62 protein-coding genes and 1 tRNA gene (2 of these 63 only partly in view) are annotated in these 54,793 nt (G+C 63.1%); 43 read left to right on the top strand and 20 right to left on the bottom strand.

Features of this window, described 5'->3' with window-relative positions:
* The 4 genes from J0I99_RS16065 to J0I99_RS16080 all read left to right on the top strand — a co-directional run.
* Positions 1-129, top strand: partial view of a cytochrome c gene (locus J0I99_RS16065; RefSeq protein WP_291390323.1) — the 3' end only. The gene continues 465 nt to the left of window position 1, outside the view; 129 of the gene's 594 nt are visible here — the last part of the coding sequence; its start codon lies beyond the left edge, outside the window; its stop codon occupies positions 127-129.
* Positions 130-131: 2 nt separating this feature from the next.
* A complete protein-coding gene (locus tag J0I99_RS16070) occupies positions 132-1,013 on the top strand; it encodes a cytochrome c (protein ID WP_291390325.1) in 882 nt (293 codons plus the stop codon).
* Positions 1,014-1,427: 414 nt separating this feature from the next.
* Entirely contained in the window at positions 1,428-1,892 is a 465-nt protein-coding gene (locus J0I99_RS16075) for a DUF305 domain-containing protein (protein ID WP_291390327.1), read from the top strand.
* A gap of 48 nt (positions 1,893-1,940) precedes the next feature.
* Positions 1,941-2,480: a cytochrome b/b6 domain-containing protein gene (locus J0I99_RS16080; RefSeq protein ID WP_291390328.1), complete on the top strand. Its 540-nt coding sequence runs from the start codon at positions 1,941-1,943 to the stop codon at positions 2,478-2,480.
* 65 nt (positions 2,481-2,545) lie between these two features.
* Here J0I99_RS16080 and J0I99_RS16085 read toward each other — a convergent pair whose 3' ends face one another.
* The 5 genes from J0I99_RS16085 to J0I99_RS16105 form a co-directional block, all read right to left on the bottom strand.
* The gene (locus J0I99_RS16085; protein ID WP_291390329.1) at positions 2,546-3,214 is read right to left on the bottom strand and encodes a class I SAM-dependent methyltransferase; all 669 of its coding nucleotides are present in this window, start codon (positions 3,212-3,214) and stop codon (positions 2,546-2,548) included.
* Between the two features lie 8 nt (positions 3,215-3,222).
* Complete coding sequence (locus J0I99_RS16090) at positions 3,223-3,663, bottom strand: hypothetical protein (protein ID WP_291390331.1); 441 nt, start codon at positions 3,661-3,663, stop codon at positions 3,223-3,225.
* A 19-nt stretch (positions 3,664-3,682) separates the two neighbouring features.
* Positions 3,683-4,393 carry a L,D-transpeptidase gene (locus tag J0I99_RS16095; RefSeq protein ID WP_291398600.1) on the bottom strand — a complete coding sequence of 237 codons (711 nt, stop codon included), beginning with the start codon at positions 4,391-4,393 and terminating at the stop codon, positions 3,683-3,685.
* 397 nt (positions 4,394-4,790) lie between these two features.
* Positions 4,791-6,797, bottom strand: coding sequence for a M23 family metallopeptidase (locus J0I99_RS16100; protein ID WP_291398601.1), 2,007 nt, complete (start codon positions 6,795-6,797; stop codon positions 4,791-4,793).
* Positions 6,798-6,943: 146 nt separating this feature from the next.
* Positions 6,944-7,270, bottom strand: a complete 327-nt coding sequence (locus tag J0I99_RS16105; RefSeq protein ID WP_291390242.1) for a hypothetical protein — start codon at positions 7,268-7,270, stop codon at positions 6,944-6,946.
* Positions 7,271-7,401: 131 nt separating this feature from the next.
* Here J0I99_RS16105 and J0I99_RS16110 point away from each other — a divergent pair, with 131 nt between their 5' ends.
* The gene (locus J0I99_RS16110) at positions 7,402-7,725 is read left to right on the top strand and encodes a hypothetical protein (protein ID WP_291390241.1); all 324 of its coding nucleotides are present in this window, start codon (positions 7,402-7,404) and stop codon (positions 7,723-7,725) included.
* 75 nt (positions 7,726-7,800) lie between these two features.
* The gene (locus tag J0I99_RS16115) at positions 7,801-9,522 is read left to right on the top strand and encodes a penicillin-binding protein 2 (protein ID WP_291398602.1); all 1,722 of its coding nucleotides are present in this window, start codon (positions 7,801-7,803) and stop codon (positions 9,520-9,522) included.
* Here J0I99_RS16115 and J0I99_RS16120 read toward each other — a convergent pair.
* From J0I99_RS16120 to J0I99_RS16135, 4 genes are all read right to left on the bottom strand, one after another.
* Positions 9,497-10,099 carry a transglutaminase-like cysteine peptidase gene (locus J0I99_RS16120; RefSeq protein WP_291390239.1) on the bottom strand — a complete coding sequence of 201 codons (603 nt, stop codon included), beginning with the start codon at positions 10,097-10,099 and terminating at the stop codon, positions 9,497-9,499. The genes J0I99_RS16115 and J0I99_RS16120 overlap by 26 nt on opposite strands.
* Positions 10,100-10,213: 114 nt before the next feature.
* The gene (locus tag J0I99_RS16125) at positions 10,214-10,960 is read right to left on the bottom strand and encodes a thioredoxin domain-containing protein (RefSeq protein WP_291398603.1); all 747 of its coding nucleotides are present in this window, start codon (positions 10,958-10,960) and stop codon (positions 10,214-10,216) included.
* Between the two features lie 455 nt (positions 10,961-11,415).
* On the bottom strand, positions 11,416-11,805 hold the full coding sequence (locus J0I99_RS16130; RefSeq protein WP_291398604.1) for a hypothetical protein: 390 nt from the start codon (positions 11,803-11,805) through the stop codon (positions 11,416-11,418).
* Positions 11,806-11,942: 137 nt separating this feature from the next.
* Positions 11,943-13,367: a multicopper oxidase family protein gene (locus J0I99_RS16135; RefSeq protein ID WP_291398605.1), complete on the bottom strand. Its 1,425-nt coding sequence runs from the start codon at positions 13,365-13,367 to the stop codon at positions 11,943-11,945.
* A gap of 196 nt (positions 13,368-13,563) precedes the next feature.
* Here J0I99_RS16135 and J0I99_RS16140 point away from each other — a divergent pair, with 196 nt between their 5' ends.
* Positions 13,564-14,217 carry a hypothetical protein gene (locus tag J0I99_RS16140; protein ID WP_291398606.1) on the top strand — a complete coding sequence of 218 codons (654 nt, stop codon included), beginning with the start codon at positions 13,564-13,566 and terminating at the stop codon, positions 14,215-14,217.
* A 135-nt stretch (positions 14,218-14,352) separates the two neighbouring features.
* Here the strand turns inward: J0I99_RS16140 and J0I99_RS16145 are convergent, their stop codons facing one another.
* Both J0I99_RS16145 and J0I99_RS16150 read right to left on the bottom strand, forming a co-directional pair.
* Positions 14,353-14,610 carry a cytochrome c gene (locus J0I99_RS16145; RefSeq protein ID WP_367115446.1) on the bottom strand — a complete coding sequence of 86 codons (258 nt, stop codon included), beginning with the start codon at positions 14,608-14,610 and terminating at the stop codon, positions 14,353-14,355.
* A gap of 431 nt (positions 14,611-15,041) precedes the next feature.
* Positions 15,042-16,304 carry a L,D-transpeptidase family protein gene (locus J0I99_RS16150; protein WP_291398607.1) on the bottom strand — a complete coding sequence of 421 codons (1,263 nt, stop codon included), beginning with the start codon at positions 16,302-16,304 and terminating at the stop codon, positions 15,042-15,044.
* A gap of 1,067 nt (positions 16,305-17,371) precedes the next feature.
* On the opposite strand from J0I99_RS16150, the gene J0I99_RS16155 reads away from it, so the two are divergent.
* From J0I99_RS16155 to J0I99_RS16165, 3 genes are all read left to right on the top strand, one after another.
* Entirely contained in the window at positions 17,372-18,154 is a 783-nt protein-coding gene (locus tag J0I99_RS16155; RefSeq protein WP_291398608.1) for a murein L,D-transpeptidase family protein, read from the top strand.
* A 55-nt stretch (positions 18,155-18,209) separates the two neighbouring features.
* On the top strand, positions 18,210-19,073 hold the full coding sequence (gene motA / locus J0I99_RS16160; RefSeq protein WP_291398609.1) for a flagellar motor stator protein MotA: 864 nt from the start codon (positions 18,210-18,212) through the stop codon (positions 19,071-19,073).
* Between the two features lie 109 nt (positions 19,074-19,182).
* Positions 19,183-20,460 carry a type II restriction endonuclease gene (locus tag J0I99_RS16165; RefSeq protein WP_291390813.1) on the top strand — a complete coding sequence of 426 codons (1,278 nt, stop codon included), beginning with the start codon at positions 19,183-19,185 and terminating at the stop codon, positions 20,458-20,460.
* 42 nt (positions 20,461-20,502) lie between these two features.
* Here the strand turns inward: J0I99_RS16165 and J0I99_RS16170 are convergent, their stop codons facing one another.
* From J0I99_RS16170 to J0I99_RS16180, 3 genes are read right to left on the bottom strand one after another with little or no spacing between them, the layout of a single operon-like run.
* Positions 20,503-21,174, bottom strand: a complete 672-nt coding sequence (locus J0I99_RS16170; protein WP_291390812.1) for an isoprenylcysteine carboxylmethyltransferase family protein — start codon at positions 21,172-21,174, stop codon at positions 20,503-20,505.
* 27 nt (positions 21,175-21,201) lie between these two features.
* Positions 21,202-21,510 (bottom strand): DUF2933 domain-containing protein, encoded by a 309-nt coding sequence (locus J0I99_RS16175; RefSeq protein WP_291390811.1) that lies wholly within the window; start codon positions 21,508-21,510, stop codon positions 21,202-21,204.
* Complete coding sequence (locus J0I99_RS16180; protein ID WP_291390810.1) at positions 21,507-21,716, bottom strand: DUF2934 domain-containing protein; 210 nt, start codon at positions 21,714-21,716, stop codon at positions 21,507-21,509. The genes J0I99_RS16175 and J0I99_RS16180 overlap by 4 nt, the downstream gene beginning before the upstream one ends.
* 202 nt (positions 21,717-21,918) lie before the next feature.
* Between J0I99_RS16180 and J0I99_RS16185 the strand changes: the two genes are divergently transcribed.
* Positions 21,919-22,356, top strand: coding sequence for a CBS domain-containing protein (locus J0I99_RS16185; protein WP_291390809.1), 438 nt, complete (start codon positions 21,919-21,921; stop codon positions 22,354-22,356).
* A gap of 12 nt (positions 22,357-22,368) precedes the next feature.
* Here the strand turns inward: J0I99_RS16185 and J0I99_RS16190 are convergent, their stop codons facing one another.
* The 3 genes from J0I99_RS16190 to J0I99_RS16200 form a co-directional block, all read right to left on the bottom strand.
* Entirely contained in the window at positions 22,369-22,914 is a 546-nt protein-coding gene (locus J0I99_RS16190; protein ID WP_291390807.1) for a cytochrome c, read from the bottom strand.
* A 21-nt stretch (positions 22,915-22,935) separates the two neighbouring features.
* The gene (locus tag J0I99_RS16195) at positions 22,936-25,947 is read right to left on the bottom strand and encodes a heavy metal-binding domain-containing protein (RefSeq protein WP_291390806.1); all 3,012 of its coding nucleotides are present in this window, start codon (positions 25,945-25,947) and stop codon (positions 22,936-22,938) included.
* 237 nt (positions 25,948-26,184) lie between these two features.
* Positions 26,185-26,346, bottom strand: a complete 162-nt coding sequence (locus tag J0I99_RS16200; RefSeq protein WP_291390805.1) for a hypothetical protein — start codon at positions 26,344-26,346, stop codon at positions 26,185-26,187.
* A gap of 409 nt (positions 26,347-26,755) precedes the next feature.
* On the opposite strand from J0I99_RS16200, the gene J0I99_RS16205 reads away from it, so the two are divergent.
* The 4 genes from J0I99_RS16205 (at position 26,756) to J0I99_RS16215 (ending at position 29,652) form a co-directional block, all read left to right on the top strand.
* Positions 26,756-26,863, top strand: a complete 108-nt coding sequence (locus tag J0I99_RS16205) for a hypothetical protein (RefSeq protein ID WP_363278211.1) — start codon at positions 26,756-26,758, stop codon at positions 26,861-26,863.
* A gap of 263 nt (positions 26,864-27,126) precedes the next feature.
* On the top strand, positions 27,127-27,309 hold the full coding sequence (locus J0I99_RS20320) for a response regulator (RefSeq protein ID WP_367115447.1): 183 nt from the start codon (positions 27,127-27,129) through the stop codon (positions 27,307-27,309).
* A gap of 296 nt (positions 27,310-27,605) precedes the next feature.
* Positions 27,606-29,432 (top strand): ATP-dependent zinc metalloprotease FtsH, encoded by a 1,827-nt coding sequence (gene ftsH, locus J0I99_RS16210; RefSeq protein ID WP_291398610.1) that lies wholly within the window; start codon positions 27,606-27,608, stop codon positions 29,430-29,432.
* A 49-nt stretch (positions 29,433-29,481) separates the two neighbouring features.
* A complete protein-coding gene (locus J0I99_RS16215; protein WP_291391195.1) occupies positions 29,482-29,652 on the top strand; it encodes a ChaB family protein in 171 nt (56 codons plus the stop codon).
* Between the two features lie 377 nt (positions 29,653-30,029).
* Here the strand turns inward: J0I99_RS16215 and J0I99_RS16220 are convergent, their stop codons facing one another.
* On the bottom strand, positions 30,030-30,398 hold the full coding sequence (locus tag J0I99_RS16220; protein ID WP_291391192.1) for a hypothetical protein: 369 nt from the start codon (positions 30,396-30,398) through the stop codon (positions 30,030-30,032).
* A 150-nt stretch (positions 30,399-30,548) separates the two neighbouring features.
* Between J0I99_RS16220 and J0I99_RS16225 the strand changes: the two genes are divergently transcribed.
* The 3 genes from J0I99_RS16225 to J0I99_RS16235 are packed head-to-tail and all read left to right on the top strand — an operon-like array spanning position 30,549 to position 33,435.
* On the top strand, positions 30,549-31,175 hold the full coding sequence (locus J0I99_RS16225) for a DUF3489 domain-containing protein (RefSeq protein ID WP_291391193.1): 627 nt from the start codon (positions 30,549-30,551) through the stop codon (positions 31,173-31,175).
* Complete coding sequence (locus tag J0I99_RS16230) at positions 31,172-31,723, top strand: DUF2924 domain-containing protein (RefSeq protein ID WP_291398611.1); 552 nt, start codon at positions 31,172-31,174, stop codon at positions 31,721-31,723. The genes J0I99_RS16225 and J0I99_RS16230 overlap by 4 nt, the downstream gene beginning before the upstream one ends.
* Positions 31,723-33,435, top strand: a complete 1,713-nt coding sequence (locus tag J0I99_RS16235; protein WP_291398612.1) for a recombinase family protein — start codon at positions 31,723-31,725, stop codon at positions 33,433-33,435. Before J0I99_RS16230 ends, J0I99_RS16235 begins: the two co-directional genes overlap by 1 nt.
* Positions 33,436-33,460: 25 nt before the next feature.
* Here J0I99_RS16235 and J0I99_RS16240 read toward each other — a convergent pair whose 3' ends face one another.
* Positions 33,461-33,667, bottom strand: coding sequence for a hypothetical protein (locus tag J0I99_RS16240; RefSeq protein ID WP_291398613.1), 207 nt, complete (start codon positions 33,665-33,667; stop codon positions 33,461-33,463).
* A gap of 402 nt (positions 33,668-34,069) precedes the next feature.
* On the opposite strand from J0I99_RS16240, the gene J0I99_RS16245 reads away from it, so the two are divergent.
* The 11 genes from J0I99_RS16245 (at position 34,070) to J0I99_RS20325 (ending at position 43,178) form a co-directional block, all read left to right on the top strand.
* The gene (locus tag J0I99_RS16245; protein WP_291398614.1) at positions 34,070-34,330 is read left to right on the top strand and encodes a hypothetical protein; all 261 of its coding nucleotides are present in this window, start codon (positions 34,070-34,072) and stop codon (positions 34,328-34,330) included.
* Positions 34,331-34,373: 43 nt separating this feature from the next.
* The gene (locus J0I99_RS16250; RefSeq protein WP_291398615.1) at positions 34,374-34,727 is read left to right on the top strand and encodes a recombinase family protein; all 354 of its coding nucleotides are present in this window, start codon (positions 34,374-34,376) and stop codon (positions 34,725-34,727) included.
* Positions 34,724-35,905, top strand: a complete 1,182-nt coding sequence (locus J0I99_RS16255; RefSeq protein ID WP_291398616.1) for an abortive infection family protein — start codon at positions 34,724-34,726, stop codon at positions 35,903-35,905. Before J0I99_RS16250 ends, J0I99_RS16255 begins: the two co-directional genes overlap by 4 nt.
* Positions 35,902-36,405 carry a hypothetical protein gene (locus J0I99_RS16260; RefSeq protein ID WP_291398617.1) on the top strand — a complete coding sequence of 168 codons (504 nt, stop codon included), beginning with the start codon at positions 35,902-35,904 and terminating at the stop codon, positions 36,403-36,405. Before J0I99_RS16255 ends, J0I99_RS16260 begins: the two co-directional genes overlap by 4 nt.
* A complete protein-coding gene (locus tag J0I99_RS16265; RefSeq protein ID WP_291398618.1) occupies positions 36,402-37,400 on the top strand; it encodes a hypothetical protein in 999 nt (332 codons plus the stop codon). Before J0I99_RS16260 ends, J0I99_RS16265 begins: the two co-directional genes overlap by 4 nt.
* A gap of 289 nt (positions 37,401-37,689) precedes the next feature.
* Positions 37,690-37,980, top strand: a complete 291-nt coding sequence (locus J0I99_RS16270) for a hypothetical protein (RefSeq protein WP_291398619.1) — start codon at positions 37,690-37,692, stop codon at positions 37,978-37,980.
* Positions 37,946-38,755, top strand: a complete 810-nt coding sequence (locus tag J0I99_RS16275; protein ID WP_291398620.1) for a nucleoid-associated protein — start codon at positions 37,946-37,948, stop codon at positions 38,753-38,755. Before J0I99_RS16270 ends, J0I99_RS16275 begins: the two co-directional genes overlap by 35 nt.
* Positions 38,752-39,732 (top strand): RelA/SpoT family protein, encoded by a 981-nt coding sequence (locus J0I99_RS16280; protein WP_291398621.1) that lies wholly within the window; start codon positions 38,752-38,754, stop codon positions 39,730-39,732. The genes J0I99_RS16275 and J0I99_RS16280 overlap by 4 nt, the downstream gene beginning before the upstream one ends.
* 93 nt (positions 39,733-39,825) lie before the next feature.
* On the top strand, positions 39,826-40,080 hold the full coding sequence (locus J0I99_RS16285) for a hypothetical protein (protein WP_291398622.1): 255 nt from the start codon (positions 39,826-39,828) through the stop codon (positions 40,078-40,080).
* An 864-nt stretch (positions 40,081-40,944) separates the two neighbouring features.
* Complete coding sequence (locus tag J0I99_RS16290; RefSeq protein WP_291398623.1) at positions 40,945-42,657, top strand: ThiF family adenylyltransferase; 1,713 nt, start codon at positions 40,945-40,947, stop codon at positions 42,655-42,657.
* A gap of 32 nt (positions 42,658-42,689) precedes the next feature.
* Positions 42,690-43,178, top strand: a complete 489-nt coding sequence (locus J0I99_RS20325; RefSeq protein ID WP_363278155.1) for a Mov34/MPN/PAD-1 family protein — start codon at positions 42,690-42,692, stop codon at positions 43,176-43,178.
* Between the two features lie 378 nt (positions 43,179-43,556).
* Here the strand turns inward: J0I99_RS20325 and J0I99_RS16295 are convergent.
* Positions 43,557-43,646 (bottom strand) — tRNA-Ser (locus tag J0I99_RS16295).
* 95 nt (positions 43,647-43,741) lie between these two features.
* Between J0I99_RS16295 and J0I99_RS16300 the strand changes: the two genes are divergently transcribed.
* From J0I99_RS16300 to J0I99_RS16365, 14 genes are all read left to right on the top strand, one after another.
* Entirely contained in the window at positions 43,742-44,197 is a 456-nt protein-coding gene (locus J0I99_RS16300) for a gamma-glutamylcyclotransferase family protein (RefSeq protein WP_291398624.1), read from the top strand.
* 217 nt (positions 44,198-44,414) lie between these two features.
* On the top strand, positions 44,415-45,035 hold the full coding sequence (gene rplU / locus J0I99_RS16305; protein WP_291398625.1) for a 50S ribosomal protein L21: 621 nt from the start codon (positions 44,415-44,417) through the stop codon (positions 45,033-45,035).
* Between the two features lie 12 nt (positions 45,036-45,047).
* A complete protein-coding gene (gene rpmA / locus J0I99_RS16310) occupies positions 45,048-45,317 on the top strand; it encodes a 50S ribosomal protein L27 (RefSeq protein WP_291390282.1) in 270 nt (89 codons plus the stop codon).
* Positions 45,318-45,455: 138 nt separating this feature from the next.
* Positions 45,456-46,124, top strand: coding sequence for a Type 1 glutamine amidotransferase-like domain-containing protein (locus J0I99_RS16315; RefSeq protein WP_291398626.1), 669 nt, complete (start codon positions 45,456-45,458; stop codon positions 46,122-46,124).
* A complete protein-coding gene (locus tag J0I99_RS16320) occupies positions 46,124-46,768 on the top strand; it encodes a GNAT family N-acetyltransferase (protein ID WP_291398627.1) in 645 nt (214 codons plus the stop codon). The genes J0I99_RS16315 and J0I99_RS16320 overlap by 1 nt, the downstream gene beginning before the upstream one ends.
* A gap of 196 nt (positions 46,769-46,964) precedes the next feature.
* Positions 46,965-47,522, top strand: coding sequence for a GNAT family N-acetyltransferase (locus J0I99_RS16325; protein WP_291390288.1), 558 nt, complete (start codon positions 46,965-46,967; stop codon positions 47,520-47,522).
* Positions 47,519-48,562, top strand: coding sequence for a GTPase ObgE (gene obgE / locus J0I99_RS16330; RefSeq protein ID WP_291390290.1), 1,044 nt, complete (start codon positions 47,519-47,521; stop codon positions 48,560-48,562). The genes J0I99_RS16325 and obgE overlap by 4 nt, the downstream gene beginning before the upstream one ends.
* A gap of 154 nt (positions 48,563-48,716) precedes the next feature.
* Positions 48,717-49,853 (top strand): glutamate 5-kinase, encoded by a 1,137-nt coding sequence (gene proB, locus J0I99_RS16335; protein WP_291398628.1) that lies wholly within the window; start codon positions 48,717-48,719, stop codon positions 49,851-49,853.
* Complete coding sequence (locus J0I99_RS16340; RefSeq protein ID WP_291398629.1) at positions 49,853-51,148, top strand: glutamate-5-semialdehyde dehydrogenase; 1,296 nt, start codon at positions 49,853-49,855, stop codon at positions 51,146-51,148. Before proB ends, J0I99_RS16340 begins: the two co-directional genes overlap by 1 nt.
* A 157-nt stretch (positions 51,149-51,305) precedes the next feature.
* Positions 51,306-51,929, top strand: coding sequence for a nicotinate-nucleotide adenylyltransferase (locus J0I99_RS16345; protein WP_291398630.1), 624 nt, complete (start codon positions 51,306-51,308; stop codon positions 51,927-51,929).
* Positions 51,930-52,184: 255 nt separating this feature from the next.
* Entirely contained in the window at positions 52,185-52,511 is a 327-nt protein-coding gene (rsfS, locus tag J0I99_RS16350) for a ribosome silencing factor (RefSeq protein ID WP_291392772.1), read from the top strand.
* Between the two features lie 20 nt (positions 52,512-52,531).
* A complete protein-coding gene (gene rlmH, locus J0I99_RS16355; protein WP_291392768.1) occupies positions 52,532-53,011 on the top strand; it encodes a 23S rRNA (pseudouridine(1915)-N(3))-methyltransferase RlmH in 480 nt (159 codons plus the stop codon).
* A gap of 406 nt (positions 53,012-53,417) precedes the next feature.
* Positions 53,418-54,680 carry a peptidoglycan DD-metalloendopeptidase family protein gene (locus J0I99_RS16360; RefSeq protein ID WP_291398631.1) on the top strand — a complete coding sequence of 421 codons (1,263 nt, stop codon included), beginning with the start codon at positions 53,418-53,420 and terminating at the stop codon, positions 54,678-54,680.
* A gap of 4 nt (positions 54,681-54,684) precedes the next feature.
* Positions 54,685-54,793, top strand: partial view of a S41 family peptidase gene (locus tag J0I99_RS16365; protein WP_291392764.1) — the start only. Its footprint extends 1,235 nt past the window's final position; the window shows 109 of its 1,344 coding nt (coding positions 1-109); the start codon lies at positions 54,685-54,687; its stop codon lies off the right edge, out of view.

Raw genomic sequence — 54,793 nt, forward strand, 5'->3', positions numbered from 1 at the left:
TCTCGAACGGCGTCAACGGTAGATGAGGTCATCACCGGTTCCATACAACTCAGACCTCGCGATCCCGCAACAATCTTCGCGGACATCACGGCGACATGTTCCTCGTGCCACGCCTCGTTCAGGCGGTGAGCATGCGGCTGCTCATGATCTTGGGTACGCTCGTCGGTCTGCTTGGCGCTGGAGCAGCGCTCGCGCTCAACTTTCCGCTGCCTCCACCTGAAGCCGTCGCTTCCTTTCAGGGTGATGCAAAGCGGGGGGCATATCTCGCCCGGCTGAGCGGGTGCATCGCCTGCCACAGCAGCAAGTCGGGTGAGCCGTGGGCCGGGGGAAATCCGCTCAAGTCGAAGTTCGGCACTTTCTACGCGCCGAACATCACCCCCGACAAGGAACACGGCATCGGCGGGTGGACATTCGAGCAATTCGTGCGGGCTGTGCGACAAGGGGTATCGCCGTCGGGTAAGCCCTACTATCCGGCGTTTCCCTACGAGTTCTATGCCAGTCTCACCGATCGCGACATGGCGGACCTGTGGGCCGCCATGAAAGCCATCCCACCGGCGCCACAGGCCTCGCGTCCGCACGAGCTCGGATTCCCGTTCTCCGTGAGGGATGGCCTGCGGTTGTGGCGTCCACTCTTTGAACGCGCGGACATGACCGCGAGCGAACCCGACAAAGGCGGCAGTTGGAACGTGGGGCGGTATCTCGTAATGGGGCCGGCGCATTGTGCCGCCTGTCACATGCCCCGCAACCTCGCCGGTGGGCTGAACGACAGCGACGGTCTCGCAGGCGACCCCCGGATGCTCGACGGCGGAAAGTCGCCAGCGCTGACGGCAGAGGCTTTGAGGGCACGAGGCTGGACCAAAGAGAACCTCATTACTGCCCTGAGGACGGGGGTTCTGCCCAACGGGGATGCCTTCGGCGGTTCGATGACCGAGGTCGTACAGGAGAGCACCGCCTTTCTTTTGACATCGCACCTTGAGGACATGGCGGCCTACCTCTTGGACCTCGATGAATGACTGCCCGTCCGCTTTCCGCTGGCATAGCACCACCGCTTCTGCAGCAGTGGGGGCGAGTGATCGTCCTCCTGACGCTGGTGATCGCGGGGTCGGTCGCTCATATGTCGGTGATGACGACAAGGGCATGGGGGACGCCGATCGATCGGCCGTTTGACCACCACTACCAGGCGCAACACTGCGATGGTCCGAGTTGCCATAACGATGCCGATCGCCCTTCGGCATGCTGCGGCAGCGGGCCCTGCGCCTGCATTTTCGGGAACCCGCTGTCGGGATCGACAATTGCATCCGGGACGCCCGAGCCCATTCCTGGAGACACACGGCTGACCGCCCGGCCGAGAAAGGGCATCGACCGCCCCCCGAAAGCGGATAGACAGACAACAACAATCTCCCTCCAAGCACAGGATACACCTCAAAATGACCAAGACGATTATCGCTCTCTCAGCCGCCCTTCTCATGCTGTCGGCAGCGTCCTCCGCCAATGCCCAGGACGCGATGGCCGGTCATGACATGTCCGCCATGGGCGGATCGATGGAAACGTCGCTGCCCGAGATCTGCCAGACCGAAGCCGGCAAGCAGGCCGCCGCGGCAATGCCCAGCATGGGCATGGGCCATACGATGAGCATGCCCGAAGGCAACATGGCCATGATGGCCGGCATGGATCAGATGAACAAGGACATGTCCGCCGCGTCTATGGTCAGCGACGTCGACGTGGCATTTGTCTGCAGCATGATCCCGCACCACCAGGGTGCCATCGACATGGCCAAGGCAGAGCTCGAATACGGCGACGACGAATGGGCAAAGACGATGGCCCAGAAGGTCATCGACGCCCAGGAGCAGGAGATCGCAGACATGCGCGCCTGGCTCGAGCAGCAGAAGTGATTGTTGATGGGGGCGCTTAAGCGCCCCCATCGCTTTCGGATCGTGGGAATGGCCGCCTCTTCACCCAGCCAAGCCGATCGATGGAGCATTCCCCTGAGGCTTCTCCACTGGGTGACTGTGCCGCTACTGGCGGTGCAGTTCGCCGTTTCACTGCTTCTGATGGGCGATGGCCGAAGCGCCGTCTCCTGGCTTGGCTTCCACATATCCCTGGGAGCCGTCGTGTTCGCCGCGATCGGTGCTCGCCTGGTCTGCCGCATGTTCGACAGCGGTCCGCTTGGCCGACAGATTGTCGTGCGCGTGCTGCAGGCGATGCTGTACATGGTGGCGCTCGGCGTGAGCCTAACAGGATGGCTCGCCTATCGCCCCTCGCCCTTTGCGGTGCGCAAGCTTCTCTTCGGCTATCTTGACCTGCCGGTGCTGTCCTCGCTTCGAGTTGCGCCCTGGGCGTTGTGGCACAAATGGTCAGTCTGGCTTTTTCTGGCGCTGGTCATTGGACATGTCGGTTTGGCGATCTACCACGCCTGCATACCGGGCGATCGTACGATGGCAGCCATGTCGCTCAGGACACCACACCGATCACGTCCCTAGGCCGTCGCTGGTAGGATAGAGGGTTTCGGAAGCCGTATTCCCTTGGCGACAATTTCTCCCTTCCCTCAATGCAATCGCACGGCATCGGGCTGCCGGCCCGACGGCTTCCGCGCCACAATCAACATGGAGCGGGCCAACGGCGGGACCCGGCCGATGCGGATGACCTGCTCGACAGCCAAACCGGCACCGCTGAGCAGTTCCGAGATGGTCTTCACCGACCAGAACTTGACGTGCCCACCGGGCCAAAGTGCCGTGAAATGCCGGTCCATGCGCCCCGAAAGCGCGAGAGCAAGGTTCTTCACGTAGCCGTGGTACGGCGTCGTGATGATCGCTACCCCACCCGGCTCGAGCAATGAAAACACCGTATCGGCAAATCTGTGGGGGTCGAACAGATGCTCGATCACCTCGATGCTGATCACTGCTGGAAACGTGCCATACTTGGTGTGCAGGTTTTCGTAGGCGGAGCCGACGACGTAATGTCCCTTGGGATCCCGCCTCTTTGCTTCTCGTACCCTTGCCCGGTCGGCATCGATTCCAATCATGGTGTAGCCCTTGGCCTCGAGAAACCGGTCCAGGGTACCGTCTCCGCATCCCAGGTCGAGTATCGGGCCGGCCCCATGGCCATTCGTCAGACAGTCTCCCAGAACCTTCAGCAGCGTAGGCACCAGATAGGCCTGAGGATAGGCAGAGAGGTCGATCGGCGCCGGGGTACCGGCCTTCGCGCGAGATTTCATCGCCACACCTAGAACGATCCGGGGGAGCCCGCCGGTATCTCGACGGTGCCGTCCGGTGTTTGGACCCTGAAGACCCAGCGCCCAGGCATGGGAAAGAGCCCTGCTCCCCGATAGACGCCCCTCGAAACCTTGCTGATCTCGATTGAGTTCGGCGGCATTCCCGCCATCTGCGCGGTCACCGAGATCGAGTTGGCGTCCGCCAGTTCGCCGGCCCCATCCTTGAAGGTCAGCGTCAACAGGAACGTGCCGTTCGGGAACAGCTTGACGTCGGGCGAAGCCATCAGAGCACCGAGCCGGTAATCTCCGATGGCAGGCGGCTCTCGCCGAACCAGAAACGGGACCGACATGAAGGTAACAACGATTGCCAACGCCACAGCGGCACCGACAATTCCTATCAGCTTGGGTCCGAGCGGGTGCGTGTTCCTAGCAAGTTGGCTCATGTTCATCATCCCCTGAGCGGCTCCCGTCCTAGGCGACGACAATCGGCGTGTGCTCGGGCACCCGCTCATAAAGGTCGATGATGTCTTGCTGGAGCAGCCGAATGCAGCCGCTGGACACGGCTCGGCCGATCGAGGTGACATCGCCATTGCCGTGCAGCCGATAGAGCGTGTCGATGCCGTCGCGGTAGATGTAGAGGGCGCGGGCGCCCAGCGGATTGTCCGGCCCGGGTGGCATGCCGTTGCGGTACGGCTCCAGCTCGGGCTGGCGCTTGATCATCTCAGAAGGGGGCGTCCAGGTTGGCCACGCCTTCTTGAGCAGGATCTCGCCCCGCCCCGACCAGGAGAATCCTTCTCTCCCCACGCCGATGCCGTAGCGCAGCGCCTTTCCACCTTCCTGGGTCAGGTAGAGGACCCGGTTGTGGGTATCGACGATAACCGTTCCGGGCAGTTCCGACGTCTCATAGTCCACGAGCTGGCGGTAGAATGTAGGGCTGAGTTTCTTGAGGTCCACGGCCGATATGGGGAACGGCTCATCGTTCACCGCTGCGTATATGAGTCTTGCGTCGAACCGCACCTTCGTCTCGGAGACGTGCTCCTTTGCAGCTGACGGAGGAGAGAAGCCACTCGCCGCAAGTGCGACCGCGCCGAGGAGCACCTCGCGGCGGGACAAACCGGGCTTGTCAGTTGGCTCGTGTTGAACAACGGGGGATTCTGGGAGTGAAGAGAAGCGGAGCATCATTGGCCCTTCCAGGTGCGTCAAAGGCTGATCGTTGGGGTGAACGGGATCCGCCGACATCTGGGCGGTCCGTGAGCTGCAGGTGCTGACACTCCCTCGGGCGAGACAGTTGGGAATGGGTCTTGACGATGTTTCATCGATGGCGGCACCAGTTCCGCCGCAGCGATGAGCACAGCGTCTGGCACGCAGTCGTTCTGCCCCGCTCCATGAGCATCTGCCGCGGCGATGTCGATGGCAGCATTCGGCTCAGAGGCAGTCGGCCAGTCGTCGTGCACGCCGCAGGCAGGGATGGCTGCGGCCGATACCGCGAGGCTCGCCAGGACGAGGACGAGGGCGATGACAAAAGCCAACCACCATCGGTGCCCTCGAGCCAGCAGCCGTCGAAAGCCGGCCCATGGCGTCATCTCTGGGCCACCACCAAAGCGGGAATAGCAGGCCGCTGCATGAGCTCACGTACCTGGGTGACGGTCTGGGTGAAACTCGCCTCGTATTGTGGGGGCAACGCCTTGTCGCGCGGCAACTTCACGCTCAAGGGATCCACTGGCCGGCCGTTGACGCGGATCTCATAGTGCAGGTGATTGCCGGTCGAGTTGCCGGTCGAGCCGACGTAGCCGATGATCTGGCCTTGGCGAACCGGCATCCCCGGTTCCAGGCCGTCGGCGATGCGGCTCATGTGACCATAGGCGGTCTCGATGCCGTTGACGTGTTTCAGCTGCACATACTTGCCGTAGCCCGACACCCATTGAGCGCGCTCCACCACGCCGTCGCCCGCGGCATAGATGGGCGTTCCCAGCGGCGCCGCGAAGTCCGAGCCCGTATGCAGCTTTCTCGTCTTGAAGATCGGATGCACGCGGTAGCCAAATCGGCTGACCAGGCGCCCCCCACCCTTGACCGGGCGCCGCGTCAGGAAACGCTTTCCGGTTTCGCCCTCGGGATCGTAGAAATCGACACTGCCTTCGTCCGTACGGAACCTGTACAGCTCGCGTGACGTGCTTCCGGTCTTCAGTGCGACATATAATAGCTCGCTGCGCCCTGAACCGTCGGGAGCGGTCTGTAAGATCTCGATGCTGTCGCCTGCTGATATGCGCTTGGACAGGTCAACGTCGTAGGCGAACATTGCAACGACACGCCGCGTGATCGCGTCATCGACATCGTGCTTTCGGGCCGTCTCCCATATGGCGCGATAGATCGTCGGAAGATTGTTGACGTTGACTTGTTCAGTGTCCTCCTCGGGGAACGCGATGTCCGGTGGCGGCAGGCCGAGGACGTAGCTGCCGCGGTCGGTCAAGGCTGCGGTGGCGGCGTGCCGGATTGCCCCGTTGGCCTCGTCAGCGAAGTAGATGCTGAGCCGGTACGGGATCAGTGTGTCCGACATCCTGGAAGGGCCCATCAGGATTCGGAGCCGGGCATTTCTTGGCATCAGCTCCGAGGGGATGACGTTGGCAAGGGAGGCCGCCAGCATCGGGTAGGTGCGTTCGTCGAAGCCGTTCTTGAGCAGCGTGTCCCTGAGCGCTCCACCTTCTCGCATCGCTACGATGCGCTCGGAGCGACCGAGGTGATTGTCTCGCGCCGAAGTCTTGGCGAGGATCGTGACATTCTCCGCGACTCCGCTGAGGCCGGCATCGACGACGCCCAGGTCCCGAACACCTGATGGGGCCGGCGCATAGGCGGCCATGAGCAATCCTTCCCCACCTCCCTCGGCGAAGAGGTTCTCGACAGTCTCTTTGGAGAACTGCGCGGCGTTGGCATCGGTGATCGCGGGACTGGGCACGAAACCGCTGGGCAACACCGAGGTCCTGATCGACACCTCACCTTCGATATTGGCCGCATAGATCTCGGGGTTGGCGACTGGCGCCTGCTCCGATGGTTGATCATCCGCCTCGAGCATGGCGACCGGATCATATTCGGGCACGTCCGCCGTGAGCGCAGTAGCGGTGGTCGCCAGCGTTGCCCGGATACGCACGAATGATTGCTTTCGGATCAACGACCGATCGCCGGTGAGTTCGCGTATGGAGGCATCGACGAGCTCGTAATCCGACCTCGTTTGGGTGACCGGACGCCGGCGGTCACCCTTGGTGCCCTGCTGAGACGAGGAATCATCCGTCTTGCCGTTGATCAGCTGCAGCGCCTCGTAGGCCGTCGAAAACGTGTCCTGGCCCTCGAAAGATACGTAGAGCGCCGCTCCCATGAGCAAGACCGACGTCAATCCCGTCATCACCGTGCCGGTGAGCCAGGCGAAGCTCAGCTCGCGCCCGTGGGGATGGTCACCCTGCGTGGAGTTCAGGGTCAGCGCGGGCTCATCGATCCATCCGCTGAGGCGCAGAGCTTTCGCTCCGCCCTTCCGCGAAATGCCGCCGTGATGCACAAACGCGGCCACCTTGGCATCGCTCAGTCCAAATGATCGCATTGTCGTCCCAAATGCCGCCACGTGAGCAACTGGCACACGCGCGGAGGAGGTGGAGCGACGGTTCTCCGAAATCCGGACGAAGCCGGAATCGATCCTGACCGCCTACGAACTGACCGACCGGCGAGGGGCCGGACGTCAGGCGAGGATCAGGTGATGGGCGGCGAGTGCTGGGGTGCCGGTGCAAGGCCTGGCAAGAGCAGATCGGCCGTTGCCCCGTGCCGAGATTTCGTGATCGTGAAAGGCAGGCCGAAGCTTTCGCTCGCCAGGCTTGCCAGGTTGGCCAGACAGAGCTGCACACAGGTGGCAGACCCATGCTGGCAGGCGCCATTGCACTCGATCCGCGACCATTCGCTGGTCGAGGTAATCGCCGTATCAGCCGGGGACGAAGCACCATGGGCTTGAGCGGCCGCGCTCGCTGAAGCGAGAAACACGGCAAACAACATCACCAATACGAATCGCAGCACGGCGGTCATGGGCACCTTGCAATGTGCCGGTATCGGCGGGGGCACACAAGCGTGGTGAATTGCCTCGCCCCAACCCCGTCCGGCAGCAACCAAGCGTTAACCCTGATGAGGTGACAATTTGAAGGCAAGCGCCACGACCAATGACCAGAACCTCCATCCGCCATTTGCTGCTCATTGCACTCGTCGTCCTGACGAGCCTGGCGCATTTACCGGGAGTTCAGGCGACACAACCCGATCAGCGCATTGACGCGGTGACCATCGCCGCGACCACGGCTGCCCCGGGGCATGTGATCCACAGCCATGGCCACCTGCACTCGACCACCGATCACTCTCATGCGGCGCCTATGACGTCGGCGACGGCAGGCCGGCGGCCGATGCATCGTCCGAGCTTCGGTCTCCTGCCGCACGAGCCCGGAGATCTCCCCGAGATCAGTCTCGGCCTGAAGCGCCCGCCGCGCACCTAACCTCACGTCACCAAGTCCGGACCGCTGCATCAGCGGCGCCGTCTTCTCACGACATGAGGTTTCACCATGGCTTTGATGGGCCAGGACATCACGATTGTCGGCACGCGCCGCAGTCAGGGCGGGATGGTGCGCTCGCGCATCCGCGTCGTCATTCTCGTCATGCTGGCGATCTTCGCCCTCGTCGGCTTCCGGCTGACCCAGTATGGACAAGTGCAACCGGCCACCACGATCGAGGGACGCGAGCGGGCCGCTATCGAGGCCTCGCGGCCGGCGCTACTCGATCGCAACGGCCTGGAGCTTGCTGTCGATATCAGAGTGCCGTCCATCTTCGGCGAACCACGACGCATCGTCGATATCGAGGAAGCCGTCACCAAGTTGCGCTCGGTTCTGCCCGAGCTGGACGAGGATGCCTTGCGGATGCGTCTGACCGGGGACAAGGGGTTCGTCTGGATCAAACGCGAAGTCAGTCCCTCAGTCCGCGACCAGATCATGAGCCTGGGATTGCCCGGCATCGACTATCTCACCGAGAGCAAGCGATTCTACCCCGGCGGCACCGAAAGCTCGCACCTGGTGGGCACCACCAACATTGACAGCCAGGGCATATCCGGCATGGAGAAGGCACTCGATGATACCGGCGTCGCGCTCCTCCAAACCATCGGTCTCGCGCGGGAGCAGAAGCTGTCGCCCGTGCGCCTGTCGATCGACCTGAGGGTGCAATACGCGATGTGGGCGGGGCTCTCCGACGCGCTCACCCGCTACCAGGCCATCGCCTCAGCCGGTGTCATGCTGAATGCCAAGACCGGCGAGATCATCGGATTGGTGTCCCTGCCCGACTTCGACCCGAATGACCCGGCAACCGCCTTGCTCGAGGGGCGCCTCAACCGGATTACCGCCGGGAGTTATGAGCTGGGCTCCACGTTCAAATCCATCGCGTTCGCGGCCGCTCTCGACAGCGGCAAAGTCTCGCTGCTTGACAGCTTCGACGCCAGCGCCGGGGTGCGCTTCGGCAGGTTCACGATTACGGATTTCCATGGACAGAACCGCGTCCTCACCGTGCCGGAGATCTATAAGTACTCTTCGAACGTGGGGGCGATCCGCATGGTGCAAGCCCTCGGCAAGGACGAATATCGCGCATTTCTGACCCGGATCGGTTTCGACGACATTCTCCCCACGGAGTTGCCGGAGCGCGCCAAGACCAATGTCCCGGCCAAGTTCTCGGAGGTCACTGCGGCGACAGCCGCCTTCGGCCACGGTCTCAGTATCACGCCCCTCCACATGGCCGCCGCCATGGTGGCTCTGGTCAACGGCGGAAACTACATCGTCCCCACGCTCTATCCACGCTCGCTAGAGGATGCCCAGGCGACAAATCGGCGGGTCGTCTCCGCCGAGACCAGCGCCCGCTTGCGCTACCTCATGCGGCTCAACGCCCTCGATGGGTCGGGAACGAGGATGAACAAGATCGCCAATGGCTATCGCGTCGGCGGCAAGACAGGAACGGCTGAGAAGGTGGTCGACGGCAGGTACTCCTCGGAGAAGAACCTCAATACCTTTGCCGCCGCCTTTCCGATCGACGATCCGCAGTACGTTCTCCTGGTCATCGTAGACGAACCGAAGGCCGAAAGCCCGCAGGCTGGCACCACTGCGGGCTGGAACGCCGGCGAAGTCGTGGGGCGGATCATCCAGCGCACCGCACCGATGCTGGGGATCGCACCCAACTTCGACGACTCGCTCGATGACCTTCTTGTCCCGCCGGAGTTGCGGTCGAGCACGCTCAGTGCATCGATGCCACTTGGATGACGCGACCGTCCTCCAGACCAACCCACCTGGACGCGTCCGTCTGCGACTGACGCTTCAAGTAAGTGTAGGGCGTCTCGTTCCAAAGGTGGATTTCGCCGTCGAGATTGTCGAGGGCGAGATCGCCCCTGTCGGTGCGGACGAGCAGAATCGCGTGTCCTTCACCATCCTGCTTCCGAACGACAGCTATGAGCAGCGTACTCGCCGGCCAGCCCTTGGCGATCAGCTCACGGCGCTTCTCGAGGACATAGTCCTCGCAGTCCCCTGCCCCATTCGGATAGGTCCAGTACTCGGCGACGCGGTACAGGTCTTGGTCTGTGACGGGCGCGACACTGGCGTTGACTGCATTGTTCGTCTCCTGCAGTTCTGCCCAGAGTTTCTCGGTCAGTACCTCTGCCGACGGACCTGCGACAGCTCCGCATTCGCCGGCATGCGACTTGCAGAACTCGTAGTGGCCAACTGGAGTGCTGGTCGGTCCCTGCTCCGGCGCATAGGCGGGATCGGCGAACTGGTCCTGGCTGGCAATCGCCGGTGTCATGAAAAGCGCAATGAGCAGAGCGAATGCGGCGACATGCTTCATGTTGGCCCCCTGTGGGTCCAACATTCGCCGCCGCCGCTTTAGCGATCCGAAGAATTTTCAGCGAAGTTTGCTGGAAATTGCAGCTGAGAGCTTCAGGCTCTGGTTACCTTCGGGTCAGGGATTCCCGTCGAGAACCTCGTCGATCGCCGCTTTGAACTCCACGAACGGCTGCGCTCCGGAAATCAACCGTGTGCCGATGACGGTGCCCGGAGTACCCTGAATGCCAAAGCGTCCTCCCTCCTGCAGATCGCGATCCATCTGGTCCACGTAAGTATCGACCTTTTGTGAGACCAGATCCTTGACCTTCGCGGCGTCGAGTCCTTCAATGGTATCAAGGAGCGCAAAGACATCGTCTCGGTTACCCCATCCGCCGTTCTCGCGATCCTGGCGGGCGAATAGTGCACTGTGCCACGCACCAAAGAGTTCGGGCGCCACTTCCCACACGGCACGCGATGCTATCGCCGCCTCATAGGAATCTGGCCCCAAGAACTGAAAGTCCTTGAAATAGATGCGCAGCTTACCTGGTTTCACATATTCCTCGATCAGCCGTGGCATGACCTCTTGCTCCACTTGCCGGCAGAACGGGCACTGATAGTCGAACCAGTACGCCATGCCCACCGGCGCAGTGGCCGCACCGATGAAGGGGACATCCTTCAGCGAGACGTTGTCGAACGACACTTTGGCGACCGGGGCCCTGGGAGCCGAAGGCTCCGGCTGCGCTGAAGCGACAGCGGCGGAGCGCACCTCGCCGGCTAACTTCTCGAAGCCCCAGACCGTCGCCAGAGCTATCAGTCCGCCGGCCACGAGCACAGCGGCACTGACCGTCAGCGTGTGACCCATTCCGAACAAGCGTCGTTTCATTCTTCTTCCTCGCGATATCAAGCTGTCAGGGCGCAAGGCCACCGACCAGCATCTCTGGTACAAGGCTCAAGTCGGCCTAGGAGCGAGGAGGATGAAGTTCGGGCGAAGAAGTGACGCCGAGGAGTGGCGTGACGGTCGTCATCTGGCGACCCGCCTGCGCGAAAGCGGGAACTGGTATGGCAACGGTCTGCGGCAAGGGGGCTTGGGGGCCGCAGACTGGGCGGCAGGGAGCGCTCGAACAGTCGATCGAGGCGCACACGGGGTTCAACTCGACAATCGAAACTTGAGACGCGGTCGGTAGGGCTGACGGATCGCGCTCCGGCTCAAACGAGAACGCAAAGTTCACGGCCAGCAACCCGAACAAGGCAGCGAGCAAGAAACGGCGAGCGACGCTCCACATCCTGGCAACCTTACGCATCCTGGTGCGCAGAGCAACCACCTCCGCCATCGATCACTCAGGTCTGATCGGCAGTAGCGGCGCCGCTGTAGGCCTGGGACACGTCAGGCGTGGCGCGCGATCTCTCCGCTGCGGCGGCCGATCGCTGTCGCCGCCTTTGCCAGCGCGCGGCGATAAGCACAACCGTAGGCCAGAACATGGTGTTCAAAATGTCCTTGAGGCTGTCTCCCATCTCGAAGCCAATAGCACCCTTATGGAGGTGGAAGATGTCCATCAATTCGTTGGCCAGTTCGAACGCCAGCAGCGCCAGCCAGGGGATCCAGCTTGCCAGCGACCGCCTGAAAACGAGGGCTACTCCCAGAAAGATCGCCAGGCCGATGTGAATATGCAGGGCATCCTTGGTGATACCCAGCAGTTCGGACAGTTCGGTCTTCAGCGCGTTGTACATGTGCAGTTTCCCGGGCACAGCCACCCTGTCAGCAATTCGTTAAGGTTTGGCTGCGGTGGTTGCCCAGCATTCCCGCCGGCCTGCTTCTGGGGTCAGCAACATCGCCCGGAAATCAGCCTTCTGGGCCTGCCCTCTGGTCAGACGTAGACCAGTTCCGACATCATCCCCGTCATCATGTGGTACAAATTGTGGCAGTGGTAGAGCCAGCGACCGGGGTTATCCGCATCAAAGGCCACCACAACCGTGCCCATGGAAGGCACCATGATCGTGTCACGCATCGCGCCGGACAGAGCCTTGCCGTTTATCGACACGATCTGGAAGTGATGGCCATGCAGATGCATCGGGTGCGCCATCATGCTGTGGTTCATAAACTCGAGCTCCACCCGCTGTCCCGCGGACACTTCGAGCTTGCGTCGATTGGCCCAGGTCTTGTCGTCCAGTGTCCAGGAGTATGGGGCCATGGTGCCGGTGAGCATCACCGAATGTCGAACATCGGCGGGTTTCACCGTCAGGCCTGACACTGCGCTCAGCGAGGCCTCGAAGGCCATGTCGAGCGGACCGGCCACAGCATCGGCTTCAGCGGGTAGCTTCCCGATCTTGGCGCCCGGGGCTGCAAGCACGAGGCCGGTTCGGGCTCGATCACCCTCGCGCTGAGCGAACACCGGAACAACGGTTCCGGCGGGAACGTCGAGGATCAAATCGAGCCTTTGAGCCTGGGCAAGCGGGAACCGGCTCCCTGTGACCGCTGTGATGTCGTTGCCGTCTACGGCCACCGCGGTGGCCTGAACCCCGCCGAGATCGATCCAGAACGCGGTCGAGGCCGCCCCGTTGATCAGGCGCAGCCGCACGCGCCCGTTGCGCTCGGTCGTCACGACGAAGGGATCGGCCAGCGTCCGGTCATTGGCGAGGAAGGCGTCGTACTCGACGTCGTTCAGGTCCATCCCGGCCATCGACGGCATGCTGTCCATCGACATGGCGGAATGATCCATGCCTTGCATCGACCCATGATCCATGCCGGCACCGCCAGTCAGCTCCGCGAAGATCTGGGCGGGGTCGCGGAATGAGAAATCGTTGAGGATAACGGTCACGTCCTGGACGTCTGCCAGCTCGTCCTCGTTCGAGCGAACGATCAGCGGGGCCGTCATGAGGTTTTGTTCCTGCAGCTCATGGTGCGAATGCATCCAATGCGTACCCGGTCGCGGCGCGAAATCGAACGGGCGCAGCTCAGCGGCAGCCAGCGGCGCGACGTAGCCCGTCTCCGAAATGCCGTCGAGCTGTGGTGGGGGCGTCTGACCATGCCAATGGATGCTGGTCGCTTCGCTCGCTTGATTGTCGAGGTCAACGGCAAAGCGCTCGCCTGCGCTGAGCACAACGCCCGGCAGGCCATGGTCATCCACGATACCGAACACCGATGCGGGGCGACCCAGCACGTCCAACGTCCTGCGGGCGACGGTCAGCCGGCGAGGCTGGTCAGCAGCGACGGCCAGGCCGGCAGGCATTGTGGAAGCGGCACCAAGCGCTGCGAATGCCGCCAAAACGGAGCGACGGTTGGGGTGGGGCATGATGTACTCCTATCGAGCGCGCGAAGCTGCTGCTTCCAACGGTGGCAAGGTCAATAGCCTTGTCCGCCACCGGATTGCTCTGCGGCATGGTGCAGCATCGCACTATCTTCCGGGGGCGCCTGCAGAGATTTCACTCACGCAGTGCTCTTGACCTTACAACGGTAGGAACCCCCAGATTCGATCTGGGGGATTCGGAATGGAACTATATGGCTTCAGCGCCTTGCCGTGGGAGATGCGCTCGTCCCATCGCGTAAGCCAGCTGCTTGGCATTGCTGGGGCGGAGCCCGACGAACGAGCGTGGCTGCGCCAACGGATGGACGCCTATCTTCGCTCGCACCCCACTATTGCAGGTTGGAAAGGTCATCGCCCACGCATCCGGGACACGCCACACTTTGCTCAATACCTGACGGAGACAAAGAGGTCTCGCTACGATGACGCCATCGACGCTCTCGGTGCGGGAACCGCCTCAGCGAGTGAACTCGAGCTTGTAAGAGCGCTCGGCATGGAGATCGCTGAGTCCTCCTTGGTCGTTCGCTCCGGCCAAGTCCTGCTATCCGGCAGCCTCAGCTTGCGCCGCGTTTTCGATGCGCGTTACGAGCAGTTTCTTTGGGCCACTATTCATCCGGTGTTGGCCGTCGAAGACGCCATCTCGCAGCGCCCAAGCGACGAGCAGAGCCTGCCTCCCATTGTGCATGTGCTTCATTTGGAACGCGACCTACCCGCCCTGCTCGGACGAAGAGGATCGAACCCGGGCTATGACCTCCTCTTACCCCGAAGGCTCCGTATGCAGGCCTTTGCGACGCATGAGAGCCTGAACCTCACCGTTCGGGAAGTGCTGCTCGGCTTGTAGGATGTCCAGACGTGTCATGCGCCTCGTCATGCTCGACCCGCTTCGCGCTCCGCTTGAGGTGTTCGCAGTCATTGGCCAGCCGCCGTGCTGGCCTGTTGATACCGCTGCTGCCGCGATGGCCGGCTGCTCTTGATATTACGCGAGGATTCCGCTGATCTGCTGATCGGAGAGAATGCCTTCAGATGCGGGCATGTAGCTCTCGTAGCCAGGCGAGATGGCAGCCAATCCTGACTTGACGATGGTGAAGAGTTGATCGTCCGAATAGTGCCACGTATGTCCGGTCGCATCATGCGGTGGAGCTTTTAGGCGCCCGCTAGCCAGACGGTCCATCCAGTTCGACTGCCCCTCGAGGTTGAGTCCGTGACAACTGGCGCAGCTATCCAGATAGAGCATCCGACCGGGAACCATCGCTTCCGACCTTGCGGTGACGTAAGACCCGAAACCAGCGGCCGCTGCTATTTCTGATCCGATAAGCAGAAAGAAAACGAGCCCCCTCCTGCTTGGCAAAGCCCTCATCGTTCATCCTCTAGGGTCCCTGCAACAGCGGCAAGCGCCACCGCCACGCCCTTGAGCGCCGACCACGATGAACCAGTCGAGACGACAGCGTCAGACTTGATGACAATGCTCAAAGCCGCGCAAGACGCTTGCGATTTCTTGATCAGCGAAGCTCCCGCGGCATGGCCGAGCAGTCGCAGGGGCAGCGCAGAAGAAGAAGCGCAAGGGCGCCGAAACCTAGGTGTTCACGCTTGCGACGATAGAGCGATGCCTACTCGATTCAAGCAAGTCCACCCCAGCCAATTCGCCCATCGCCAATCCAGCGGCCTTCACACTGCCTCTGGGAAACTCACCGTTCCGGCAGCGTCAAAGGCGTACACGTCGTCGCGGAAGCTAACCGTCCCTTGGCTGTTGGCCCAGGCGGTAATGTATGTGGTGTGGATAGGCACCTGCACTTTCAGTTTGATGTCCTCGCGCAAGCCGCCCTCAAATGCCGCCTGCACCCCGGCCAGGTCCCACCCCCCGTTGTCACGCAGGAGCCAGGCGACGAGCGTGTCGATATTTTCCGCTCGCACACAGCCCGAGGAGAGGAACCGCGCGTTCTCACCGAACAGGCCCTTCAGCGGCGTGTCATGCATATAGACGTCGTACTTGTTGTAAAAGTCGACCTTGCAGCGGCCCAACGAATTCTCCGCACCCGGGTCTTGCCTGAAGGTGTAATTGACCGCGTCCTCGGTCGCCCAGTCGATATCAGTCGGAGACAGTTCGTTCCCCTTGCCGTCAAAAATGCGGATGCGGAACTTGGCCAGGTACTCCGGATCTTCGTTCATATACCTGATCAGATCCTTCCGGATGATGCTCTTGGGAACGGTCCAAAACGGGTTGAATTTCACCTGGTGGATTTTGGAATTGAGGATAGGCGTCGCTCGATCGACTTTGCCCACCACCGCCGTGTGACGCTGGATCACTTGCGACGCCTCGACGGCCTCGATGGTCGCTGCGGGAATGTTCACAACCACGTAGCGGTCCGACAGTGACGAGGCCCAGAAGTCGATGCGCTGTGCGTTGAGGCGAAGCTGGTTCAAGCGGTAGTCCGCCGGAACCGACAGCGCATAGAAGGTCGCTTCATCAATGTGTCCATTAATGTTGAGACCGTGCCGGGCCTGGAACAGCCGCACGCCTGCATCCAGCGCCGCATCGAACTGGTCGTTCACGCGCTTCTCGAGCGGCATATCGCCGTTGATCATGAGCCGGCGTTTAAGCAATGCCGCCGCTCGCCCGGATTTGCCAAGCTGCAGGCCGAACGCCTCGCGCGGCGGCGTATCCCAATTCCCGTTGGCCGCCACGAAAGCCTCGTAGTTTGCAATCGCCAGTTGCAGATTGGCGCTGGTCTGAGCTGACAAGATTGGCTCGACGGTATCGACCAGGCTCTTTGCGGTTGCGGTGTTTCCGTCGATGTCCGCCTTGCGCATCTTCGGCTTGTTGCCGAAGAGGTCCCACCCGGAATCTCCTTCTTGTGCCCGGCCTGCGCTTACCCCGACAAAGCCAAGCACTGCAACGGAGGCGAGTAGCTTTCGACGACTGATGTGCATCGGTAGGTTCTCCACGCGTCGATGCCAAAGACAGAATACCTGCGCGTCAACCTCAGGAGGCAATGAGTGGTGCCCAGGCCTGATGGAGCGCCGGTAGATGCTTCTCGTGCCGCAAGCCGAGAGATCGGCTCGTCAGCGCTACCTATGCGATGGGAGGGGTAAGCCGGGGCTCTGGTGGTCGCCCCTCGCGCAGTAAGTCGTTGGCGGGGCGGAGCACAGTGCAAAGAGCAGTAGGAACACTGGTCAGGGTGTCGGAGCAATTGACCCCCAGCGATCCTACACAAAGTTCGATGCAGCTGGGTACCGTGTGGACGCGGCACGCCTCACAGGCAACCGGCGCGCTGCCGAGCAACGACGCCTCTGCGGATATCTGATGCGGTGCCGATTGGGATGCAACGCCGCTACCTGAGGCTGCAAACGCACTCAGGACAATAATCAGTACGACGAAGGCGAAGCGGGCGAACAGCGTCATGGCCAGCGAGAGCATACCCTGAGTCGGCAGGCGGTTGAGCGCGGTGAATTGTCCCAACTGTACCTGCCGACAAGACACGCCTCGTTAACCAAACGAACGCAGGATGCTAGCTGGACCCACGTGGATACGTCATGCGGCTTGCTCTGTTCTCATTGCTGTTTGCTCTGCTCGCCACACTGGCGAGCGTCGGGCACGGCGCATTTGAGACGGGCCCCGGGTCAGGTCTGGATGCGATTTCCGTGCAGACCCAACACGTCGCCCTGCACGGCGGTCAGGTCCATACCCACCTCCACTCTTCGGCCGATCATAGCCAAACAGAAGCGCGCGTCCGGGAGCCACAGTGCCCGGCATTAGCGGTGGCAACATGCTCCTGGCAGATCGCCTTTGACGCAGCCCTCAAGTCGGCTCTCTACGCTGCTCTTGAGCGACCGCCCAGAGCGTAACCTAGCGCGAGCATAGTCGTGCCCTTCGGCTCACGAGCTATGTTTCCCATGTCGTGTCGACGGCAACTCACCTGCCCCGCGACAAACTCCCGCTCTTTGATGTCGCGTTCTCTATCGCCGCGGCCAGGCTACTCACCCAAACGGTGACCCCCATGCTCGACTACCCCATCCGCCGCAGGGCGTTCCTCGCTCTGCCCGCTGTCACCCTGTTGGTATCGGCGTGCTCGACGTTCAGTGGAATCCCACGGGACAAGCTGCCGCTCACCAGTTCGGCACTTAAACATCTGAGCGAGATCGGCGCATCAGCCGCGAGCCCGATGTTGGTTCGGATCTTCAAGGAAAGCTCCGAGCTCGAGGTTTGGAGACAATCGACCTCCGGGGACTACCAGCTTTTTCGCACGTACCGCATCTGCAAATGGTCTGGCACCCTGGGTCCAAAGTTCGCCGAGGGAGATGGGCAGGCGCCGGAAGGCTTCTACACGGTCACGCCCGGGATGATGAATCCCAACTCGAGGCTGTACCTGTCGTTCAACACCGGCTTTCCCAACAAATACGACCGCGCTTACGGTCGAACCGGCTCAAACCTGATGGTGCACGGCGATTGCCGTTCAGTTGGCTGCTACGCCATGACCGACGAACAAATACGAGAGATCTATGGGTTGGCGCGCGACGCTTTCGCCGCGGGAAATCCTAGCTTCGCGCTCGAGATGTATCCCTTCCGAATGACCGAGCAGAATCTGCAGAAGCATGCGGACAGCCCGTTTCTCGGCTTCTGGCAAAATCTAAAGGAAGGATACGACCTATTCGAAACGCAGCGCCGGCCGGCCTCATGGGACGTGTGCGAGGGCCGCTACGTGTTCAATGTCGTCGTTCCAAGCGGTCAAACGCTTGAGCCACTAGCCGCCTGTCCCGCTCCGGCAACCACACAGCTCTAGTAACCCTGCGACGGCCGCCCCGTGAGAGGCCAATGGACAACCCTGGGATCAAGTCATGCGTATGATAGTTGGAATTGTCGTCATTTTGGTGTGCGTCTTCGGCGGCTTCATTGCCATGGGCGGGAAGCTCGACGTGCTGATCCAGCCATTCGAGGCCGTCATCATTTTGGGTGCAGCAGCCGGGGCGTTTGTCATCGGTAACACCGGTCCCATTCTCAAACAGACGCTCACGGTATTTGCCACGCTCTTCCGGGGTCCTCGCTACAACAAGGCTGCCTATGTCGAACTACTCGGGCTGCAGTTCTCACTGTTCAAGCTCATCCAGTCAAAAGGCATTCTCGCCGTCGAGGAGCACATAGAGGCCCCTGGGGCTTCTCCGCTCTTCCAGCAGTTTCCCACCTTCGCCAACAATCACCACGCCGTCGAATTCATGTGCGACTACCTGCGCATGATCACCCTGGGAAGCCGGGTTGCCCACGAAATGGAGGCGTTGATGGATGAAGAGCTCGAGACGCACCACCAGGAAAACGAGCGATTGATCAACGCCATCCAGTCGCTGGCGGACGGCACCCCTGCGCTCGGTATTGTCGCCGCCGTACTGGGAGTCATCAAAACGATGGGCTCCATCAGCGAACCACCCGCCGTCCTGGGACACATGATCGGTGGCGCTCTCGTTGGCACATTTCTGGGCGTGTTCGTCGCCTATGGCTTTTTCGGGCCAATGGCTCAATCCCTGCGGAACATCTTCGAAGCGGAGTCGAAATACTTTCTCTCGATGAAGGTAGGCCTCCTGGCCCACATCTCCGGCTACTCACCCGCTATCGCTATCGAGTTTGCCCGCAAGGCGCTGATGTCGGAGGTGCGTCCCAGCTTTGCCGAAGTCGACGCTGCTACAGCCAGTATTACAGTCGCTGGATAGTCCCTTACTTGCCTCTTGCGGCGATGACTGCTGTGCTATCTGCTCGCCAAAATAGCCGAAGATAGGCGCCACCTCGAGACGACGACCAGGCGGGGCCGGAATGAGGGAAATGAACGTGTCCGATCCGTTGCTGCATCTCGTGGAGCGCTGGAGAAACGATCCGTACGGCACGTATCGCTCTTGGTTTCTGTGGGAGGAGCGGCTCAAGAACTTCAGGTCGATCCGCCGCGGTATCCAGCAGGTCGTCGCCGAGATTGAGAGCGGTCGTTTTGGCAGCGCATATCGCGGCTCCTCGCTCGAAACGGTTGTGCACTCGATCGCCGAGCAGCGCCAAATCTTCAGGGGTGCGGACCACGCGTTCCTTTGGAAACCGAAGCTACGTATCCCTGATATCTACGAGAGTGCAGATAATCAGCGGGCGTTTGGCCGCCTGCTGGACACCTGCGTGTGTTGTACCACCGAGCAACAGGTTCTGGGCGCCATCCGAGAAATCGACGCCAAGGCGATAAAGGGCCTTGGGCCCGCCGCTGCAAACCTTCTATATTTCCTGCATCCTACCATAGCGCCGCCGTTCAATACCGCAATTGTCAGCGGTTACAATGCCCTTGTGGGCGCCAAAGTACGGCTGGGGCGCTGGGACGAATACCTGGCGATGCGAGAAGGCATCTTGGCGCTCAATGCGAAATACCGCGAACTGCTGTCCAACGACCTCGGCGCTCTGGCGGGGCTGCTGTTCGATATTGGCAGCGGCCGCTATCCCGCCCCTCCGCTAGTCGAAAATGACGACAACGCCTTGCGGGCTTGGGAAGCGGATCTGACGCGCGTGCGGAAAGAGGCTGAAAGAGCGAATAAGGCGGTCTCCGCAGCGCGCGAGCAAGACCATACTCACACCGAGGTTCAAGGCTGGTTGCGTGACCTGGGGCACGCGGTCGGTTATGCCGTTTGGGTGGCGGCCAATGACCGCAGCCGCCCGCTCGGCAACGGCAAGCTCGGTGACGGTTGTCTCGAGATGCTGCCGCTACCCGCTGCTGCACCCGCAGCCGAAGCGATACGGCTCATCGATGTGCTCTGGCTCCATCGGGACACCGGGCGCATCGTTGCAGCGTTCGAGGTGGAGCACACAACGTCGATCTATTCCGGCATCGTGCGCATGCTGGACTTGGCACTTGGAAGTGATGCCCATGCCCTTGAAGGCCTGTTCTTGGTTGCCCCGGATGGGCGAGAGCACGAAGTCAGCGCGCAACTCAGACGCCCCGCTTTCAGCCGCGTGGCTGACCTCGCAGTGCGGTACCTGCCCTACGGAGAACTGAAGACAAACCGCGAGTCGATCGCCCGATTTGGTCAAGGCATGAAGCCGATCCACGCGATCTCGAGGCTCCTCACCTGAGGAATCGCACAAGCGATCGACAATCAGTCTGACAGGGTACAGTCACCCGGAGGTCCTGCCGCCGTTGCGCAGACCAGCCAACCTGCCCCAATTCGGGAAGAAGGCCGGAACTTCTGCCGCATAGCGTTCGTATGCCTCGCCGAACTCCCTCCTTGCCTCGCGCTCCTCGACAAAGGAGAGGCGCACGTACATGGCCACGAGGATCGGGAACATCACAAGGGTCAGCAAGGTCGGCCATTGCACCAGGAAACCCAGCATGACGAGGACAAAGCCCACATATTGCGGATGGCGAACGTAGGAATAGGGCCCCTCGGTCGCCAACCGCCGCTCGCTTTGGGCGGCATACAAGACCCGCCAGCCGGCGGCGATCAGAAGGAACCCACCGCCAATCAAGACAAAGCTTGCGATATGGAACGGGCCGAAATGCGGACTCGCCCGCCAGCCGAACATCATCTCGAGCAGATGGCCGGCATCATGGGACCACCAATCAACATTGGGGAACGCCGCCTGCAGCCAGCCCGAAAGTAGATAGATCGTCAGCGGAAACCCATACATTTCCGCAAACAGCGCGACCAGAAATGCGCTGAACGCACCAAACGACCGCCAGTCGCGTCGAGTTTGCGGCTTGAAGAAACTGAATGCAAACAGGATGAAGACGGCTGAGTTGACGATGACCAGCCACCACAATCCATAGGCCGGAACGGTGTCGTTCATGATTGCTGCTCCTGACGGGATCGGGCCTTAGTGCCGGTGTCCAGGGACATCTTCGTCGTCCTCAGTGGAAGCTCCCCGCCTCTGATGGTGGTGCCCGCCATGCGTAAACAGGTGCATCGGCAGGCAGGCGAGCAGCAGAAGGATCGGCAGGTAATACCCGACATATGGGACGAGATGGGCTCGGTGCTCGGCCACCAGGAAGAAGCCACCGATCACGAGGAAAGCGATGGTCACGAACCCGGCTGGGGACCGCCAGAAACCTCGCGGCTCGGAACCGACGTCCTGGGGCGTGCTGGCCGGCTGCTGATCCGGATGGGAACTCGAGTGATCGCTCATTGGTGAACCCTCCGTCGCGAATTGACCTCACGCTGCCTTCTGGACGGTGGGTCGCTCTTTGCCATCAGTTTCCCGCGGCGCCGCTCATCCGCCTCAATCTCCAGCTCGGCTCGTCGCCAGTGATCCTCGTCGTGGCCATCGGCCCTGCCCTCCGCCTCCCAGATCTCATAGGCGCGCTTCTGAATTCGCTTCCGCTTGTCGTGCATCCTCAATCTCCCACTCACCCCGGCGGGGCAGAATGGCGGAGGTCAATCCGCCATCGCTCAAATTACACCACTTGTGTCGCGGGCTCGGGTTGATCTTGATCAAGACGTGCAGACGCGCTGCATGCTCTTGCTTATGGGAGTAAGCTGACTGCCGGACCCGCTCCAGGACCATGTGGCGGCCGGAATGGCGGGGAGAAGCCCCATGACAACCGTCCGACATATCCTCGACATCAAGGGCCACGCCGTTTTCACGGTTCGCCCTGACGACACCGTTGCCGATGCGCTTCGGGTGATGGCCGACAAGGACATAGGCGCCGTGCTGGTCACAAACGGCGACCGCGTCGTCGGGATCTTCACCGAGCGGCACTATGCCAGGCGCGTATTCCTCAAGGGCAGAACTTCGCCGACGACCCTGGTGCGCGACGTGATGGTGAAGGACGTCATCTATGTCGAACCGGATCAGACCGTCGACGCCTGCATGGCCCTCATGGCCGCCAAGCGCATCCGGCACCTGCCGGTCCTCAGCGGCGGCACGCTCGTCGGCATCATTTCCATCGGCGACCTGATGAAGAGCGCGCTTGCCGACCGCGAATTCAACATCGAGCAACTCGTGCTCTATGTGGGCGGGATAAGGGGCTGATTTCGGGGACGGTCAGTCCGGTGGCAGGCGCTGATCCAGCGCATCGTAGTCGGCGGCCTGCATGTCAACCGAGGCCCGCATGTACGTAACAACATCCCATATCATCTCGTCACCGTAGGACGACGTGGCCCAGGCGGGCATGCCGGTGAATCTGATGCCGTTCCGCGTAACCCAGAACAGTTCGGCGTCGGTCATGTCCTCCACTAGTTCCGGCAGGTCTGGCGCTTTGGGATTTAGCCCTGCTGACATCGCTGTGGGCTCCCGCCCCGGCGGGTTGTGGCACATGGCGCACTCCTGACGGAAGAAGCGAAACCCCCGCTCTACTTGCTCAGCTCCTCCGAGCGTCGGGGCCTCAATGTCTCGTGCATGCAGTTGAATGGAGGCTTCCCGCGCGGTCACCAGCAGCCACTGCAGGGGCGCGGAATCCACGGTCGTTGCAGCAACGTTGAAGAAGCCGGAATAGACAAAGGCCAGCGCTCCCAGACCGCCAAGGACGCCAAGAATGACGAGCCATGCCAGGACCGCCTTCACGACTTCGGCTCGGAACAGCGACATCATTGGCGTTTCTCCGACTTGTCCCTAGACGATGAAGCGGTTCCAGCCCGCGTAGGAGTCCCTGATGCGCCCCCGCGGCAGCGCGGACACGATCAACAGGACGCCGCCGATGACGCCGTTCCAGGCCGCGATCGGCGATCCCAGGCCCTCGAGCAGCCACGGCGCAGCGATCAGCCAGGCGCCGAATGCCACATTGATGAAGCGGACAGAGCGCGCGACCTCGGCGAAGGCCATGATGGAGAAGGTCACGACCAGCGCGCCCACGAGGTGATCGCTGTCGGCGATAGCGCCTGAGTTGCCGAAGGTGAGCCGGTTGAACATGAACCAGATGCCGACGGCGCAGCTGAGCAGCAACGGCAGGGGAAGCGTTATACCGCGCCCGCTCTCCGCGACCATCTCGCGCGCATTGCCCAGCATTCCCCTGGACTGGTCGTCGCTGCCTCCCTCCATGGCACCGCCAGTCCAGAACGTGCGCCAGAATGGCTTGCCCTTGCGGCGGGCATCGACCAGGAACTGCCCCATGGCGACGAACTCATCGAGCGAGTACGGGATCATGATCGCCATCGCCAGCGCGGCGATCAGGCACAGCGTGCACCAGGTGCCGATCTCGATCGGCTGGATGATGATGAAGTAGATGCTGACGATACCGAGCGGCAGGATCAGGATGGCCAATGCCAGCACCATCCACGGCATGGTGCGCCAGCGGTCCTTGCCGCCCATCCAGGTCATGACCAACTCGAGCATGTAGACCACGGCGCCCAGCGCGCCATCCGGGATCGGCCAGGCCTTGGACACGTCCGAGGTGATGATCGTCTCGGTACCGTTCATCGCCCCCTCTCCCGCAAAGAAGGGTTCCCACACAGTGTCGACATGGCCGAGCTGATAGGCGCCGAGATAGCGGGCGATGAGGAATCCGATCACTGCCAGCACGGCAATCGGCATGCGCTGTATCCAGCTTGCTGGAGTATAAGCCCAGCCGGGAGGGATATCGGGTTTTCCCATCATGCCTTCCATGCTCATGCCCGGCATCATCGGGATCAGCACCGACAGGGCGATGACCAGCCCCCCGACCAGGGTGTCGTTCGCATAGGCCTCGGGCAACGGCGTCCAGAAGACGAGCGGTGCCAACAGCAGCCAGCCGCCGACAAAGGCGTTGCCCCATTGCGCCCAGGGGAAGCGGCGCCAGGGGTCAGCGGACAGCCAACTGAAGGCAATCACCAGCACGCCGGCAATGACGTCGCTCCAGGTCATCGCCAGGTTGCGCAACGCAAAATGCGGCAGTCCACGTTCGGCCATCACGCGCAACTGGTTGGCGTCCGGCGTGAAGTCACTCATGTAGCCAAGGGTGATCGGGCTGGTGAGCAGCCAGAAGCCGAGCATCAGGGCAAGATAGTGCGGCCAGAGCAGCTTCTGATGGTCCTCGACCATCATGTTCGCGTGCTCGGCCGGTCCGTGCCCGGCGTGCTCCTTGGTGCCCGAGCGCGGAACCAGCGTCATGCCGCATTTGGGGCACCGGCCCGGCTCGCGACTGACGACCTCGGGGTGCATCGGGCAGGTGTATTCGACCGCCTGCTCGACGGCCATCATGTGGCCGTGCTCCATATGCTCGCGATGTTCCTGATGCTCGTGGCTGCCGGCAGGCGGTTGCAGCTCCAGCGCCATCCCACACTGCGGGCACCGGCCTGGCGTGGCGCCCACAACCTCCGGATGCATCGGGCAGGCGTACTGGCCCCCCGCAGGCGGGAGAGCGGGCTCCAGCGCCGTCCCGCACCTCGGACAATTGCCGGGCAGCGATTGGCACACTTCCGGATGCATCGGACAGGCGTGCATCAACTCGCCTGCAGCGGGGGCTGCTTCGGCGGTCTGCGGCGCGGCTTTGGATAACGGGCGGGCCTGCTCCAGTGCGGGTGCCGGTTGAGCTTGCTGAGGGCTTTGGCGCGCCTCCAGCTCCGCTCGCACCACCTTGTCGGCAATCGCATCCGGTAGTGCCAGGCCGTGCTCGCGATACCAGCCAAATGGATCGGCGTGCAATGCCGCCACCATCTTGGGCAGGGTCTGGCGCAGGGTGTGGCGAGGTTCCCAGCCGAGCAGCGTGCGGGCGCGGGTGATGTCCAGCGCATAATGGTCATTGGCCCGGTCGATCATCCACGGCTTGATGAACGTATCCTGGCCAAGCACTTCCTCTTGCAGCCACGCGCCGACCTTGGCCATTACCCCGGGGACGTCGTAGGTCTCTCCCGAGTGGCCCTGGATCAGCCGCATGAACGTGTGCTGCAACTCGTCATAGCTCAGCGTCTCCGGCTCGCCGACGAGAATGGCCACTTCCGGCGGCAGTTGCGCCCGGCGCTCTATGGTGCGCTCGATGGCGTCAACCACGTCCTCGAGGTGGACGAAGGACTGACCGTGTGAGGTCGAACCCGAATAGAGGTGGCCCGCCAGCTGTCGTTCGAAGATGCGCTGGATCTGGTGCGCGAGGGGCGGCGAGTGACAGACGTCGTCGTAAACACCCGCGAGACGCAGGATCACGGCCGGAATGTCGCCACGCTCCGCCCGGATCAGCTCCTCGGTCCGGACCTTGGATTCCGGATAGGCCCAGGTCGGCCCGATCGGCCAGTCCTCGGTGATGAACACGCCGGGCTCGCCCGGCTCGTGCACGAGCATGGTGCTCGAGAAGATGAACTGCTCGACCTCGAAATTCTCGCGCTTGAGCCCGCGCAGGAGCCGCTCCGTCCCCTTGACGGTGATCTCGTCGTACTTCGGGCTCGGCTTGCCGAGAAAGTCATAGTACGCGGCGAGGTGGACGACCGCCGCGATGTGCGATCCATGGTGATCGCGCAGGACACGCAACCCTTCCTCGGTGCTTTGCTCGGAGGCGAGGTCGACCGGAATGCGTACGCAATCTGGCGGCGGCGGACTGGGGGCCTTGAGATCGAAGCCCACGACGTCGCTGAACTGCCCGGTCAGCCGTTGCATCACCGCAGTGCCGATCCGGCCGTTGCTGCCGGTAATCAGGACCAATCTTCGTTCAGCACTCATGGCCGTAACTCCATGTGCACATAGAACGTCGCGAATTGCGCAAGAATCGGCCGAGACAGCAGCCAAGTCAATGGTTTGCATCGACCGACCGATTGACCGAGATCAATGCACGCGGAACATTGCGGTACTGGGCAAGGCAGGCTGAGCCAACTCAGCCTTTAGCGACCATGGCATTCAACTCAGCTCGTGTTCCGGTCTCCCGCATCCATGAGGAAGTGGCATCAGCTCTAGCGATGCTTACATGACGCTTCCACGCGACCGCTCTTGTTCCTCCCAGCGCAGGGGAAGCCGGTCGCGCCAGAACAGCTTCTGCGCGGTGAGTCCTGCTGGTTGCTGAGCAGCCAGGATGCTCTCGACCAGCTCCGGCGACAGGAATGCCAACAGCAGCACCTGCCCCACGTGAGTGTCAGTGAGGGACCGCTACGTTGGCCGTGACCACCACTCCGATGGCCTTTCGGCAAGACCTGAAACTGGCAGCACGTTCGCGATTTGTCCGGGTGGGCCTTGGTCTGCACCCCCATTTGGCAGCCGAACGCAAGTGCGAGCTGGACCTCTTTGAAGCGCTGCTACCCGAGACCCGTATGTGGGCGAAATTGGCCTCGACGTCGGCCCCAAGTTCTTCCGCACGTTGCCCGAGCAGACCGAGTGTTCACCCGGATTCTCCGATGTGGCCGCCCAGGGAAGGTTCTATCCGTCCACAGCGTCACGACAGCTGGCAAGGTTCTGGACCTGATCGAGGAGATGCTTCCCGCTGAGCGAATGATCATTGTCACGATTGCCGATACCGGCTCGGGAAATTGCTCCGGAGATGCTCGACCGCCTGTTCCTGCCGTTTTCGACAGGCAAGGCCCAGGGCATGGGCGTCGGCCTGTCGGTATCTAGGACCATTCTCGAAGCTCATGGGGGCGGATTTTAGGCCGAGCCGAATGCAGAGAGTAGAACGCGCTTCACGTTCACCTTTCCTGCCGCTTGAAACTGGCGTCCAGAAGACTAGAATTCTGGACTTGGGTGAGGACGTAGTTGGTCGGGAGCGATGACCACGGTGCATTTGGTAGAAGACGACGATGCTGTCAGAAACTCGTTGGCCTTCCTCCTGCGCGCGGCCCGATACTCGGTGCAGGTGTTCCCTTCCGCATACGAGTATCTTGCGTTCTCGGACTTGGAACGGCCTGATGTATCATCACCGATCTTCGAATGCCCGGAACCGATGGCCTTGAGCTTGTGCGCCTCATGCGAGAACAGGGCGACCAGGTGCCCGTCGTGGTCATAACGGGGGCGGTGATGCCGAGGTTTCCGAAGCGGCCCGACAAGCCGGCGCTCACGGCATCGTCCACAAACCGTTCAGCGACGAACGGATACTAATGGTTGTCCATGCCGCCATTGCGTCGCACTGCGTCCTCGGAGCGCCAATACCAACAGGCCTTCTGCCCTTCTGCGGCGAAGACGCGTGGCAGTTGGCTCCCTCCAGAAAGGAGAAAGCTCAACGGGCGAACCGCGTTTGAGCTACATCAATCAAGTCGAGGCCCCGCTCGCCTAGCCTACCGCCACAGCCGGTTCTGACCTTGGCTTCTCGGTGGCGGGCGCAGGGGCGTCTCGATCCAAGAGTAGGTCCTCCTTCCCGGCCATTTGCAGAATGGCGCTGCAAGCGGGAAAGCCCCATGGACAAGCGTTGGAAATACAACCTCTGGTACTTCGGCTTCGCGCTCCTGCTGTTTGCGGCGCTCCAGTTGTGGCTGGGATACCGCTCGGTCGAGACGATTACCTACACCGAGCTGCTAGCACGATTGAAGGCGGGCCAGGTCGCCGAGGTGACGATCACGGAGTCGATGATCGAGGGGCGCTACAAATCAGCGCAGGATGGGTACGCGTATTTCGTCACCCGGCGGGTCGATCCCGAGCTGGTGCAGGTCTTCACCGATGCTGGCGTCGAGATCACCGGCGCGAGCGACCAGAACTGGTTCGGCACTATCGTCTCCTGGGTCGCTCCGGCATTGATACTGGTCGGGCTGTGGTACTTCGTGTTCCGAGGCTTTGCCGAACGGGGCAGCCTCGGCGGCCTCACCGCCATCGGCAAGTCCAAGGCCAAGGTCTATGTCGAGACCGACACCGGTGTGACCTTTGCCGACGTCGCCGGCGTCGATGAGGCGAAAACAGAACTTCAGGAGATCGTGGCCTTCCTCAAGGACAAGGAGCGATACGGACGCCTTGGTGCACGTATCCCCAAGGGCGTGCTGCTGGTCGGCCCGCCCGGCACCGGCAAGACGCTGCTAGCCCGCGCCGTCGCCGGAGAAGCCGGGGTTCCGTTCTTTTCGATCTCGGGCTCCGAATTCGTGGAGCTGTTCGTTGGCGTGGGCGCGGCGCGCGTACGGGATCTGTTCGAGCAGGCGAGGAAGGCCGCGCCGTGCATAATCTTCGTCGACGAACTCGACGCGCTTGGCCGTGCCCGCACGCCATTCAGCAACCTCGGCGGCGCCGACGAGAAGGAGCAGACGCTCAACCAGTTGCTCTCCGAACTGGACGGCTTCGATCCGCGCGTCGGCATCGTGCTGCTCGCCGCCACCAACCGCCCGGAAATCCTCGATCCGGCGCTGCTTCGAGCCGGTCGCTTTGATCGACAGGTCACACTCGACCGACCCGACCGCAAGGGGCGCGCAGAAATCCTGTCCGTCCACCTCAAGAAGATTCGCCTAGCGTCCGGGGTGGACGTCGACCAGATCGCCGCCATCACACCGGGCTTTACCGGCGCGGACCTGGCCAATCTCTGCAACGAGGCGGCCATAGTCGCCACGCGCCGAGAAGCCGCCGACGTCACGATGGACGACTTCACCGCGGCGGTCGAGCGTATCGTGGCCGGCTCCGAAAGGCGCAGTCGGCTCCTGCAACCCCAGGAGCGGCGGCGCGTAGCCTATCACGAGCTCGGGCACGCGTTGGTGGCCGCCGCGATCACGGGAACCGATCCCGTCCACAAGGTTTCGATCATCCCGCGTTCCATAGGTTCGCTGGGCTACACCATGCAGCGGCCAACCGAGGACCGTTACGTCATTGCCGCAGGCGAACTCAAGGACCGCATGGCCGTCCTCATGGGCGGCCGGGCAGCGGAGCTGGTCATCTTTGGCGACTACTCGACGGGCGCGGCCGACGATCTCGCCAAGGTCACCGACATCGCCAGGCAGTTCGCCGCGCGGTTCGGAATGAGCGAAAGACTGGGGCACCCGGTCCTCGAGCAGGTGCTCCAGCAGTACCTGGATACACCGATGGCGAAATCCTCACGCGACTACTCGGAGGCGACGGCGCGCGAGCTGGACGTGACTGTGCGCGAGCTCGTCGCAGAAGCCTTCGACCGGGCACGGCATATCCTCGAAGGCAAGCACGACATCCTGGATAGCGGCGCCGAAATGCTTCTCCAGCGCGAAGTCATTACCCCGGCCGACCTGCCGGCCCTCGGCCCGGTCGGGATCGAGGCGCCCGGGCACCAATTGGCCTGATAAGTCCAGACGCCGATTGACCGATACCTTAACGAATCTTGTCGACCCCGTGCGCCTGCATCTGCCACTGCAAGCCCAGAACATTCATCGGGAAGCGCTCAACCATGCCCATGCGGCTTACGGGAATGACCCTCGGAGGAGAGAAGCAACACGCCGGACCGGCCAGGGCGCGATCAAGCGATCCTGGGTCAAACTCAACGGTAAGTGGGTTCATCGCTAGCAAGGGGGGACTCGCGCATCTGCAGGATCCTCGGGCCAGCCGCCGCTCGCCGGAGGCTTGAGGCAAGGAGACGCGCGGGGTGGCCGATCTAGGGTTTCATGGGGCGAGGAGACTCGACGATGTCCACAGACGCGCGGCGCGCGGAAATGGGACTGAGGGTCGCCATTTTCGGATGGAGCCCGACGATGTCCTCATCGCCCGGCCGTGGCCGAGCTGAAGCACGTAGGCCGTGAGCTAGGTGTCGTTTCCAAGAAGGTTGTTCAGCCTCTGGAATGGGCTGCGTCCGCCGAGTGCTGTATGTGGTCTGCTGAGGTTGTGTGCTGTGAGCCGGTGGAGCATCACCAGCCCGCCGGCGGCGAGGTAGGGCGCACCCAGCCTCATTGCCAGCCATATTCGTGGATCGCGAGCGGCAGCGTTACGGTGTAGGCGACGAGCGAAAGGGCCGCATTGGCGAGGAACAGCAACCTCTGCTCGATACGCCGGTCGATGACCGCCAACCCGGCGCAAGACAGGGCCACCGGAGCGGTGACCGCCCAAAGGTAGTGCTCGCCGAAAGCGTAGGTGACCTGGGTGTAGAGAAGCGCCAGGACCCCTGCGTTATTGGCAACGCTGATGATGAGGTAGAGGGCGGCGTCGGGGCCGCGGGTGTCGCTGGCCTGTGCAGCGAGGCCCAGAAAAACAGCAGCCAGTAGAGTACCAGGATTGCGCAGCTGACCCAGAAGGTCAGCGAACCCGCCTGAGTTCAACAAACCGTACCAATCAGACTGGACTTCCGCCGCGCAACGAGCGTTGCTGTTCCTCGACCACTCGTGTCGCCCTCGGCCCGGACCAACTCCGGGCTTTGTTCAGTGCAAGCCCTGCGATCCTCGCCGGGCCCCTGAACGAAGGAGGGCCAGATGGCCACCACCAAACTTACCGACGCCCAGCGCGTCATTCTCGCCGCCGCCGGAGCACGCGAGACCGGCCTCGTGCTGCCGCTGCCAAACTCACTCGGCAACAACCGCGGCACCCTTGGCGTCATCCTCAAAAGCCTGCTCACCCGCGAGCTCATCGCCGAACGCCCCGTCCAGCCTGATGAGGAAGTTTGGCGCGAAACCGAAGAGATGGGGCGTACTACCCTGATGATCTCGGCTGAGGGTCTGCAGCTCATGGGGATCGAGGCGAATAGCCAGGTGATCGAACAGAAAGGTGCGGACGGCACCGGTGCAGAGGGCGGCAGTATTTCGCCGAACCAGGGGAGTACGGCTGAACTCGGTGCCAACACCTCAACGCCCGAACCGAATGCCAGTGGAGCCGCACTTCCGAAAGGCGGCACCAAGCTCAGCGCCATGATCGCAGCCCTGTGCAAGCCCGAGGGCGCCACGATCCCCGAACTGATGCAGGCCACCGGCTGGCAGGCACACTCGGTACGGGGCGCCATGAGTGGCAACCTCAAGAAGAAGCTGAACCTCAAGGTCGTCTCCGACGTGATCGAGAACCGCGGCCGCGTCTATCGCATCGCCACCGGTGGGTCGGCTGAATGAAGAAGCGGTCCAGCTGGGAGGAGGTCGAGCGCGAAATCGCCGCGCTCGTCACCCTCGATACCAAGACACTCCAGGAGAGATGGGCGGCCCTATACGACCGAGATCCACCATCGCGTATCCGAGCCGGGCCACTCCGGCTCGGTATCGCCTACCGGCTGCAGGAGAAGGCGTTTGGTGGCCTCAAGCCGCAAACCGTTCGTCTCCTCCGAAAACTCGCCACCGAGTTGCGGGCTCAGCGGGCATCGACTCTCGGCGAGGCCGAGGTTGCCGCGGGGTTGCCCGTCCGACCGTCCGCTGTGCAGACTCTGACCCTCACGCCCGGCACCCGCCTGATGCGCGAGTGGAACGGCACGACGGAAGTCGTCGACGTGGTCGCCGATGGTCTCATCTGGCGCGGCACCACTTATCGTACCCTGTCGGCAGTCGCGGTGGCCATCACCGGCACAAAATGGTCGGGACCAAAATTCTTCGGCCTCACCCCTCCTAGGCCAAGGCTTCGGGGACCCCGAATGCACTCCCCAACCGAACGCGTGGCGGAGGTGTCGTGATGGGCGAGAAGAATACGTTTCGCTGCGCCGTCTATACCCGAAAGTCGTCAGAGGAAGGCCTCGAGCAGGACTTCAACTCGCTCGAAGCGCAGCGCGAAGCCTGCGAGGCCTACGTTCGCTCGCAGGAGCATGAAGGCTGGAAGCTCCTTGCGGACCGCTTCGACGATGGCGGTTTTTCGGGCGGCAACATGGAGCGCCCTGCCCTGCATCAGCTGATCGAGCTGGTGAAAGCGGGGCGCGTCGACATCATCGTCGTCTACAAGATCGACCGGCTGACCCGCTCGCTCACCGACTTCGCCAAACTGGCCGAGGTGCTCGACAAGCATGGTGTGTCGTTCGTTTCGGTGACGCAGCAGTTCAACACCACGACCTCGATGGGGCGGCTGATGCTGAATGTGCTGCTCTCGTTTGCCCAGTTTGAGCGTGAGATCACCGGCGAGCGCATCCGCGACAAGATTGCCGCGTCCAAGAAGAAGGGCATGTGGATGGGTGGGGTGCCGCCCATGGGCTACGACGTTGTCGACCGGCAGCTCGTCATCAACGAAACCGACTCGACGACGATCCGGCGGATCTTTGCCCTTTATTTGGACGAAAAGTCCGTCCCTGCCCTGCTCGATCGGCTCGAGCGCGAGAACATCCGCACCGCCGCCCGCTACTCGGCCAAGGGCAACCACTACGGCAACCGCCCCTTCACCCGCGGGCACCTATACAAGCTACTGGCCAACCCGATCTACGTCGGTCGGGTGCCGCACAAGTCGACCTCGCACCGCGGCCAACACGCCGCCATCATCGACAAGCCCACCTGGGACGCGGTGCAGACGCAACTCGCCGAGAACACCCAGGGTCCGCGCCGCCGGCGCCGCAGGGCCACTCCGCAAACCCATCTGCTGGAAGGACTGCTCCATGCCGAGTCGGGTGCTCGCTTCGTCCTAGGTGCCGCCAACAAGGGCTCAAAACGCTACCGCTACTACGTCGAGCAACCCAATGCAGACGTCTCTGGAGCCGATCGGCTCCCGCCGGCACGCTTGCCCGCGACTGAGATCGAGGCCGCGGTGGTCACAGGGGTTCAGAGTGTCCTCGTGGATCAGCGCGGCCTCCTGCACCGGCTGGATTCCGATAGCGCCACCGAGGCGCCCCTAGTGATGGAGGCCGCGAACCGTCTACTTCACGCGCTTGGCGGCCGGATCGATGCCGACCTGCAGAGCAAGCTCCGCCAAAGCCTGCGAAAGGTGGTTGTTGGCCACAACCGGATACAGCTCTTGTTCTCAGTCGCCAGTACGCGAGCCGTCCTCGGCATTGCCCGGCCCTCCGGCATTTGGCCGACCAATGGGCCTGAGGATGGCGAGTTCGCCGTGGTGGTGCCCTTCGCCACGGCCCGCCGCGGCCGGCAAATGAAGCTGGTGCTGCCTGGAGCCGGCAACGGCGCGACACCAAATCCGTCACTGGTGACGGCGATCGTGCGCGCTTGGGACTGGGCTGAGCGGCTCAAGACCGGAGAAGTCGCGTCAATGGCCGAGATCTGTGGCGCAGAGGGGTTCACGGACACCTATGTGGGACAGGTGCTGCCGCTGGCGTTCCTCACGCCCGAGCTGGTCGAGAGCATCCTCAGTGGTCAGCAGCCGGCAGGGCTGACCGCGCAGAAGCTCATTTGGCGGGAGCGACTGCCGCTGCTGTGGAGTGATCAGCTTGCCGAGTTCGGGGCCGATCTCTGATCTTCGTCTTGAGGACCAAAGACCCTTACGCGTCCGATGCGATGCGCTCGGCCGCGAGCCGGCATCTCTCGATCGCGCGCAGCAGGCGACGTTGCAGGCTTCTCTGTTCCGCTGGCGTCAGGCGTGGATTCTGCCCAGCAACAGCGAGGCCATGCGCGTCTTCGAGGCGGGCGGTGGCCAGGGCGAACCAGTGTCCGACGCGGTCCGCACGCTGGTTTTGACGATGCCGCAACTCCTGCCTCCAAACGAAACGTGTGAGGCACTGAGGCTTGCACGCGGTCGGAAGTCCAGGCGCCACGAGAAGAACTCCCTGCATCTTGCGAGTATTGCGCCCCAGTATTTCGGCCTTCGGGTAACGTCACCGTCACACGACGACTGTTACATGGTTCCGGACTTGGGGAGGCCGCCAAGGTGCTCTGCGCCCTGCTCATATCGTGTACCGGCTCCGCAATAACTTCTTCCACGGCGAAAAGTGGGACTACGGACTCCAAGACCAGCTCGCGAATTTTCGCCATGCCAACAACGTGATGATACTGGTGTTGCGCCTCTGAGGCGCTTCTATCGGGCGCCGGCAGATTGGCTACTGCGAGCCCATGTGGCACGATGAGCGTAGCCATAAGCCTGGGAATGGAACATGAAGAGCCTGGATGAAATCGCCGACGACCTAGCCGCCGTAGTTGCTATGCGCACCTCACCCGACTTTGGCATCAAGGTGGGTGGCGAGCTGTTCGACCACCTCGTCAAGACGGGCAAAATCACCAAAAAGACGTTCAGCGTCTTCGGCACAGGCGCCTTTCCGCTGGAGCTTCCCGCATACGACGGGAAACACTACGTCCTAGACGATTGGGAGCTCGGGGACCGGGAGTTCCAGGTAGGCACGCCGAAGGCGAAGTAGCCAAGCGTTTGCTCGTCGCATAAGTCCGTTGCAGAATCTCCGCATGATTTACGGCTACGCCCGCGTGTCCACCGACGGCCAGACGCTCGACGCGCAGCTGGAGCAATTGAAGGCCGCGGGAGCCGGGAAGGACACGCTCATGGTGACCAGGCTGGATCGCCTTGCCAGATCCACCCGTGACCTGCTGAACATCCTCGCCGCGCTCAGCCAGGAAGGCGCCGCCTTTCGTTCCCTCGCCGATGGTTGGGCCAGGGGCAAGAGCCTCGGCCGCCGGCATATCCTCACTCCGCACCAGCAGGCCGAAGCCCGCGACCGGAAGGCAGCAGGCGAATCCGTCCGGGAGATCGCCCGGAGCTACCACGTCTGCCCCAGCACAATTTCGCGATTCCCTGAATGACCACAATGGGCCGCCAAATCGAGCAGCTGCGTACAACTGTGGCGACCGCTATCGCTGACCACAAGGCATACGAGGTTCCTGCCCTCTGCACCTCCCTCGGTCTGGCGGAAGGCACCGAAACCGAGGCTTTCAGCAGCAAGTATCAATACGCGCTGAAACGGTTGCGCGGACACTCCGGCGCCGACCTCGTGGAAATCGCCCGGACCCTGCTGGACAGCAGAGACAACTTCGAGATGGCCGAGCTTGTCGCCAAGGTCACGGACTTCGGCGCCTCGGCGGTTAACGAGCTGACCCGCAAACGGATAGCGGCCGTGTTCAATGGCGCGCCCCTGTGCACCGAAATGGAGGACATCGACCTCATCCGCCGCGTGTGGCCCATCGCGACCATGCCGAGTCCGTCTCACGCGACGGCATTCAGCGAAGAGACGCTTGAGGACGCCATCTTCCAGCACACCGTCCGCAATGACGACTGGACCCAACAGGAACTGCTGCAGTACCTTGGCATCATGAACTGTTCACAGGAGCAGTTGTTCCGCTTCCTCGAGGCGGTAACGGACCCCCTCGCCCAATCGGCCGAGCGCCAGCAGCAACTGGCCACCGCAATCAATCAGCATCTTGCCCATGATGGCTTCGTCCTCGCGGTTGCAGGCCGCATATCGGGCAGCCCCAAGTACCAGGTCAGGAGGCTGGCCAAGGGTGTGCCGTCCGATGCGGAAATCACCGCTACGCTCGGAGCATTCAGCCCCGAGGACATCAGCGACCGTTGGCGCGCCGCGCTCGAGCGCAGGAGCACCGACCCCGCCGGAGCCATCACCCTGTCCCGCACCCTGCTCGAGGACGTGTGCAAGTGGGTGCTGACTGAGGCAGCGGTCCCCTACGGAGACAAGGACGAGCTTCCGACCCTCTACAAGAAGCTGGCCGGGGTGCTGAACCTGGCGCCGGACGCCCATACCGAGCAGGTGTTCAAGCAGATACTCGGCAATGCCCAGTCCATCGTTGAGTCACTTGGCGCCCTGCGCAACAAGCTGGGTGATGCCCACAGCGGCGGCCCTAAGAAGGCGAAGCCTCAGCCTCGCCATGCGGAGCTGTCGGTGAACCTTGCCGGCACAATGGCCACGTTTCTCGTTGCGACCTGGCGGGCCAAGCAGGATAACGTATCAGGGGGCGTGGCTTCATGATGACGGGTGGGTCGCCCTCCTCCGCGGACCGGCTGGAAACACTCCTAGCCAAAGTGAAAGCCCTGGCCGCGGAGTACTACAGCCTTACCGGGAAGCCATTGGGCGTGACCGGGGAGGTCGCCGAATACGTAGTCGCCAAAACCCTCGGGCTTGAACTCGTGCCGCCCCGCACCCACGGTTACGACGCCATCCGGCGGACCGCTGCCGGCGACGTCAGGATACAGATCAAGGGTCGCGCGATTGGCCCGAAGGCAAAGTCCGGAGAGCGTCTCGGGGCGATCAAAAGGGACGCACCGTGCGACACGGTTATTCTCGCCCTTCTTGATCCCGCGACCCTGAACCCACGTGAGATGTGGGAGGCCCCGTACTTGGCTGTTGTGGAACGGCTGGCTGTCCCGGGTTCCAAGGCCCGCAACGATCGGGGCTCGCTGGCGGTCTCCGACTTCAAGCGCCTGGCACGTCGCATATGGCCTGATCCAGCGGAAGTGTCGGTCGAATGACCAGGGGGAAGCGCCCGATCGACCGGCAGCGGGATGCGGCCTTCCAGATGAGCGTCGGATCCTTCGAGGATGGAGCCATCCTCGAGATGATCACGGTCGGCGATGCGCTCTACCTCATCGCGGAACGCGCAATCCACCAGGCGATGCTGGCCGACCAGATCGATCCGGACCGCAAGCACCCGGAGACGCCCCATACCAGCCAGCGAGTAGCCTCAGCAGGCGCGGAGTCGCCGATCGTGCGACGCTCATTTCTGCAGGCAGCGGCCCTGTTCCGTACCCCGTATCTGGGGGATACCGCCCTCAGCGAAGCCGGATTGAAGACATCGTTCGGTTTCATGCAGGAATTGCTGGCGGCCCAGCAGTCGCTCGCCGAGCTGCAGGCGGCCTTGCAGACCGCCGAAAAAGAACTTCCGATCAAGGGGCAGGCGGTTCACCTCCCCTCGCTGGCCGACGTGAGCTCTCGTACGGAGATCTTCGTCCAGAAGGCTGGCCGCGCCTCGCAGGCTCTCTATCAGATGCTCAAGGCGTTCTACGGCCACGACCTCGAAAAAGGGCTGTTTGACGGGGCGAGCAAGTTCATTGCCGAACGCTACGGCCCGGGGTCGCCGTTCGCTCAATTCGCCGTGTCGTTTGCCAACGTAGGCAAGCTCATTCGCAATATCCGTAACGCGGTTGAGCACCCCAAGCCCACCGAACGCCTCGAGATCCAGGACTACCATTTCCGGGACGGTGCATTGCACCGGCCAAGTGTGAGGGTTGTTCACCCCACCATGCAGGTTGATGAGACGCCGCTGGACCAGTTCATGAGCGAGATCGTCGAATACCTGACAGATGCCGGCGAAGGCCTGATCTTGCACTTGGCGGAAAACCACGTGGCTCGCATCGGGGGGCTAAAGCCCCATGTCAAGGAGCGCACCGACTACGAAGTGGGCCGGACAAAGGTACGCTTTGGCTATGTCGCCGAGATGGGCGGAAGTCTCGTGCCTTTCGGCTAGATCACGACTTCATGATGTCGTCAGGTCGACGTCAGTACCGTAGCTGTTCGCCAGCGTCGTCTCACCCTCTGGCCGTCGAGTGCCGCGGGGAAAACACGGGCGCCAGAGGGCGCCGAAATTCGATCCAGAATGGCTCCCGCCCTCCTTCGCACGCCGGCCGCTGCGTGCGCAGGCAGCGCCTATCGAGACCGTCGCATTTTGTTCTTGCTTTGTTCTGATCCTTCGGTCATGCTTGCACGAGCGCGATGTCCGCTTTACGAATTTCCCTCAAAATACTCGAGGGGCGAAGATGATCTTAAACAACCTGAATATTGGCGAGGTGATCTATCATCGAGTGCACCAGCGGTTGCTCGACAGAAAGCTCATCGCACCAACGTACGGAACGGCTGTCTTTAGCTTAGCTGGGGACGGACTTGATGTTTTTCGGGACAGGGTCGTTGCAGCGCTTGGTGCCGATGCAAAGAGCGTGACGATGCGAATCGAGAGCCACGGCGAAGGATCCGCCTTAGCAATTGCGCGCCAAATTGCCGCTGCGGGCTCTGAAGATGAATTCGCGCACCATGCGCGCGCTCGCCGATAAGCTCGCGAACGACCAAGATCAACCTAATTGGCCTGGCGGCTTACTCGTGGTGTTTAGGGGAAGCGTAGGGGTACCGTCACGGAAAGTGGTTGGAATCATCAAAGCTGAAACGGACGGAGGGTTTCAGCCGGTTGAGATCGGTCTTGAGTACCTGAAGAACCTTTTTATGACCCGCGAGTCGAAGCTCTATAAGATCGGCTTCTTTTTGAATGGAGGCGGCGACGACGACGCGCTCCCCGGCGGCTGGGTCTCCCACGTCTACGATAGCCACATGACGATGGCGAACCGCGACGCTGCAGCTCACTATTTTTACGGCCGCTTTCTAGGCTGCAGCCTACCCCTGAATGCCGCTAGGTTGACCAAAACCTTCTATCACGCCGCTAGAAAATTCATCAATGAGGCTGACCTATCAGACGAGGATAAGTCGGACTTGTTCACTTCTCTCTACACGTACATGAAAGTCGACAACACGCCGACCATTCATGCGGCTACGTTCGCGTCTCATTATCTCCCCGAGGACGTTCGCGACGCATTTTCCAACTACATGAAGGAAAATGACTTTCCAGAGAACGCAGTGCCTAAGGACACCTCCGAAATACAGGGTGCGTTGAAGAAGCGCAAAGTTAAGTTTCCTGGAGACATCCTACTGACCGCACCGCCCGATGTATATCAGCGGATGGTGGAAGTCAGCACCATCGACGGTGATGAGAACGATGGACAACCGCAGGCGTGGACGAAAATCGTGATCAAAGACCGCGTTCGTGAAATCGAATGACTGAGGATGAGTTCCTCGCCAAATGGCGCAAGGATGTGCCGGTCTACGAGGCGTGGGGCCAACATGTTGTCGAGAGAGTCCAGGCCGCGCTGGTGCCAATGATCGCACCAGTTGCTGCGGACGTGTTTCTCCGAATTCCGCCAAAGCCGCGGACAAAAGGCGAGGTTTCGTTCCTCGAGAAAGCATTTTACCGGAAGGCCTATGTCGACCCCTATGTCGATGTAACCGACAAGGTGGGCGTGCGGTTCGTCGTCCTAGTGGCGTCGCAGATTCAAATTGTGGAGAAGGCGCTGCTTAGCATCGCGGACTGGCATCACTCCAAAGACAAGGACTTCGAGGCCGAGCAGGCGGAGAACCCGCTGCAGTTCACCTACGCGGCCGTTCATTACGTCGTCTCGCCAAAGTCGGCGATTAGGGTGGGCGACCACCTTGTGCCCGCAGGCGCCCCTTGCGAGATCCAGATCAAAACCATCCTTCAACATGCATACAGCGAGATCACTCACGACACGATCTACAAGCCAAGAGTGAACGCGGCACCCGATCTGCATAGAGCTGCCGCCAAGAGTATGGCCCTCATCGAAGCAACGAATGACTACTTCGAACAGGTTCTCGGCAAAGTCAGCGAGATCATTAGTGGTGATCGAACGGTGACCGACGCCCTGGCTGAGGTGTACCGATCTGCGATCGGGAATGAACCCAGCCCGAGCAAGGCAGAGGGCCTCCTGCTTGACGCCTACAAGGACGACGTCCCCCCAAACCCGATGTCGACAATTAAGGAGATGCTGGAACAGCATCTATACATCGCCCAGCGTATCCGGGAGCGCAGTACCACTATGCTGCTCTTTCGACAGCCGTCGATCCTGGTTGCATACTGGCTTGCGCTGAACAAGCCGGTAGCAGCGAAAGCTCGTTGGCCGCTCCCGCAAGAGGCACTGAGACCGGTCTTCACTGACGTCGGTCGTAGCTTTGACGCCTGAATTGCCGGCGGCCTTAGAGATGACTTCGGCCTCCTGGCAGGTTGTTGCAACAAGTATCATCACATATTGTCGTGTGCCACTGGGAGGACTGGAATGACTAAATCGGCGTTTGTTGGCGCGGCGGCATTCTCGGCCATTCTGATAGTAACCAGCTTGGTCTCTGCCTCGGCACAAGAGTCCGACGCCTGCAATATCAAGGGCAATGTGAGCACCAGAGGCGAACGCATCTACCATGTACCGGGTCAGAAGTACTATGAGGAGACACGCATCAGCGCCTCACATGGCGAGCGCTGGTTCTGCTCCGAGGAAGAGGCGCGTGCCGCCGGCTGGCGAAGGTCACGGGTTTGAGGGCGATTTCGAAGACTCGCTTTCTCTAACGCAGGCCGCTGAGGCCAAGTCGGCGTCACCCCACGCGGGCATAACGTTTGCTCCTTGGCGCCAAGCGGATCTTCATCTCGACTACCTCCTGCCCTGTGGTCAGTCCGCTGTCTACTGGTGGGGTGAAGCACGCGACGGTCAGTGGACGAACGACGAGAAGGCTGCAACCCGCTTCGAAGCTGTCGTCAGTGTTCCGAGCGCTGAACTCTGGCTCCTCCTTGACTTCGCCAACACCCAGGCTTGGCTTCACCGCAACAAAGCGCTGACGCGCCTACGCCAGCATCTTCCGGCTACGAGAAGGGCAACCAAGGCATGTATGCTGCCACCGGCGAGCACCTTCCGACCGCCACGCAAGGAGCGACGGCGCTCAGGGCGCAATTCGTGCGCTGCCGGGCGAGGACGCCCACACTGATGTGCACGAGCTTGTGGCAACTCTGGGCGGGCTCGAGGATGCCTAGCCGGTAGAGATCGTTTCACGGGCAAGAAATCGTCGGCATTGCGAGTGGATGTGCGTCGTGAGCGTCTTCTGGGAAGCTAGTTTGAGATGTCGCCTAAGCATTGACGGAATCACTGGCGAGTGGTTCGAGTCATGCGCGTTCAAATTGAGGGAAGTAAATGCCAGGTAATCCGGACAAACCAGATAAACCTGAAAAGCCGCCGCACCCTGATCATCCGGACGTGCCGCCAGGTCCGCCTAGTCACACTCCTGGGCGCCCAGACGGCCCGCCTAGGCCCAACACGCCTCCGCCGCATCGCCCCGTAGGTTAAGTGGCCAAGTCGACGTCTGCCGCAACATCTCCGCGGGCTGAGGCTTGGTGGGAGAGGTGGCCAGATTTGCTCACGCAGGAGCTGGCCGCATTCGACACACACGGTGCCAGGCAGAAGGTTATCGCCCAAGCGAACGGATACCTCGTGTTGGACGTTACTTGGCCCCTGACGGGCGTCGAGAACCTGGAGCTCCACATAGGGTTCTCTCCTTTTCATCCATTTGCGCGGCCGTTGGTGAGCGCGCCCAATGCGACGTTTGAGCGTCATCAGCACCCATTTTCCAAGGTCCTTTGTCTCCTCACGCAAGAGAGCAGGCAGTGGTACTCCCGCCAACTTGTCGCGGACTTCATTGCCGAGCGTCTGGAGCGCCTTCGTGAAGCGCTCGGAGCACGCGCGGCCTCGAACATGGAACGCGCAGCCGAATTCGAGGAGCACGCCGCTGATACGTTGGTGGCATACTTTGGCGATGGCAACGAGAAGGCATCAGTCGTGCTTTTCGATGGTGCCATGTCATTGCCGGTGGGCGACTTCGGAATACTGGAACTCCAGTATACGCCCCGCGCGCAGGGAGAAGGAGCGCCGTTCGAGGCCTTACTGACCTCGGTCAGAACCGCCAGCGGCGGCGGATTTGCCAAAACCTTCGGCCTTCCATCGGATCGCGGAAATCCTGCCACCCTGCCCGGGCGATGGGTGAAGGTGGACAAGCCACCCCTCACGAACGACCCTGCGCAACTCCTACAGTTTGCCGAGGCTAAGGTCGGCGAAATCACGCAAGCTCAGCGAAATCGCTTGGCGGATTACCGGGCAGTCGAGAACAACACCATGTATCTGACCGGAATCGTGTTCCCCGACGAGGTCACGTACGGCGCCTCGGGGGCCAGTTGGCTCTTTGTCGTAGGGCGACGCAAGTTCGATGGCGTTGGCAAGCCACTTGGCGCCCCTCGGTTTAGTACAGTGCTCGGACAACGAGCGGGGGAAGCGGATTTCTTTGCTCGGTTTCCGGTGGGCAAGGCGCTAAGACGGAAGCGGGTTTTGCTCGTTGGCTGTGGTGCGATAGGCAGTTTTGCGGCGGCCGAGTTAGCCCGCTCAGGTGTCGGCGAGATTACCCTTGTTGACGGGGACCTACTGGAACCAGGCAACAGCGTTCGGTGGCTGCTTGGTCGCACTGCTTGGGGATGGCCAAAAGCCGAAGCGTTGGCTGGGTTTCTTCAGCGGGAATTTCCCTTCACCAAAGTTAACTTTGTGTTCAACCGCATCGGCGAAGCGACCATCGACGCAAAGGCAGCTAAGTCCGGCGCCAACCAACTGGCATTTTTTTGGCGGGAGGCTTCACAGGCTGACATTGTCGTAGATTGCTCCGCATCAACCGAAGTGCAGCATGCTCTTGCTTGGCTCTGTTCGGAGCTGAAGAAACCCTTCGTGATGGGATATGCTACTGAGGGCGCCGTTGGCGGCGTTGTTGCCAGGTTCGGGACAGATCCCGTGACCGAGTGGTCGAGCCTCCAGGACGCTTGGGATCAAGGAACCATGCCCTCGCCGCTTGTGGATCCTGGACAGACCGTTACTCCGGTTGGATGCAATCAGCCAACATTCGTCGGCGGATCTTTTGATCTGGAGGAAGTGTCCCTCGCGGTGGCGCGTGGTGTCGTCGGCACACTTTGCCCGGACGACTATCCCTTATCGAAATGGACAATAAGTCAGCTGCGGCTCAGGAATGACGAGGGAGAGCGCATACCACCAAGCTGGGCTCTCTTCTCAAATCCTGGCCAACTCATATGACCACATGGCTCGCAAGTAGCGCGCTGAACTTCATGCGCGCCGAAAGCAGGACCTATCAGCCATTAGAAACTGGCGGCATCTTGCTCGGGTGGCGACAGGGCGAGGCTGCCGTCATCGCTGCGGCCCTCGGACCAGGTCCAAATGCACTTCACGGGCGGCATCTCTTCATCCCTGACGACCGATGGCATACGGAGCAGGTCGAGAACGCCTTCGCCAGCTCAGGGGGCGACCTCGACTACCTCGGCGATTGGCACTCGCATCCAAGTGGTATCACAGCAATGAGTGCGCAAGATCATCTTACGCTAGTTCGCATCACCCGACGGATAGGCGTGGCGTCGATGATCATCCTAGCGGGAGAACTTGCGGAAGAAAGTCCAATCGGAAGCTGGATTGGGCGGAGGGCGCGACGACTGTTCGGTCGCGTCAGCGTGGAGGCGGCAGAATTGAAGGCCGTGGAAATTTCAGAGCTGGGTTGGCCGGATTGGCAGTCATCGGCAGCCGGACCAAAGCTCACCCCATAGTCGCTCCGCCCTCTGCCACTGCCGGGCCTGTCTGTGGAGGTATCCGTGCTGATGCTCCGTCGGGTGACCAGAGATCGGCGGCCGAACGATGGTTCAGCTGATCGGCCAGCAAACCGCGCCTCCGTCAATCAGTGGGGCACCTGCGTCCGACTGCTCGCCACGAAGTCGGCCCGCAAACCGGTGGTGGAGTGAAGCGCCATAATGCCAAGTGCGAAACTGGCCATTAGAGAATTGCCCAAATAGATCGCGAATTCGGCCTCCGAATTGGCCGTCTCCAGTTGGGTTCGCGCGGCCGTCAGGGCGAATAGACGCGACCTTCCCGAGGGTTAGCCGAGGCGCCCCGCAAGACCAAAAACACCAGTAATATCAATGACTTAGTGGCGGAGAGGGAGGGATTCGAACCCCCGGTGGAGTTGCCCCCACGCCGCATTTCGAGTGCGGTGCAATCGACCACTCTGCCACCTCTCCGCGAGGTCGAACACGCGTTGCCGCGGCTGGTCGAGACGGGCGGGCTTATGGCATAGCAATTTGACTGCTGCAACACTCTTTGCCCCGGCTCCGCAATGCAATTGCCGCTCTTCGTCTATGGCACCCTGCGCGACCCCGACCTGCTCACGGGCGTGCTCGGGCGTCCGCTCCGTGGTGAGGCCATGCATGCGGCACGCGCTCCGGGGTTTCGCGCCGTGCCCTATCCTGGCCGGATCTATCCGGCCCTGGTCCGCGCCCCCGGCGCAGCCGCCGAGGGGCTGCTGCTCACCGACCTGACCCCGTTCGAGCGCGACCTGCTCGATGCCTTCGAGGGCGAGGAGTATCGGCGCACGACAATCGCCGCAGTGCTGGCCGATGAGCCGGAACTGCACGAGGCCGATGCCTACATTCCGGCCATGAGCGTCGCCGACACCGGCGAGGACTGGCTGCTCGCCGACTGGCAGCGCCTGCACAAGCCGCGCGTGCTCGGCGCCGAGGCCGCCGGCGCCGCCGAAATCCGGCTCAAGCTGATCGCCGTGCGGCCGAACTGAGCCAGACTCGACGCCTTGACTCTCTGGCCGTTTGCCACGATAAGGCCGCTCGACTTGCGTGCGGGGCGTCCTGCGCGCATTTTTGGTTTGTTCAACCGCTGTCCGAGGCCGCCGCCGATCCCTGGAGATCGGCCGTATCTCGAAGCCCGCAGGATCAGGCGATCGCCTGCGGCGCCACAGGGCGCGAAAGCAAGGAGGCCGGGAAACCGGCACGCAGATGACGTTTGCAGTGATCAAGACCGGCGGCAAGCAATACAAGGTTGCCGCCAATGACGTGGTGAAGATCGAAAAGATCGCGGGCGAGCCCGGCGATGTCGTGACGTTCGACCAGGTTCTGCTGGTCGGCGAAGGCGACAACGTCACCGTCGGCGCGCCGCTGGTTTCGGGTGCCCTCGTGGCCGGCCAGTTCATCGCCACCGAGAAAGAGCGCACCGTCATTATCCTGAAGAAGGAGCGCCGCCAGCACTACGATCGCCGCAACGGCCATCGCCAGCGCCTGTCGACCGTCCGCATCACCGAGATCCTGACCGGCGGCGCCAAGCCGACCACCAAGGTCGACGAGATCGCCAAGGCCCGCCACGAGAAGCGCATCGCCGCTCTCGCCGCGACCACCGCTTCGGTCACCGAGGCCCCGAAAGCCGCAGCCAAGCCCGCTGCCAGGAAGGCCGCTCCGAAGGCAACTGCTGAAGCCCCGGCCGCCGAGGCCAAGGCTCCGGCCAAGAGGGCAGCCGCGAAGAAGGCCGCTGCCGAGACCACCGAGGCGGCCGACAAGCCCGCAAAGAAGCCGGCGGCCAAGAAGGCCGCGACCAAGGGCGCTTCGGCGGCCGACAAGGAATAAGGAGAGTACCAAATGGCACATAAGAAAGCAGGCGGCTCCTCCCGCAACGGTCGCGATACGGCTGGCCGACGCCTCGGCGTCAAGAAGTTCGGCGGCGAAGCTGTCGTCGGCGGCAACATCATCATCCGCCAGCGCGGCACCAAGTGGCATCCGGGCACCGGCGTCGGCATGGGCATCGACCATACCATCTACGCCCTCATCCCGGGCACCGTGGCGTTCAAGACTCGCGCCAACGCCAAAGTCTACGTGTCGGTCCTCCCGGCAGCCCAAGCAGCAGAATAATCCGGTGAGGCCTAACGAACCCTGCCGGAGACCAGCTCCCCGGCAAGGCGACTAGGCAGTCGGCCGTGCATGACGAAACGACAGGGGAGCCGGGTATCCGGTTCCCCTTTGTCTTTTTCGTCGTGAGGGCGGCTGAAAATGAGACTGTACCTGAGCTCCAACGGAATCGGCGATCGCGCCGGTTCGCTCCTGGCTTTTCTGGGAGGCGGCAAGCGCGCCGTGGTCATCGAGAACGCGCAGGACCACATCTCCACGGCGGCCCGCGAACTGTTTCGCCGGGAGGGCTGCGACCCCGTTGCCGAATTGGCCTCGCTCGGCATCGCCGGCACCCCCCTCGACCTGCGCGATCATTTCGGCGATCCGGCAGGCCTGCGCGCCCAGCTGAACCAGTTCGACCTCGCCTGGGTGACGGGCGGCAATGCCTTCGTGCTGCGCCGCGCCATGAAGCAGTCGGGATTCGATGACGTGATCGCCGGCATGCTCGACAACGACGAAATCGCCTATGGCGGCTTCTCGGCCGGCGCGGTGGTCGCCGGGCCCAACCTCGAGGGCATCCACCTGATGGATGATCCCGACGAAGTCCCGCCCGGCTACGACCGGGAGGTCGCCTGGGACGGGCTCGGTCTCATCGATCACGCCATCGTGCCGCACTATCGCTCCCCCCATCCCGAAAGCGCCGCCGCCGAACGGGCAGTGCGGCACCTGTGTGCCCGCGGCCTGCGCTACCGCGCCCTGCGCGACGGCGAGGTCGTCGTCTGGACCGAGACCCGGCGCGTTTCGGTTGTCCCTCAGTTGAGGATCGCGTGATGAAACAGCGCACGGACGACGACGATTTCGTGCCCCGGCGGCGGTCCCACCTGATCGGTCCGGCGGCCCAGGCAAGGGCGCTCACCGCCGCGACGGCGAGGCTCGCGGCCCGCCGCCAGCGCGATGCCCTGCCGCATCGCATCGAGACGCCCCGCCTGGTGTTGCGCGCCCCCATCCGCGGCGACGTGCCCGACATCGTGACCCTGGCCGACAACCGCAGGATCCACGAAGTCCTGGCCCGCCTGCCGCATCCCTATACGCGCGCCGACGGCATCGCCTTCGTCGAGATCTTTGCCCAGCGTCCCGACGAGCGGCCCTATGCCGTCACGCTCGACGATCGCTTCATCGGCGTGGTCGGCTTCACCTATCACGAGGGCGAGCCGCCCGAGCTCGGCTACTGGCTGGGTGAGCCGCACTGGGGCAGGGGAATCATGAGCGAGGCGGTGAAGGCCCTGCTCGAGGCAGCCTTCGCCACCCACCTCTACCCGCGCATCAAGGCGCGGGCCTTGGCGAGCAATTCGGGCTCGCTCAATGTGCTCGAGAAGGCCGGCTTCGTGCGCCTGCGCGAAGATATCGAGACGCTCGGGACCGGGGCCGGCAAGCCCACGGTCTACCTGATGCTGGAGCAGCCGAAATGGACGTGAGCATGCACCTGGCGAGCACCGGCGCACAAACATACCCCCACCCCTGTCCCCTCCCCGCACGGGGGAGTGAGACGCCAGCACTACTGCCAGTGCGATACGAAGACCTGGGAGCGCCGGTCACCTCCCCCCTTGCGGGGGAGGGACAGGGTGGGGGGAATTCTTTCCTCACCAGCATCTCCAACAGCGGAGCCTGTTGATGGACGTGACCCTGCGCACCCCGCGCCTGACCCTGCGGCAGCCGGTGCTCGACGACGCCGGCCGCATTGCGCGCTTCCTCGACAACTTCGCCGTGGCCGGGAACCTCAGCCGCGTGCCCTACCCCTACCGGCTCGCCGACGCCCGGGCCTGGCTCCGGTCCTGGCGAGCCGACACGCCGGCCGGCGAAACCGGCTTCGTCATCGATCTCGATGGCGAGGGGTTGATCGGCAATGTCGGCTTCCACCGCGATGTCGAGGGCACGGTGATCGGCTACTGGCTGGCCCAGCCGTTCTGGAACCGCGGCCTGATGAGCGAGGCGGTCCGCGCCTGTGTCGACTGGTACTTCGAGACCACGGCTGCGATGACACTGGCTTCGGGCGTCTTCCACTTCAACAAGGCCTCGCTCGCCATCCAGAAGAAGGTGGGTTTTGTCGAGATCGGCACCTCCACGCGGCTTTGCCTTGCGCGCGGTGAGGAGGTGCGCCATATCGACACCGAACTGACACGCAGCGCCTGGATGGCCCATCGGCAGCGCGGGCAAGGAAGCAGCACATGAAGTTTCTCGACCAGGCAAAGGTATTCGTGCGCTCCGGCAATGGCGGTGCCGGCGCGGTCTCGTTCCTGCGCGAGAAATTCGTCGAGTTCGGCGGCCCCAATGGCGGCAATGGCGGGCGCGGCGGCGATGTCATCATCCGCTGCGTCGATGGCCTCAACACGCTGATCGACTATCGCTACCAGCAGCACTTCAAGGCCGCCACGGGCACGCACGGCATGGGCAAGGACCGCCACGGCGCCAAGGGCGACGACGTGATCCTCAAGGTCCCGGTCGGCACGCAGGTGTTCGAGGAGGACGGCGAGACGCTGATCGCCGACTTCACCGAGGTCGGCCAGGAAATGGTGCTGCTTGAAGGCGGCAATGGCGGCTTCGGCAACGCGCATTTCAAGACCAGCGCCAACCAGGCGCCGCGCCGCGCCAATCCGGGCCAGATCGGCACCGAGAAATGGATCTGGCTGCGGCTGAAGCTCATCGCCGATGCCGGCCTGGTCGGCCTGCCGAACGCCGGCAAGTCGACCTTCCTCGCCGCCGTCTCGGCTGCCAAGCCGAAGATCGCCGACTATCCCTTCACCACGCTCCACCCCAACCTCGGCGTCGTCTCGATCGGCGAGCGCGACTTCGTGCTGGCCGACATCCCCGGCCTGATCGAAGGCGCGCATGAGGGCCAGGGGCTGGGCGACCGCTTCCTCGGCCATGTCGAGCGCTGCGCCATCCTCGTTCACCTGATCGACGGCACGCAGGAGGACGTGAAGGCCGCCTACAAGACCATCCGCGGCGAACTCGAGGCCTATTCGCCCGAACTCGTCGAAAAGCCCGAGATCGTCGTGCTCAACAAGATCGACTCGATCGAGGCCGATGCCGTGAAGGAGAAGGTGAAGGTGCTCAAGCGCGCCAGCAAGGCCGAGGTCTTCACCTGCTCGGGCGTCACCGGCGAGGGCGTCGACAAGGTGCTCTACCGTATCGTCGCGCAGATCGATGCGGACAAGGCCGAGGCCGCCGAACGCGAGCGCCGCAAGTCCGAGCCCACCTGGGTGCCCTGATGTCGATGATCCCGAGCGTTTGGCTACCCCTCACCCTGACCCTCTCCCCAGTGGGGAGAGGGGACGCGTTCCGCACCGGCGGCAAACCCATCGCCCCCTCGCCCCTCCGGGGAGAGGGCTGGGGTGAGGGGCGCCCCACGACGGGTCTCGCGTCATGAGCAACGCGCTGGCGCCCTATCGGCGCCTCACCATCAAGATCGGCTCCGCCCTCCTCGTCGACGGCAAGACCGGCAAGCTACGCACCGAATGGCTCGCCGCGCTCGCCGAGGACCTTGCGGCGCTGAAGGCGCAGGGCATCTCGCTGGTCATCGTCTCATCGGGCGCCATCGCGCTGGGCCGGCGCCTCCTCAACCTCGACGCCAAGTCGCTGCCGCTCGACCAGAGCCAGGCCGCGGCCAGCGCCGGGCAGATCGCGCTGAGCCAGGCCTGGGCGGAGGCGCTCGGCCGGCACGGCATCGTCACCGGCCAGATCCTGCTGACGCCAAACATCACCGAGGAACGCCGCTACTTCCTCAACGCCCGCACCACCATCTCGACCCTGCTCGGGCTCGGCGCCGTGCCGATCATCAACGAGAACGACAGCGTCGCCACCGCCGAAATCCGCTATGGCGACAACGACCGGTTGAGTGCCCGCGTCGCCACCATGATCGAGGCCGACTGCCTGATCCTGCTCTCCGACGTCGACGGCCTCTACACCGCGCCGCCCGCCAAGGACCCGAATGCCACCCACCTGCCCTTCGTTGCCGCCATCACGCCCGAGATCGACGCCATGGCCGGCGGCGCAGCGAGCCACCTGAGCCGCGGCGGCATGACCACCAAGGTTGAGGCCGGCAAGATCGCGACGCAGGCCGGCACGGCGATGATCATCGCCAAGGGCACCGAGACGCATCCCCTGCGCGCCCTCAGCGAAGGCGTGCGGCACACGCTCTTCGCCCCGGTCGAGACCAAGGCCCACGCGCGAAAACGCTGGATCATGGGGCATCTCGAACTGGTCGGCTCGATCCATGTCGATGCCGGCGCCGCCCGCGCCCTGCTCGATGGCAGGAGCCTGCTGCCGATCGGCGTCACCCGCGTCACCGGCGATTTCGACCGCGGCGACGCCGTCGCCATCTTCGATCCCGACGGCCGCGAGATCGCGCGCGGCCTCGCCACGCTGGGCCGCGAGGAGGCCGACAGCGTCAAGGGCAAGAACTCGCGCGCCGTGTCCGACCTGCTCGGCATTGGCACGCGCTCCGAACTGGTCCACCGTGACAACATGGTGGTGCTGATGGGCCTGGAGGCCAAAGTCTGATGGCAATCATTCAAGCAGTCTTCGGCGAACAGGGCCAAAGCCTCGAAGCCACCATGCTCGAACTGGGCCGCCGCGCCCGCGCCGCCGCGGCCGTTCTCGCCTTCGCCGATCCGGCTGCCAAGGTCCGGGCGCTGCACGCTGCCGCCGATGCGCTCGACAGCCGCCGAGACGACATCATGAGCGCCAACGCGCTCGACATGCGCGCCGCCGAGGGCAAGGGGATTTCCAAGGCCTTCCTCGATCGCCTTGAGCTCAACGACAAGCGTATCGATGGCATGATCGAGGGCCTGCGCACCATCGCCGACCTGCCCGATCCGGTCGGCCGCGTGCTGGCCGAGTGGACGCGGCCCAACGGCATGAGCATCCGACGCGTTTCGACCCCGCTCGGCGTCATCGGCGTCATCTTCGAGAGCCGCCCCAACGTCACCGCCGACGCCGGCGCGCTGACGCTGAAGGCCGGCAATGCCGTGATCCTGCGCGGCGGCTCGGACAGCGTGAACTCCACCCGCGTCATCTACCATTGCCTCGTCGAGGGCCTCATCGCCGCCGGCCTGCCCGCCGATGCCATCCAGATCGTCCCCACCACGGATCGCGAGGCGGTCGGCCTGATGCTGCGCGGCCTCGGCGGCGCCATCGACGTCATCGTCCCGCGCGGCGGCAAGACCCTGGTCGCCCGCGTCCAGGACGAAGCACGCGTGCCGGTCTTCGCCCACCTCGAGGGCATCTGCCACACCTATATCGACAAGTCGGCCGAGCTCGACATGGCGGTGGCCGTCACCGTCAACGCCAAGATGCGCCGCACCGGCATCTGCGGCGCCACCGAGACTCTGCTGGTGCACGAGGATGTCGTCGGCACGCACCTGAAGCCCGTCATCGACGCGCTGATCGCGAAGGGCTGCGAGATCCGTGGCGATGCCACCGTCACGTCGCTGATCCCCGAAGCCATTCCCGCCACCGAGCAGGACTGGCACACCGAATACGAGGACGCGATCCTGTCGGTGAAGATCGTCGCCGATGTCGGGGCGGCGATCGCCCACGTCAACAAGTACTCCTCGCACCATACCGAGGCGATCCTCACCGAGGATACGGCCTCGGTCGCCCGCTGGTTCAACGAGATCGACTCGGCGATCCTGCTGCACAACGCCTCGACCCAGTTCGCCGACGGCGGCGAGTTCGGCTTCGGCGGCGAGATCGGCATCGCGACGGGCAAGTTCCACGCCCGTGGCCCGGTCGGCGTCCAGCAACTGACGAGCTTCAAGTATCTCGTCGAAGGCACCGGGCAGACGCGGCCTTGAACCCAGCGCGCTTGGCCAGTCCCCTCACCCTAGCCCTCTCCCCAGAGGGGCGAGGGGACGATGGGTTCACCGCCCGTGCCACAACGCCCCCTCGCCCCTCTGGGGAGAGGGCTGGGGTGAGGGGTGCCCCACGACCTGTGAGGGGTGCCCAGCGTAGATGACCCTCTCCCCCGACATCACCGCCTTGCCCCCGTTCGGTTCCGGCCTGCGCGTCGGCCTGTTTGGTGGCAGCTTCAACCCGATCCACGAGGGCCATCGCCTTGTCGCCGAGCAGTGCCTGAAGCGGCTGGCGCTCGATGCGGTCTGGCTGCTGGTCTCGCCCGGCAACCCGCTCAAGGATCACTCCGAACTCGCCCCGCTCGCGGCCCGCGTCCACGCCGCCCGCACGCTGACTGCCAACCCCCGCATCCACGTCACCGCAGTCGAAGCCGCGCACAGTTTCCGCTACACCATCGATACCCTGGAGTGGCTGGTTGCGACCTGCCCCGACACGCGCTTCGTCTGGATCATGGGCGCGGACAATCTGGCCCAGTTCGACCGTTGGGAACGCTGGCAGGACATCGCGGCGCTGATGCCGATCGCCGTCTACGATCGTCCCGGTTCGATCTTCCGCGCCACCGTCAGCAAGGCCGCGACCGCGCTGAAGAAGCACCGCCTGCCCGAAGCCGAGGCCGAGGCGCTGGCAAACCGCCAGCCGCCGGCCTGGGTATACCTGCACGGCATCACTTCGCCCCAGTCTTCGAGTGCCATCCGCGCCCTCCGCGGGACCGAGGCAAATTGAGCAGACCGCTTGCCTTGCAGAACGGCAGGCGAAGCGTCATATTGTGCGAGTAGTGGTTATCTGCCACTCAGAATGGGACAGGATTGATAGCTACGCATCCGCTAGCCGTTCGACCCACTAACCAAGGACAGCTGAAACACGCATGACCCGTGCTTGTCTTGCATGGGCTGAGGCCAATTGATGGCATCGCCCAAGAAGAAGACCGAAACCGCCCGAGCGGCTGACATCGCGCCCGAAGCCGCCGCCGAACCCCACATGATCGACCTGGTGCTGAAGAGCCTTGACGATGCCAAGGCCGAGCAGACCGTGGCCATCGACATTGCCGGCAAGTCGTCGCTGACCGACCACATGGTCGTCACGTCCGGCCGGTCGAACCGGCACGTCAGTGCGGTTGCCGACCAGCTGGTGACGGCGCTGCGCGATGCCGGCTACGGCAAGCCGCGCATCGAGGGCCTGCCGCACGCCGACTGGGTGCTGGTCGATGCCGGCGACGTCATCGTCCATATCTTCCGGCCCGAAGTGCGCGAGTTCTACAACATCGAGAAGATGTGGGCCGTCGACTTCGCCGCCGACGGCCGCTGATCGACTAGCGGCCGTCCGCCTTGCGCATCGCCATTGCCGCCATCGGCCGGATGAAGCAGGGCCCCGAGCGCGAACTGGTCGCGCGCTATCTCGACCGCGCCAAGGCGGCGGGCAAGCCCCTCGCGCTGACCGGCTTCGACATCCTCGAGTTCGCCGAGTCCCGCGGCGCCAGCGCCGACACGCGCAAGGCCGACGAGGCCGCAACGCTGCGCTCCGCCCTGCCCGAAGGCATCCGCATCGCGCTCGACGAGCACGGCAGGACCATGCCGTCCGCCGCCTTCGCCAACCAGCTCGCCCGCTGGCGCGACGATGGCCGCCCGGCCGTCAGCTTCGTCATCGGCGGGGCCGACGGGCTCGAGCCGGCCTTCGCCAGGAGCGCCGACCTCACGCTCAGCTTCTCCCCCCTCACCTGGCCCCACCAGCTGGTCCGCATCATGCTGGCCGAGCAGCTCTACCGGGCAACCACGATATTGTCGGGCCACCCGTACCACCGGGAGTGAACGACGGATCTCCCGGTTTTCGCCTCCCTCCCTCACGGGAACGACGGATCTCTCGGATTTCGCCTCCCTCCCCCCTGAGGGGAGGGATCGAGGGAGGGGTGGTGCGGTGATCCCCGATGGACCCCCACCCCCCGGCCCCTCCCCTCACGGGGGAGGAGAGCCAACCCCCGGCCACGCAAAAGACAAACCCGCGAACTATGCGCCTTCTGCGCTATGGTCGCGTGATCTTGATTCGGCTGGACCGGGAAGCTTGATGCCTCAAAGGGGCTCGTGGAGACGTGCTGTCGGCGCCGGCGCATTGCTGGCGTTTACTTTCGGCAGCCCCGCCCCCGCCCAGGAGGCACCGCCGGCGGTCGCCCCGCTCGTGGCCCCTGCCGCGGAGCCAGCCGCGGCTCCCGACCTGGGCTTGAAGCCCTCGATCGATTCCACCGCCCCGGCCGCGTCGGCCGATCCGGAGATGACCGCCCGGCAGCAGGCGCTAAGCGACATCGAAGCCTCGATCTCCCTGTCGAAGGAGCGCGCCGACGCGCTGAAGAAAGAGATCGCCGACATGCAGGGCGATCGCAACAAGCAGAACGCCGCCCTGATTGCTGCCGCAGAGCGGGTGAAGCGCGCCGAGACCGACATCGCCGCCCTCGAGGACAAGCTGGGCGACCTGATCGTCCAGGAGCTCGAGGTGCGCGGCCGCCTCGATGGCGCCGACAACAACATCTCCAACGTCCTCGCCGCGCTCGAGCGCATCTCGCGCAACCCGCCGCCGGCGCTGATCGTCAACCCGTCCGACGCCCTCGGCTCGGCCCGTTCCGCCATCCTCATCTCCGCCATCCTGCCTGAGCTGCAGGCCAAGGCCGATGCCGTGATGGCCGACCTGAGGCACCTGGGCGAGATCAAGGCCGAGGCGCTGAAGCAGCAGGAGCAGCTCGAGGCCAACCTTCAGGTGCTCGAGGAGGAGCAACTGCGCATCACCTCGCTGATCGCGGCGCGCAAGGAGAACGAGAACCGCGCCACCACCGCGCTTGCCGCCGAGGAAGCCGAGGCGCAGGCGCTGGCCGACAAGGCCACTTCGCTCAAGCAGCTGATCGACGAGTTGCAGAAGCGCGCCGCCGCGGTCAGCACCGCCGCGCAGGCGACGGCCGCGGCCAATGCCGGCGGCACCGCTCCGACGCTCGACAAGGATACGGTCAAGCTCGCGCTCGCCAACACCAACCGCAGCGAGCCTGCCGTGCCCTTCGCCCAGGCCAAGGGCTTCCTCACCATGCCGTCGAGCGGCGTCACCGTCATCGACTATGGCGCCGGCGACGGCTTCGGCGGCATCTCGCGCGGCCTGTCCATCGTCACGCGCGCCGAAGCCCAGGTGGTCGCCCCGGCCGACGGCTGGGTGCTGTTTGCCGGCAACTACCTCAATTACGGCCAAATCGTCATCCTCAATGCCGGACAGGACTACACCCTGCTGCTCGCCGGTCTGGCCAAGGTTGACGTGCAGCTCGGCCAGTTCGTGATGATGGGAGAACCCGTCGGCACCATGGGATCACAGACAATTGGCCGTACCGTCGCGACCAGCGCTGGTGTCTCCCGCCCGACCCTCTATATTGAAATGCGAAAGAACAACGAGCCTGTAGATCCCACCGGCTGGTGGGCGCCGGCCGCCGTTCCAACCCAGAGTGGATGATTTGATGCGCCTGACGCCCCTCCGCATTGTTGCTTCGCTGGCTGCAGTGTTCACGCTTGGCCTCGCCTGCGCCCCGCTGATCGCGCAGGACCAGACCGCGGCCACCGCCCCGG

The organism is Devosia sp., from assembly GCF_017307495.1.
In the GTDB taxonomy this organism is placed as follows: domain Bacteria; phylum Pseudomonadota; class Alphaproteobacteria; order Rhizobiales; family Devosiaceae; genus Devosia_A.

Excerpts from the sequence above, each read along its gene's own strand:
- J0I99_RS16280 (WP_291398621.1), top strand. The coding sequence starts at position 38,752 with ATGACTGAGGATGAGTTCCTCGCCAAATGGCGCAAGGATGTGCCGGTC.
- J0I99_RS20325 (WP_363278155.1), top strand. The coding sequence starts at position 42,690 with ATGCGCGCCGAAAGCAGGACCTATCAGCCATTAGAAACTGGCGGCATC.
- J0I99_RS16345 (WP_291398630.1), top strand. The coding sequence starts at position 51,306 with ATGACCCTCTCCCCCGACATCACCGCCTTGCCCCCGTTCGGTTCCGGC.
- J0I99_RS16145 (WP_367115446.1), bottom strand. The coding sequence starts at position 14,610 with ATGCTCTATCTGGATAGCTGCGCCAGTTGTCACGGACTCAACCTCGAG.
- J0I99_RS16120 (WP_291390239.1), bottom strand. The coding sequence starts at position 10,099 with ATGAAGCATGTCGCCGCATTCGCTCTGCTCATTGCGCTTTTCATGACA.
- J0I99_RS16125 (WP_291398603.1), bottom strand. The coding sequence starts at position 10,960 with ATGAAACGACGCTTGTTCGGAATGGGTCACACGCTGACGGTCAGTGCC.
- J0I99_RS16100 (WP_291398601.1), bottom strand. The coding sequence starts at position 6,797 with ATGCGATCATTTGGACTGAGCGATGCCAAGGTGGCCGCGTTTGTGCAT.
- J0I99_RS16140 (WP_291398606.1), top strand. The coding sequence starts at position 13,564 with ATGGAACTATATGGCTTCAGCGCCTTGCCGTGGGAGATGCGCTCGTCC.
- J0I99_RS16095 (WP_291398600.1), bottom strand. The coding sequence starts at position 4,393 with ATGATGCTCCGCTTCTCTTCACTCCCAGAATCCCCCGTTGTTCAACAC.
- J0I99_RS16080 (WP_291390328.1), top strand. The coding sequence starts at position 1,941 with ATGGCCGCCTCTTCACCCAGCCAAGCCGATCGATGGAGCATTCCCCTG.
- rsfS (WP_291392772.1), top strand. The coding sequence starts at position 52,185 with ATGATCGACCTGGTGCTGAAGAGCCTTGACGATGCCAAGGCCGAGCAG.
- J0I99_RS16225 (WP_291391193.1), top strand. The coding sequence starts at position 30,549 with ATGGCCACCACCAAACTTACCGACGCCCAGCGCGTCATTCTCGCCGCC.
- J0I99_RS16165 (WP_291390813.1), top strand. The coding sequence starts at position 19,183 with ATGAACGTGTCCGATCCGTTGCTGCATCTCGTGGAGCGCTGGAGAAAC.
- J0I99_RS16285 (WP_291398622.1), top strand. The coding sequence starts at position 39,826 with ATGACTAAATCGGCGTTTGTTGGCGCGGCGGCATTCTCGGCCATTCTG.
- J0I99_RS16325 (WP_291390288.1), top strand. The coding sequence starts at position 46,965 with ATGGACGTGACCCTGCGCACCCCGCGCCTGACCCTGCGGCAGCCGGTG.
- ftsH (WP_291398610.1), top strand. The coding sequence starts at position 27,606 with ATGGACAAGCGTTGGAAATACAACCTCTGGTACTTCGGCTTCGCGCTC.
- J0I99_RS16260 (WP_291398617.1), top strand. The coding sequence starts at position 35,902 with ATGATGACGGGTGGGTCGCCCTCCTCCGCGGACCGGCTGGAAACACTC.
- J0I99_RS16115 (WP_291398602.1), top strand. The coding sequence starts at position 7,801 with ATGGGCCAGGACATCACGATTGTCGGCACGCGCCGCAGTCAGGGCGGG.
- J0I99_RS16185 (WP_291390809.1), top strand. The coding sequence starts at position 21,919 with ATGACAACCGTCCGACATATCCTCGACATCAAGGGCCACGCCGTTTTC.
- J0I99_RS16250 (WP_291398615.1), top strand. The coding sequence starts at position 34,374 with ATGATTTACGGCTACGCCCGCGTGTCCACCGACGGCCAGACGCTCGAC.
- J0I99_RS16130 (WP_291398604.1), bottom strand. The coding sequence starts at position 11,805 with ATGTACAACGCGCTGAAGACCGAACTGTCCGAACTGCTGGGTATCACC.
- J0I99_RS16205 (WP_363278211.1), top strand. The coding sequence starts at position 26,756 with ATGCTCGACCGCCTGTTCCTGCCGTTTTCGACAGGCAAGGCCCAGGGC.
- J0I99_RS16270 (WP_291398619.1), top strand. The coding sequence starts at position 37,690 with ATGATCTTAAACAACCTGAATATTGGCGAGGTGATCTATCATCGAGTG.
- proB (WP_291398628.1), top strand. The coding sequence starts at position 48,717 with ATGAGCAACGCGCTGGCGCCCTATCGGCGCCTCACCATCAAGATCGGC.
- J0I99_RS16230 (WP_291398611.1), top strand. The coding sequence starts at position 31,172 with ATGAAGAAGCGGTCCAGCTGGGAGGAGGTCGAGCGCGAAATCGCCGCG.
- J0I99_RS16275 (WP_291398620.1), top strand. The coding sequence starts at position 37,946 with ATGAATTCGCGCACCATGCGCGCGCTCGCCGATAAGCTCGCGAACGAC.
- J0I99_RS16300 (WP_291398624.1), top strand. The coding sequence starts at position 43,742 with ATGCAATTGCCGCTCTTCGTCTATGGCACCCTGCGCGACCCCGACCTG.
- J0I99_RS16090 (WP_291390331.1), bottom strand. The coding sequence starts at position 3,663 with ATGATGAACATGAGCCAACTTGCTAGGAACACGCACCCGCTCGGACCC.
- obgE (WP_291390290.1), top strand. The coding sequence starts at position 47,519 with ATGAAGTTTCTCGACCAGGCAAAGGTATTCGTGCGCTCCGGCAATGGC.
- J0I99_RS16075 (WP_291390327.1), top strand. The coding sequence starts at position 1,428 with ATGACCAAGACGATTATCGCTCTCTCAGCCGCCCTTCTCATGCTGTCG.
- rpmA (WP_291390282.1), top strand. The coding sequence starts at position 45,048 with ATGGCACATAAGAAAGCAGGCGGCTCCTCCCGCAACGGTCGCGATACG.
- rplU (WP_291398625.1), top strand. The coding sequence starts at position 44,415 with ATGACGTTTGCAGTGATCAAGACCGGCGGCAAGCAATACAAGGTTGCC.
- J0I99_RS16255 (WP_291398616.1), top strand. The coding sequence starts at position 34,724 with ATGACCACAATGGGCCGCCAAATCGAGCAGCTGCGTACAACTGTGGCG.
- J0I99_RS16070 (WP_291390325.1), top strand. The coding sequence starts at position 132 with ATGCGGCTGCTCATGATCTTGGGTACGCTCGTCGGTCTGCTTGGCGCT.
- J0I99_RS16320 (WP_291398627.1), top strand. The coding sequence starts at position 46,124 with ATGAAACAGCGCACGGACGACGACGATTTCGTGCCCCGGCGGCGGTCC.
- J0I99_RS16315 (WP_291398626.1), top strand. The coding sequence starts at position 45,456 with ATGAGACTGTACCTGAGCTCCAACGGAATCGGCGATCGCGCCGGTTCG.
- J0I99_RS16150 (WP_291398607.1), bottom strand. The coding sequence starts at position 16,304 with ATGCACATCAGTCGTCGAAAGCTACTCGCCTCCGTTGCAGTGCTTGGC.
- J0I99_RS16170 (WP_291390812.1), bottom strand. The coding sequence starts at position 21,174 with ATGAACGACACCGTTCCGGCCTATGGATTGTGGTGGCTGGTCATCGTC.
- J0I99_RS16340 (WP_291398629.1), top strand. The coding sequence starts at position 49,853 with ATGGCAATCATTCAAGCAGTCTTCGGCGAACAGGGCCAAAGCCTCGAA.
- J0I99_RS16135 (WP_291398605.1), bottom strand. The coding sequence starts at position 13,367 with ATGCCCCACCCCAACCGTCGCTCCGTTTTGGCGGCATTCGCAGCGCTT.
- J0I99_RS16245 (WP_291398614.1), top strand. The coding sequence starts at position 34,070 with ATGAAGAGCCTGGATGAAATCGCCGACGACCTAGCCGCCGTAGTTGCT.
- J0I99_RS16085 (WP_291390329.1), bottom strand. The coding sequence starts at position 3,214 with ATGAAATCTCGCGCGAAGGCCGGTACCCCGGCGCCGATCGACCTCTCT.
- J0I99_RS16190 (WP_291390807.1), bottom strand. The coding sequence starts at position 22,914 with ATGATGTCGCTGTTCCGAGCCGAAGTCGTGAAGGCGGTCCTGGCATGG.
- J0I99_RS16110 (WP_291390241.1), top strand. The coding sequence starts at position 7,402 with ATGACCAGAACCTCCATCCGCCATTTGCTGCTCATTGCACTCGTCGTC.
- J0I99_RS16180 (WP_291390810.1), bottom strand. The coding sequence starts at position 21,716 with ATGCACGACAAGCGGAAGCGAATTCAGAAGCGCGCCTATGAGATCTGG.
- J0I99_RS16265 (WP_291398618.1), top strand. The coding sequence starts at position 36,402 with ATGACCAGGGGGAAGCGCCCGATCGACCGGCAGCGGGATGCGGCCTTC.
- J0I99_RS16235 (WP_291398612.1), top strand. The coding sequence starts at position 31,723 with ATGGGCGAGAAGAATACGTTTCGCTGCGCCGTCTATACCCGAAAGTCG.
- J0I99_RS16195 (WP_291390806.1), bottom strand. The coding sequence starts at position 25,947 with ATGAGTGCTGAACGAAGATTGGTCCTGATTACCGGCAGCAACGGCCGG.
- J0I99_RS16155 (WP_291398608.1), top strand. The coding sequence starts at position 17,372 with ATGCTCGACTACCCCATCCGCCGCAGGGCGTTCCTCGCTCTGCCCGCT.
- motA (WP_291398609.1), top strand. The coding sequence starts at position 18,210 with ATGCGTATGATAGTTGGAATTGTCGTCATTTTGGTGTGCGTCTTCGGC.
- J0I99_RS16105 (WP_291390242.1), bottom strand. The coding sequence starts at position 7,270 with ATGACCGCCGTGCTGCGATTCGTATTGGTGATGTTGTTTGCCGTGTTT.
- J0I99_RS16175 (WP_291390811.1), bottom strand. The coding sequence starts at position 21,510 with ATGAGCGATCACTCGAGTTCCCATCCGGATCAGCAGCCGGCCAGCACG.